The organism is Sinomonas sp. RB5 (assembly GCF_054063535.1).
The window spans coordinates 1-55,419 of record NZ_JBSSGJ010000005.1 but is presented as its reverse complement, the minus strand read 5'-3'; the positions used below and the strand labels follow the sequence as shown (position 1 = coordinate 55,419).

The following is a 55,419-nucleotide window of genomic DNA, read 5'->3' as shown; positions in this document are numbered from 1 at the left end:
CCGTGTCCCCCGCCACGAGGTACTGGTGCCCCTGGTCGAACCGGTCGCGGTACCAGTTGGCGCTGGTCTTCAGGATCGCCACCGCACGGGCCGGCGGGCTCTGGAACTGGGACGGATCCGTCAGCGGGCCGGCGGCCGCTGGGTCCGTCGTCGCGGAGTCCGTGGTCGCCGTTCCGCTCGGCGCAGATGCGGTGCCCTGCGGCCCGGGAGCCGTGGACGGCGCCGCGGGCAGAGCCGTGCCCTCCGCTCCCGGCCCCGTGGGGAGGGGCTGCGGGGTGCCGCACGCAGCGAGGCCGAGGGCAGCTGCCAGCACGGCCGCGAGCGGGCCACCGCGCACGGGGTGCGGCGGGTCGCTGGGTACCGCGCGGGAGAGACGCTTCCCCATGGCAGACCTCCCTGGAACTGGCGTCCGGTGGACAGATACTGCGCGCCCTCTCGCGGGGAGGTCAAGGGCCTTTCGCAGCACTTCTGGGGGCAGATTCGCCCCGAGTAGTCGGCCGCGTGCGGGTGCGTACCGTTCGAGTAGTGGCCGCCCGGACGGCCCAGCCCATTCACGTGGAGACCACTCGTGACCGCAGCAGAGCGGGGGTTGTCTACTGGAGCCGAGGCCCCCAGTTCGGCACGCGGACGCGGCGCAGGAGCGGAGGGCCAGATGAGCCCGGGAAGGCGCCGCCCAACCAGGCTCCCGTGCTAGTCGGCGAAGGGGGTAGAGCATCCGTGGTGGCTTGGGAACTGCACCTCTTGGGGTCCTGGGAGCTGCTCAGGGACGGCGCTCCCCTGCCGATCGGCAGGCGCCAGCAGCGGCTCATCGCCTCGCTCGCCCTCATGGGCAGCCGTCCGCGCAGCTATCTGGCCGGCCTGCTGTGGCCGGAGAGCAGCGAGCACCAGGCGGCCGGCAACCTCCGGTCCTCGGTCTTCAAGCTCCGGCACCAGCTGCCTGACCTGCTGGACCGCAGCCTCGATCCGCTCCGGCTCTCGGATGGGATCACCGTGGATCTCGACCGGCTGCGCTGGGTGGCCCAGAAGGCGCTCGCCGGCACCCTGCCGGGCGCGGGTGCAGAAGACCTCCTCTTCGGCTCCGAGCTGCTGCCGGGGTGGTACGACGACTGGGTCATGTACGAGCAGGAGCGCCTCCGCGGGCTGCGGGTGCTGGCACTCGAGGCGATCGCGCGCAACCACCTCTCGACGGGGAACTACGAGGCCGCCATCTCGGCCGCCCGGTATGCCGCCTCGCTGGAGCCGCTGCGCGAGTCGGCCCACAAGCTCATCAGCCGCGCCCAGACCGACAGCGGCAGCCGCGCCGACGCGCAGCGCACCCTGCTCGAGTTCCGGCGCAGGCTGTGGACGGAGATGGGGGTTGCCCCGGCCGAGCGGCAGGTCGTCAACCGGGGCCCCGCCGCGGCGCGTCCGCAGTCGGGGTGGATTCCGCGCGCAGGGACCGCCGGCCCCGAGCGGTGAGGTCGGGCTGAGCACGACGACGGCCGGCGCCTTCGCAGCGGAAGGCGCCGGCCGTCGTCGTGCGTCGCTCAGGGTTGGGTCGCGCAGGGTCAGGCCGCGTAGGGTCAGGAGGCCTTGGGCGAGGCCGAGGGCATCAGGCCGGAGGACAGCGCCGCAGCGAAGGCGCCGCGGTTCTGGCCGACGACGCCGCTGCAGGTGTCCGCGGCCTCGGGCTCCCTGGCGTCGTTCTGCCGCAGGCCCTCTCCCGGGGAGCAGGCGCGGTCCCTGTTGAGCGACCACATGGACAGGCGGGCGATGCCGCGGTCATGGACGAACTGGTTCAGTCCCCTGGCCGCCTGGAGGTCGAAGGTCTCCCCCACCACGTCGTTGGCCCCGATCATCGGGGTGAGGCCGAGCTTCTTCCAGGCCTGGGCCTCCTGGCCCTGCCCGAGGCCGAAGATCTGGGCGAGCTGCCAGTGGGTGCTCGTGGCGGCCTCGATCGAGGTCTGGAGCATCTTCTGGCCCGAGGCGGGTCCCTCGTAGTCCATCGTCATGATGTTCACGCCGGCGAGGTCGACGCCTCCCCGCACGGTCTGCAGGACCACCGCCGAAGCTTCAGGGGACAGTCCCTGGGCGGTCACGGGCAGGGTCAGCCACACCTGCGGCATGCGCGGCGCGCCCAGGTCGCCGAGGACCTGTCGCAGGGCCTGGACGCGCCGGTCGGTCGCTGCGACGTCCGAGAGGTTCCGGGCCTCGATGTCGAAGTCGAGCACGTCGGGGGCGTAGCGGTCGATGACCTTCCTGTAGGCCTGCGCGAGCGCCTGCGCGTCGGGGCACTTCCTCGCGAGCTCGTCGCCGGCCGCTCCGCCGAAGGAGAGGGCCACCCCGTGCCCCTTCGCGCGCAGCTGCGCGACGCGGTGGTCGAGGTCCAGCTCGGTGGCCGCCTTGTCCAACGAGTACTGCCCGCCCCAGGACGGCTCGCACGGGTTGGCCGGATCGGCGATGACGAAGGCGAGGACGGCCCTCCCGTCGGGGCTGCTGTCGTCGAAGGGGTACAGGGGCTTCAGGGTCACGTCCGCGTACCCGCCGAACCAGGGAGCACTGCCTGAGGCCGACCCCGGTGCGGAGCCGGACGCCGGTCCCGATGCTGCGGCGTCGGAGGTCGCCGGTGTCCCTCCCGGGCCGGACGCCGCCCGGCCTCCCGAGGCCTGGCCGCCCCCTCCCGGTCCGCTGGTTGAGGACACGGCGATCGTGAGGCCCAGCGTGACCAGTGCGGCGAGGAGCCCGAGCCCGAGGAGCAGGAAGGGGGCTCTGCGCCGTGCTGACGGACGGGCCATGGCTCAGGCCGCGCTCACCGGGGGTCGCTGGACAGCATCGGCAGGGCGGAGTCCCTGGACATGACGGGGACGGCCGCGGGCTTGCCTGGGCGCGGCTTCTCGCGCGCGGGTGCCTGCACGCCCTGGCTCGCGGCGGTCGCCGACGGGACCAGCACGCTGTTGGTGCGCTCAGGCCGGTACCAGCCCACCATGCGGCCGCGGGCTGCATGCAGCAGGGAGCCGTAGAGCACATAGGCCCGCAGCGGCTCGTAGATGAGGCGGTAGAGCGGCACCATGAGGAGGTGGCGCGGGCTCTCGCGGACCATGATCACGGCCACAGTAGAGATGATCAGGTGGGCCCCGGCGACGAAGGCGGCGAAGATCGCGATCGGCGCCCACTGGCCCTGAGCGAGGATGACACCGGCCACCATGAAGGTCATCGGCATGAAGACCAGGGGGATGAGCACCGAGATCAGCGCGTAGGGCATGCTCACGAGGCCCAGCACCCCGTACTTGGGGTTGAAGAGCATCTTCCGGTGCTTGTAGAGCGCCTGGATGTTGCCGTAGGTCCACCGCAGGCGCTGCTTGGCGAGGCCCTTGAGGGTCATCGGAGCCTCCGTCCAAGCGACCGCCTTGTTCTCCTGGACGATGCTGTACCCCAGGCCCTGAATGGTCAGGGTGAGGTCCGAATCCTCCGCCAGGGTGTCGTGGGAGTAGCCGCCCGCCTGGAGCAGGGCCTCCCGCCGCCAGGCCGCGCAGGCACCGGGGACAATCGAGATCGCCCCTACGGCGCCCTCTGCCATCCTCGTGACGCAGATGCCGGAGATGTACTCGAGGGCCTGCCACGCCGTGATGATGTTGTGCCGGTTGCCGACCTTCACGTGGCCGGCCACGGCGCCGAGCGGCTTCTTGTGCGAGGTGTCCAGGAAGTGCCGGGCGAACATCCTGATGGTCTGCGGCTCGAAGATCGTGTCCCCGTCCAGCGTCACGACGATCTCGCCGCGGGAATGGGCGATCCCATTGTTGCTCGCCGCGGACTTCCCGCCGTTCGGCTGGTCCACGACCCGCAGCTGGGGCCACGAGCGGGCATACTCCCGCAGGATCGCCAGCGTGCGGTCCGTTGATCCGTCGTTCACGGCCACGACCTCGAAGGCCGGATAGTCGCTGGCCATCAGCGCATCCAGAGTCTTGGTCACCACGGCTTCCTCGTTGAAGACCGGGAGGACCACGCTGACAAAGGGAAGCTGGGCGTCCGGGATCACCTCCCAGCGCTTCCTGCGCTGCCGGCCATTGGAGATGAGGGCGAGGATCACGTACAGGATGGACATGACGCTGAGCGATCCGATCCCGAACCAGAACAGCCACGAGATCACGATGTCCGGGACGAGGGTCAGCGACGCGCCGACCGCCACCGTCGCAAGGTCGTCGGCGTTGGGCGTGATCTTCTGGGGCAGATCCTTCGGGTCCAGCATCGGTGCCAGTGTTGTGAAGGTGTAGCCCTCCGCCTTCGCCTTGGTGATGAAGTCCTGGAGCATGTGGATCGTGGCCTGGCGGTCTCCGCCGCCGTCGTGCATGAGCACGACGTGGCCCTTGCCGTCCAGCTGCGGCGTGGGAATCGGCGCCCCGGGCGGGTAGGACCAGTCCAGCGTGTCGAGATCGAGGTCGACGTGGATGTAGCCGAGCTGCTGGGCCTGGAGGACACCGACGAGGTTGCCCTGGGGGTTGCCCTCAGGCAGGCGGAAGAGCCGCGACGCATAGCCGGTGAGGCCCCTGATGAGGTGGTCGTTGCCGATCAGCTGCTCGCGGTTGACCAGGTCGGGGTTGTCCGTGAAGCTCGCGTGCGTGAGGGTGTGGTTGCCGACCATGTGGCCCTCGCGGACCTCCCGCTGGACGAGCTCGGGGTAGGCGGACATCTCGTAGCCCACGTCGAAGAAGGTCGCAGGCACCTTCTCCTTGGACAGGAGGTCCAGGAGCGCCGGAGTGTTGCGCGGGTCCGGGCCATCGTCGAAGGTGAGGATCAGTTGGTGGTCGTCGGGAACCCCATAGTTGTCGACCACGTAGGGGTGGTCCCCGATCGTCTTTGCCTCATCCGGCGTGGCCTGCCGGAAGATGGTGTTGCTGAACGGGTCCTTGAGGTACACGTTCCTGCCCTGCCGCGCGGCGACCGCGACCCTCTGGAAGATGCCGTTCTCGTCGCCGACGACGGGGACATCCTCGGGGTCGCCCTGGGCCAGCAGCTGGCGGGGGTAGTCGGGCGAGGTATTCAAGGTGGTCGCCCACAGCGGAGCCGCGGCACTGGGCAGGATCCACACCAGGGGGACGGTCAGGACGACGAAGACCGCGACCAACGTGCCGAGCACCCGTGACCACCTGTTCCCGCTCGGGTCGAAGAAGACGGGCTTCCCTACGCCGGATTGCGGACGTCTCATAGAGGAACCCCCAAAAGAAGTGAGCGGCATGGACGGCGAGGGGCCTTCGGCGACGTGCATTGCACGCGTCGGAGTGGACTCGCTGTCCGGTCCGTCTGGTGGCGTCGTGAGCTTGTGGCTCGGTCGCTTGTGGCTCTGTAGAAGGAGTAGAGCGGGCGGCCCGTTGCGTCGCCGTTATCACTGGAGCGCGGGCGCAGCCGGCTGTCGCGGCGGCCGATAACGCGGGCGCAACGGGCGCTGGGATTCACTCGTCAGCGATGGCAGGGGGACCTGGATTGGCCCGTCGTCGAGCCGTTCCGAGGGGAGCCATCGCAGAGGCAGGGCGGAAGCAGACCCGCCGGCCCCGCCCTCGTGCCCGGTGCCCTCGGAGCACCCTGTCTCAGAAGAGGTACAGCTGATGGGGATCGATTTCGGAAGGATGCTCAGGACCGAACGCCTCCGGCGCGGACTCACCCAGGCCCAGCTGGGCGACGGGGCCTACGAGCCGAGCTACATCTCGATGCTCGAGACCGGCCGCCTGGAGCCCTCGGCGCAGGCGATCCAGGAGCTCTCGGGCCGGCTGGCCAGCGCCCCCCATGCCATGCCGTGGTGGAGCGGACCTCCTATGCCTGCGGAGGCCGAGTACGTCTTCTCGAGCCTGTGCGCCCAAGCGGCCTGCGACGTGCGGGAGTACGCGCGCGCCTCATCCCACGCGGCCATTGCCGCGCGCCTTGCCCGGGAGGCCGCGGACACCTCCGCTTGGTGGGAGATGACGTTCATCCAGGCCGAATGCCTCATGCGGGAAGGCAGGCTCACGAGGTCGCTGCGCACCGCGCAGGACCTGCTCGAGCACTCCGCGCTCGCCGGGGACCGCGAGCTCGAGGCCCGCGCCCACCAGCTCTACGGGGAGATCTGCCACCGCCATGGACGGCTCGAGGCTGCGGTCGAGCATGCCCGCCGTGCCACGGAGCTCTCCGAGGGCTTCTCGGCCCGCTCCGCGGTCCGCGTCGCCTCCCTCTGCTCGCTCATCCATGCGCTCGCGGACAGCGGCAGGACAGAGGCGGCGTGGGAGTGGTGCGCGAACCTCACAGCCCTCGTGGCGAAGGCCCCGGTGGACCGCCTGGTCTGCCGGGCGGAGTGGGTGATCGGGAAGGTCGCCTTCCTGCGGTCCGACGAGGCCGAGGGGTCGCTGCACCACGAGCGGGCCGCGCAGTTCCTGCTCGCCCTCGAGGACATCGAGCTGTGGGCGCGCTTCAATCGGAGTTCCGCTGCGGCGCGGCTCGAGGGAGGCATTCTCGGCCCGGACACCGTCACTGCGATCGAGCGCGCGGAGCTCGCGCTCGTCATCGCCGGCGGGAGCGACGCCGACCAGCTCGAGACCGCGCTCGTCCGCGCCCGGTGGCTCTACCTGACCGGTGCCCTGGAGGAATCGGCCCGGCTCCTCCAGGGCATCAACAGGGAGAGGAACCTCCTTGGCCCCCATGTCACTGCCGAGGCGTGCCTGCTCTACGGGCGGTGCCTGAAGGACCTCGGTCAGGACGTCGAGGCGCTGCGGGCCCTCGAGGAGGCCCACGAGCAGTTCAGGTATGCGGGCATCCCCCTCAAGGCCGAGCAGGCCAGAGACCGGATTCTCGAGCTCCGGCAGTCCGCGCTCGTCCAGGCCGACGCGCCGCAGGCGGTTCCCGGTCCGGTCAGCCCCTGAACGCAGGATGACCCGGCTCCCGGCACGGCGGGCCCGCTAGTCCTCGAGCGGCCCCAGCACGTTCGTCGCGACCGTAGAGTGCGCCGACTCGGGGTCCGACGGGTGGTAGAGGCCGGCGAGGACGTCCCGGTACAGCCGCTCGAGCTCGCTGCCCCGGAAGTAGCCGCCGCCTCCGGCCACCCGCATCGCGCCGTCCACCACCGCCTTGGCTGTCTGGGTGGCACGGTGCTTGAGCCCGCTCAGGTGCCGGAACCAGGCACTCCCCCGGTCCGCTCCGGCGTCGAGGTCCGCGGCGACCGCGTCGAGCTGCGGGACGATCGCGTCGACCGCCATGGCGAGCTCCGCAATCTGCCACCGGATGTCCGGGTCCTGGGAGTAGGGCCGGCCGCCGCTGCGGTGGGAGCGGCGGCGGTGGGCCGCCGCGACCGCGAGGTCGAGGGCCCGCTCGGCGATGCCGGTGTAGACGGCCGCGAGGAGCGTCTCGAACACCGCGAAGATGCCGAAGACGAGAAGGTCGGGGTGCGGGCCCACGGGCAGCCGACGCACGATCCGGTCCGCCGGAGCGACGGCTCCCTCCAGGACCGTGGTGCGCGACTGGCTCGCGCGCATGCCGAGCGTGTTCCAGTCGTCGAGGTGCCGCCAGCCCGGCCGGTCCCGGCGGATGAAGCCCCACACGAGGGCCGGTTCCTGGCCGGTGGTGTCCTTGCCGAACGTCCCCATGCGGGTCCACGCGGGCGCGAGGCTCGTGAAGACCTTCGTGCCCGTGAAGCTGTAGCCGCCGTCGGACTGCGGGACGGCCTCCGTGATGGAGTCGAAGAGCACGGCGTCGTTGCCGGCCTCCGAGACGCCGAAGGCGAACACCTCCCCCGCCGCCGCCTCCTCGAGGACGAACGCAAGGCTCGCGTCCCCCCGGTCAGCCAGCAGCCGCGCCACACCCGTCCAGACGAGGTGCATGTTGACGGCCAGCGCCGTGGCGGGCGCGGCCTGGGCGAGGCGCCGCTGGAGGCGCACGACGTCGGCCATGCCGGCTCCCAGCCCGCCGTCGCCCGGGGCGACGAACGCCTTCAGGTACCCGGCCGCGACGAGCGCGTCGAGGTCCTCCTGGAAGAACTCGTTGCGCTCGTCGTAGCCGGGGGCGCGCGAACGGATCTCCTCCATCAGCGCCTCGGGCAGGACGGCGGCGGGGTCGAGTGCCACGCTGCTCCCCTCCTCTTCTTGTGGGGTCTCTGGCAGGGAGTTGTGGGGTCTCTGGCAGAGAGTTGCGGGGTCTTCGGCGCGGTCAGTACGTGGTCAGCAGGCGGCGCAGCACGCGCGCGCCGAACTGCAGCGAGTCCGCGGGGACCCGCTCGTCCACGCCGTGGAACATGGCGGGGAAGTCCAGCTCGGCCGGGAGTCGGAGCGGGGCGAAGCCGTAGCCGGTGATGCCGAGCCGGCTCAGGGACTTGTTGTCGGTGCCGCCGGAGAGCGTGTACGGCAGCACCACGGCGTCCGGATCCTCCGCGGCGAGCGCGCCGACCATCGCCTCGACGAGGGGGCCCTCGAACGGCGTCTCGAGGGAGACGTCGTGGTGGATGTAGCTGAAGTCGACGCCGTCGCCGGCGAGTTCCCTGAGCTTGGCGAGGACGAGCTCGTCCTGTCCGGGGAGGGTACGGGTGTCCACGCGCGCCTCGGCGGTGCCGGGGATGACGTTGTCCTTGTAGCCGGCCTTGAGGACGGTGGGGTTGGAGGTGTTCTGGAGGGTCGCGCCGACGAACCGGGCCACAGTGCCGAGCTCCTTGAGGAGGATCTCGGGGTTCTCAGGATCGAATTCGACGCCGGTGAGCTCGGTGACGCCGTCGAGGAACCGCCGCGTGGTGTCGGTGAGCTCGATGGGCCAGGCGTAGTCGCCGATGCGGGACACCGCCCGGGCAAGTCGCGTCACGGCGTTGTCGTCGTTGACCTGGGATCCGTGGCCGGCGCGGCCCTGGGCCTTGAGGCTCAGCCAGCCGAGGCCCTTCTCGGCCGTCTGGAGCAGGTAGGCGCGCTTCCCGCCGATCTGGGCAGAGAAGCCGCCCACCTCGCTGATGGCCTCGGTGGCGCCATCGAACAGGTCACGCCGGTTGTCCACGGCCCAGCGGGCGCCGTACGCCCCGCCGGCCTCCTCGTCGGCGAACATCGCGATGACGAGGTCCCGGCGCGGGCGGCTGCCCGTGTGCTGCATCTCGCGCACCACGGACAGGATCATGGCGTCCATGTCCTTCATGTCCACGGCACCGCGGCCCCAGATGAGCCCGTCCTTGAGCTCTGCCGCGAACGGGTCGACACTCCAGTCTTCCTTCTGGGCGGGGACCACGTCGAGGTGGCCGTGGACCACCAGGGCCCCGGCACTCGGGTCAGTGCCCTCGAGGCGCACCACCACGTTCGCCCGGCCTGGCGCAGACTCGAACAGCTCGGGCTCGAGCCCCACGTCGGCGAGGAGGCCGGCGGTGTACTCGGCGGCGGCCCGCTCCCCCGGTCCCGACCCGTCTCCGAAGTTGGAGGTGTCGAAGCGGACGAGGTCCTGGCAGATGCCCACCACCTCGTCCTCGGCGGTGGCCTGGCCCTGGGCGGCGTGGTCGGTCATGGGTCCTCCTCAGCGTCTCCGGTGCCCCCAGCCTAGTCCCGCGCCTGGGCGCGTCTCCCCCGGCAGCGGCGCCGGGACCGATTTCGGCTTGGGACGCGGATCGTGTAGAGTCTTTCTCGCTGCCCGGGAGGGAAACGAGTGATCGGTTCGCTTCCGAGGTTGCTGCCTGCGCGGGTGGCGGAATGGCAGACGCGCTAGCTTGAGGTGCTAGTGCCCGAATAGGGCGTGGGGGTTCAAGTCCCCCTCCGCGCACAGACGGAGCCCCGGTCTTCTGACCGGGGCTCCTTTGTCTGTTCTGGACTTTTGTCTGTTCTGGACTTTTGTCTGTTCCGGAGTCCACGCACGGTGTTCCCGCTGGCCGGTCCCAGCACGAAGTCCGCGGTTCCGCGCACGACGGCGGGTGGCCGGCTCGCCCGGGCCGGAGCGCACGCAGCAGGGTCCGGAATGGTGTATGGTTGTGTACCGCTGCTGAGGCCGAAAACGCTGGTTTTGATGGTCCTCAGAGCCGCCCGCGCGGGTGGCGGAATGGCAGACGCGCTAGCTTGAGGTGCTAGTGCCCGAATAGGGCGTGGGGGTTCAAGTCCCCCTCCGCGCACAGACGGAGCCCCGGTCTTCTGACCGGGGCTCCTCTTGTGTGCCCCGCCCCGCCCCGCGCGCGCAAACCTGCGGTAGCGCGAACACGCCATACTCACGCGGCCGTGTGGAAGACGCACTCTCCACCGGGGAACTCGACCCTGTGGCCGATCACCTCCCGCACGCCGGGCAATGGGGGCGCGGTCGATCTGTACCGGTGCCCGGTCGGTGTGGTGACCGTGACGGTGTGCCGGAGCGCCGGCGTGGTCGCATGTCTCCAGCCCGGCGCTTCCTTCGCCTGATTGCAGCGCTCGCACAGGCCCTGGCCGTTGACCGCACTGGTGGGGCCACCTCGTGCCGCCGGAACCACGTGGTCGTGATGGCGGGTCGGGGCATCGCACCAGGGATTCCGGCAGGTCCAGTCCCGCAGCGCGATGAAGTCCCTCAGGCCCGGCGGGAACGCCCGAGACCTCGACTCCAGGGCCGTCACCGATCCCGTGGTGGGCGACGTATAGAGGCGACGGAGCGCCGCGTCCGACGAAGCGAGGACGAGGTCCCGGGCGATCTGGGCCGGCAGCACTCCATAGCCCGCGAGCGCGGCGGGTTCCGGCGAACCGCCGATGAGGGCGGCGTCCGACATCACGACGTTCACGGCGATCCGGACGTCCCCGGCCCAGACCTGCCCAGTGAGCCGCTCGACGAGCGTGTCCGCCATGGTCTGGTCCCTGGTGCGGCCGTCGCCGCCCTGTGGGGCCCGCGGTCCCCTGCCCGGCGCCTCCGCCCGAGAGATCCGGGCAGAATCAGCCGCGGCACACAGGGCCTTGTACGCGGCCACGGCCTGGGCAGCCGGCAGCAGGCAGGACAGGACCGCCATGGAATCCGGGGCGGGTTTCAGCCAGACGCGCCGCTCCGTCACGCCCCGCCGGGCCCGCCTCACTGCGGCCGCCGGATCGAGCCGCTGCGCGTGGGCTCGCGCTTCGGCGGCGAGCTGGCGATCGCCGACGCCCTCACGGGCGTAGGCAGCTACGAGCGCCTCGTCGACGCAGGCCCGATCCCCGACGTCCAGGCAGGCTGTCTCGCGGGCCACCAGCGTGGCGCGCCATTCGTTGATGCGGCCGGCCGCGAGCGCGTTGAGGGTGTGCGGCATCTCGTGCACCAGGGCTTTGGCGAGCCCCAGGAGCCGGCCGCCGCGCGAGGGTGACTCGCAGCGCGCCAACGCGATCGCCTGCCCCGCCTCGGTCGACGGATCGACGACCCGCGGTCGCGTGCCCGTGGCATCTCCGGACTCCACCGACGAAGACGCAGCCCCATCGCCACCCGCACGCCTCTCGCGGATGCGCGTCTCGAGCAGGACGCTGTAGCGGGCCTGGCTCGCCGCGGCCGCGGCCTTCAGCCGTTCCTGGGCGGCGATCCGCTCGAGCAGCTCCGCCTCGTCCAGCTGCAGATCGTCGTCACCGACCGACCCGAGCGCCGTGGCCCAGGCCCCGATGGCCGCAGCGCTCGGCGACCCGTTTCCCACGGCCACGAGGACCTCAGCGATGAGCCGCGAGAGGTCGGCCGCATCCTGCGCCCCTCCCACGGTGACCTGCATCGCCGATGATTCGAACATAGTTTCGATTCTACCGAGCCGGCCCTTCCCCGCCCAGCCCTGTGGAGGACAAGTCCCGCCTGACACGACAACGGCGCCGCCCGCCCCCGCAGGGGGACGGACGGCGCTGTGGCGACCACGCGCCGTCGCGCGTCAGACCGGCGGCCTCAGGCCAGCCGCGCCACGCTCCCGACGAAGTGCCGCCGGCCCGACTTCGCGTGCCACCCCACGAAGTCCGACCGCTCCCAGGAACCCTCCCCGTCCACCGAGTCCGAGATGTTCAGCGCCACCCGCGCGGGCAGGAACACCGGTGCCTCGAAGGACACGTCCCACACGAACGCGTCGCCCTTCGCAGCCCCGATCTCGGCGAGCGCCCGCGACGCCGTGTACATCCCGTGCGCGATGGACCGGCGCATCCCGAGGGCCCGGGCCGAGATCGAGCTGAGGTGGATCGGGTTGAAGTCCCCGGACACGGCCGCGTACTCGCGCCCGGTCTCGGAGCCCAGCCGCCACAGGGCCGTGGGCAGCGGCGCGCGGAAGTCCTCGCGGGCCCCGTTGGCGAGCGGCTTGTCCACGCCCGGCAGGAACACGCCCTTGGCCAGGTAGGTCGAGACCCCGCGCCACACCGGGTCCCCTCCCCCGCCGTCCGTCCCGCCCCGGCGCACCTCCGCCACGACGTCCACCTGCGTCCCGGCGCGGTGACCGGCCAGGTTCTCGGCCCAGGCCGTGACGTCGAGCTCGTCGGTGTAGGTGATCGGCTCGCGGTACTCGATGCGGTTGCGCAGGTGCACCATGCCGAGCAGCGGCAGCGGGAAGTCCTCCCGCCCCATGAAGCTCATCGCCACCGGGAACGCGAGTGCATGCACGTAGCCCGCGGGCACCACGTCCCGCGCCGGCTCGCCGAGAAGGTGCTGGTACTCGGTGAGGCGGGCGACGTCCGGACGCACGACGGCGGCATGGTGCCGGGCGGCGGGCAGCTTCGGGGCGGTCCTGCGCGGCGCGACGAGCGCCCGGGCCGCCTCGGCCGCGGCGGCAACATAGAGCTTGGACAGTGACGGGACTTCGGTGAGCTCGACCGTCTCGGTGCCGGTCTTGCCCTGGCGCGCGCCCTGCGCGCTCACTGCCCGACCAGATTCTGCCCGCACACGCGCAGCACGTTGCCGGAGATGCCCCCAGCGGCGTCGGAGGCCAGGAACGCGATCGCCTCGGCCACGTCCAGGGGCAGGCCGCCCTGCTGCAGCGAGTTGAGGCGCCGGGCCACCTCGCGCGTCGCGAAGGGGATCCTGGCCGTCATCTCGGTCTCGATGAACCCCGGGGCCACGGCGTTCGCGCTCCCGCCGGACGCGGCGAGCCGGGCGGCGGTGGACCGGACCATCCCGATGACCCCTGCCTTGGAGGCGGCATAGTTGGTCTGGCCGCGGTTCCCCGCGATTCCCGAGGTCGAGGCCACCGAGACGAGGCGGAACCCGTCGCCGAGCCTGCCGGAGCCGAGCAGCGCCTCGTTGATGCGCAGCTGGGCCGCGATGTTCACGGCGATGACGGAGTCCCACCGGGCCGGGTCCATGTTGGCCAGGAGCTTGTCCCGGGTGATGCCCGCATTGTGCACGAGGATATCGAGGGCGCCGTGCCGGGCCAGGGCGTGCTCGAGGATCCGCTCGCCGGCCTCGGGCTTGGTGATGTCGAGCTGGAGGGCGGTGCCGCGGACCTCGTTGGCGACCTTGGCGAGGGAGTCTCCCGCCGCGGGCACGTCCACGACGACCACCTTGGCGCCGTCGCGGGCCAGCGTGCGGGCAATCGCCGCGCCGATCCCCCGGGCGGCCCCGGTGACCACCGCGACCTTCCCGGCGAGGGGCTTCTCAGGATCTGCGGGCAGCTCGCCCTTGGCCGTGCCGACGGTGAGGAACTGCCCGTCCACGAACGCCGACCGCCCCGAGAGCAGGAACCGCAGCGCGCCGAGCGCGCTGGGGGCGTCCGCCTCGACGCCCTCGGCGAGCAGGATCCCGTTGCCGGTCGCCCCGCTGCGCAGTTCCTTGGCCAGCGAGCGCAGGATGCCGTCCACGCCGGCGCGGGCGGCGGCGAGCGCGGGCTCGTCCGCGGTCGAGGACCGGCGCGAGACGGTGACGACCCGCGCGCTCGGGCCCAGCGAGCGCAGCGCACGGCCGGCGGCGAGGATCGGCCCGGAGAGGTCCTCGGGCCGCGCCACCGTGTCGAGGGCGAGCACGATCCCGCCGAGCTTCGCTCCGCTTCTTCCGGCGCCGGCCGGGGCGGCGGGCGGGGCGGACGACGACGGCGAGGCACCGGCGTCGTGCGTCCCGCCGGCGGCCGGGGCGACGCCGGGATCCCTGAGCACCTCGACATCCCAGCCCTTCAGCGCCGTCTCGAGCGCATCCGCCCCGGCGCCGGCGCCGACGAGCAGGACGGGCCCCGCCACGAGGGGCGCGCCGGGCTCGTAGCGGCGCAGGGCCACCGGCTGCGGGAGCCCAAGCCGCTTGGCCAGGTCCCGGCCCCAGCCGCGCGAGACGAAGTCGGTGTACTTGTCAGCCATGCCTGTTCCCCTTCCCCCGGCCCTCAGCGGCCCTCGAGGACCGCGACGACGCCCATGCCGCCGGCCGCGCAGACGGAGATGAGCCCGCGGGCCGGGCGGCCGAGGTCTCCGGCGCGGCCGCGCTCGTGGAGCTGCTTGGCGAGGGTCGCGACGATGCGCCCGCCGGTCGCGGCGAACGGGTGGCCGGCGGCGAGCGAGGAGCCGTTGACGTTGAGCTTGGCGCGGTCCACCTTCCCGAAGGCGCCGTCGAGGCCGAGGCGCTCGCGGCAGAAGTCGGCGTCCTCCCAGGCGGCGAGGGTCGCGAGCACGGTGCCGGCGAAGGCCTCGTGGATCTCGAAGTAGTCGATGTCCTCGAGGGTCAGGCCGAGGCGGCCGAGCAGGCGGGGCACCGCGAACACGGGCGCCATGAGCAGTCCGTCCTTGCCGTGCACGAAGTCCACGGCCGCGGCCTCGCCGTCCACGATCTCGGCGAGGACGGGCAGGTCGCGCTCGGCGGCCCAGTCCTCGGAGGCGAGCAGCACGGCGGAGGCCCCGTCGGTGAGCGGGGTCGAGTTGCCGGCGGTCATGCTGGCCTCAGAGCCAAGCTGGCGGCCGAAGACGGGCGAGAGCTTGCCGAGCTTCTCCATCGAGGTGTCGGCGCGGAGGTTCGAGTCCTTCGCGAGGCCGCGGTACGGGGTCACGAGGTCGTCGAAGAAGCCGCGCTCGTAGGCCGCGGCGAGGTTGCGGTGGGACGCGAGCGCCAGCTCGTCCTGGGCCTCGCGCGTGATGTTCCACTGCTTCGTGGTCAGCGCCTGGTGCTCGCCCATGGACAGGCCGGTGCGGGGCTCGTTGGTGCCAGGCGCCATCGGCGCGAGGTCCTTGGGGCGCAGCTTGGAGACGGCCTTGAGCTTCTGCTGGAGGGTCTTGGCGCGGCTGAGCTCGAGGATGACCTCGCGCAGTCCTTCGCTGACCACGATCGGGGCGTCCGAGGCGGAGTCGACGCCGCCGGCGATCGCCGAGTCGAGGCGGCCGAGCTTGATCTTGTCGGAGAGCTGGAGCACGGTCTCGAGGCCGGTCGCGCAGGCCTGCTGCACGTCGTAGGCGGGGGTCTCGGGGCGGAGGGCCGACCCGAGGACGGACTCCCGGGTGAGGTTGAAGTCACGGCTGTGCTTGAGGACGGCGCCCGCGGCGACCTCCCCGATCTGCTCGTCCTGCAGGCCGAAGCGGGCCACGAGCCCGTCGAGCGCGGCGGTGAGCATGTCCTGGTTCGAGGTGCGCGCGTACGCGCCGTTGGCCCGGGCGAACGGGATGCGGTTGCCGCCGACGACGACGGCCTTGCGGATGCCAGGAGAGGAAGGGGTGGGCATAGCGGTCCTCCGGTCGGGAGCTGTGATCTGAATTACCGATACCTAGCGTACCTGATACGCTGAGTACCGTGAACCAAGCCACCGCGAACGACGCCGCGCCGTCGCCCGGCGTCGACGGCCGCACCGCGCGCTGGGCGAGCCACCGCGAGGAACGCCGCGCCGAGCTCGTCCACGCGGCCCGGAGGGCCGTGCACCGGCTCGGACCGGACGTGCCCATGGAGGACATCGCCGCCGTCGCCGGCACGTCGAAGTCCGTCTTCTACCGGTACTTCCGGGACAAGGCGGGCCTGCAGGCCGCCATGGGCTCGCTCGTCCTGGCCCAGATGCAGGAGCGCATCGCGGCCGCGGCCGCCGCCGCGCAGACGCCGTACGAGGGACTGCGGGCCATGGTCGCCGCCTACCTGGGCATGGCCGCGCGCTCGCCGCACGTGTACGAGTTCGTCACGCGGGCGCCAGCGGACCCGGACCGTGCCTTCGGCAGCTTCTTCGACGCCGTCGGGTCCATGATCCAGGCCCCCATGGCCCGGTACCTCGGTCCTACCGCCTCCGCGACGCTCGACTACTGGCCGCCGGCCGCGATCGGGCTCGTCCGCACCGCCGGCGAGCGCTGGCTCACCGCGGCGCCGTCCGAGAACAAGCCATCCCTCGACGACATGGCTGGCCTGATCGCCGACTGGCTCTTCGCGGGCATCGCCGCTCAGGCGACCGTCCCGGTCGGAGCCTCCGCCGAGTCCGACCACCGGCCGGGGCCAGCCGCACCCCTTCCACCACAGGAGACACGATGACGACCCACCAGACCGCTGCCCCTTCTGCATCCGCCGAGGCCGAGGCCGACCTGGCCGACCTCGAGCAGTCGCCGCAGATCGACGTCGCCGCGCTGGGCGAGCTGCTGCTCGGGACCTGGGCCGACGTGCGCCGGCAGGCCCGCGAGCTCGCCGCCCGTCCCGAGCTGCACAAGCTCGAGGGCCTGACCTTCACCGAGCACCGCGAGCGCGTCTTCGGCCAGCTGAAGATCCTCGTGGACGAGGGCGCCATCCAGCGGGCCTTCCCGAAGGAGCTCGGCGGCGAGGAGAACCACGGCGGCAACATCGCCGGCTTCGAGGAACTCGTCACCGCAGATCCGTCGCTGCAGATCAAGTCAGGCGTCCAGTGGGGCCTCTTCGGCGCCGCCGTCCTGCACCTCGGCACCGCGGAGCACCACCGCAGGTGGCTCCCGGACATCATGGACCTCACCGTGCCGGGCGCCTTCGCGATGACCGAGATCGGGCACGGCTCCGACGTCGCGAGCATCGGCACGACCGCGACATATGACGATGCCACGGACGAGTTCGTCATCAACACCCCCTTCCGCGCCGCGTGGAAGGAGTACCTCGGCAACGCCGCGAAGGACGGCATCGCCGCGACCGTCTTCGCCCAGCTCATCGTCAAGGGCGTCAACCACGGCGTGCACGCCTTCTATGTGCCGATCCGCGACCCCCTGACCAAGGAGCCGCTGCCCGGCATCAAGACCGAGGACGACGGCGTCAAGGGCGGCCTCAACGGCATCGACAACGGCCGGCTCTGCTTCGACAACGTCCGCGTCCCCCGGTTCAACCTGCTCGACCGCTACGGCGCCGTGGACGAGGACGGCACCTACACCTCCCCCATCGCGAGCCCGGGCCGCCGCTTCTTCACGATGCTCGGCACGCTCGTGCAGGGCCGCGTCTCCCTCGACGGGGCCGCCGTCGCCGCCTCCAAGGTGGGGCTCACGGCCGCGATCCGCTACGCGGCCGAGCGCCGCCAGTTCAACGCCTCCTCGGACACCGCCGAGGAGGTGCTGCTGGACTACCAGCGCCACCAGCGCCGCCTCTTCCCGCTGCTCGCCGCCACGTACGCCATGAGCTTCGCGCACGAGGAGCTGCTGACGAAGTTCGACGGCGTGTTCTCCGGCACGCAGGACACGGATGAGGACCGCCAGGACCTCGAGACCTTCGCCGCGGCGCTCAAGCCGCTCTCCACGTGGCACGCGCTCGAGACGCTCCAGGAGTGCCGTGAGGCGTGCGGCGGCGCCGGCTTCATGATCGAGAACCGCTTCGCGTCCCTGCGAGCGGACCTCGACATCTACGTGACGTTCGAGGGCGACAACAACGTGCTGCTCCAGCTCGTGGCCAAGCGCCTCCTGAACGACTACGCCAAGGAGTTCCGCACCATGAACGTGGGGGCCCTGGCGAAGTTCGCGCTCGGACAGGCGCGCGGCGTGGCGCTCAAGACGGGCCTCGGCGCCGTGGCCCAGTTCATCGCGGACTCCGGCCGGGCCCAGCGCTCCGCCCTCGCCCTCCGCGACCCTGACACGCAGCGGCTCCTGCTCGCCGAGCGCGTCCAGGCCATGGTCGCCCAGGCGGCCCAGGCTCTCCAGGGCGCTACCAAGCTGCCGCAGGCGGAGGCCGCCGCTCGGTTCAACGCGCACCAGAACGAGCTCATCGAGGCCGCTCGCGCCCACGGCGAGCTCCTCCAGTGGGAGGCGTTCACCGAGGCCCTCGAGAAGATCGAGGACCCCGGCACCCGGCAGGTCCTGACGTGGCTGCGCGACCTGTTCGGGCTGACGCTCATCGAGAAGCACCTCGAGTGGCACCTCATGAACGGGCGGCTCTCGATGCAACGCGGACGCACGGTCGGCGAGTACATCAACCGCCTGCTCGCCAGGCTCCGCCCGCACGCCCTCGACCTCGTCGACGCGTTCGGCTACACGCAGGAGCACCTGCGGGCGACCGTGGCGAGCGGCGTCGAGGCCCGGCGGCAGGAGGAGGCCGCGGCCTACTACGCCGCGCTGCGCGCCTCGGGCCAGGCGCCCCTGAAGGAGAAGAACGTCAAGAAGTAGGCCCCTTCCCCGTGCCCGCGGCCGGGTCTAGCCTGAAGGCAGGACCCGGCCGCACCGGTGCCCGGGGCACGTCAGGAGGATATCCATGGGCGATGGATGGGGCCGCAGAGGCCCGTGGGACATGATGCCGGAGGGGATGCGCCGCTTCGGCTTCCCCGACCAGTTCAAGCGCTTCGTCGACGAGTGGGAGACTGCGTGGATGCGCACCGAGCAGTTCCGCGACGGAGATTCCCTCGTGGTCCGGGCCGAGCTTCCCGGGATCGACCCCGAGAAGGACGTCGAAGTGACGGTGCAGGACTCGACGCTCTCGATCAAGGCCGAGCGGCGCGAGGACACCGCCAACCGGACCAAGGGCGGCTACCGCAGCGAGTTCCGCTATGGCTCGTATGCGCGCACCGTCGAGCTCCCGCGCGGCGCCCGCGGCGAGGACGTGAAGGCGAGCTACCACGACGGCGTGCTCGAAGTCCGCGTGCCCATTGCGCCGGAGGCGGGGCCTGGGCCCACCAAGGTCAACGTCAGCCGGGACTGAATCGACGCTGCGTCGCGACAGCTGAGACCACGACGGCGGCGACTCACCCACGCGGGTGAGTCGCCGCCGTCGTGCGCTCGCTTCTCGACTCCAGCCTACGCGAGTACCGACCGGTAGACCTCGAGCGTGGTCTCCGCGATGCTCTCCCACGAGAAGTTCGCCTCGGCGCGGACGCGGCCGGCCTCGCCCATCGCCCGGGCGCGGTCCGGGTCGGCGACGACCTCGGTCAGGGCCGCCGCGAAGTCCGCCACGAACTTCTCCGCATCCAGCGGCGTGCCGGTGCCGTCGCTGACCTGCTCGATCGGGACGAGCAGCCCCGTGGTTCCGTGGTCGACGACCTCGGGGATGCCCCCGGTGGCGGTGGCCACGACCGCCGCGCCGCACGCCATCGCCTCGAGGTTCACGATCCCGAGCGGCTCGTAGATGCTGGGGCACGCGAACGCCGTCGCGTGGCTGAGGACCTGAATGAGCTCGGCGCGCGGGAGCATCCGCTCGATCAGGACCACGCCCTCCCGCTCGGCGCGCAGGCCGTCGATCAGCGCCGCGGTCTCGGCCGCGAGCTCCGGCGTGTCCGCGGCGCCGAGGCAGAGGACGAGCTGGACGTCCGCGGGGAGCTTGGACGCCGCCCGCAGCAGGTACGGCACCCCCTTCTGGCGCGTGTTGCGGCCCACGAACACGACCGAGGGCTTCGCCGGGTCGATCCCGAGGCCCACGAGGTGCTCGGTGCCCTCGTCGCGGCCCCAGAGCGAGACGTCGATGCCGTTGTGGACCACCTTGACCTTCGCCGGGTCCACCTCCGGGTAGCAGCGCAGGATGTCGGCGCGCATGCCGTGGGAGACGGCGATGATGGCGTCGGCGGCCTCGTACGCCGTCTTCTCCACCCAGGACGAGAGGCGGTAGCCGCCGCCGAGCTGCTCGGCCTTCCACGGGCGCAGGGGCTCAAGGCTGTGCGCGGAGAGCACATGCGGGATGCCGTGCATGAGCGAGGCGAGGTGGCCTGCCATGTTCGCGTACCAGGTGTGCGAATGGACGAGGTCCGCGCCGGCGACGTCCGGGACGATGCCGAGGTCGATCCCGAGGGTCTGGAGGGCTGCGTTGGCGCCGGAAAGGTACTCGGGGACCTGGTACGAGGTGACCGCCGCCCCGTTCACCTCGGCTTCGCGGGGGGCGCCGAAGGCGTGGACATGCAGGTCAACCTCGCGGGCGAGGACCCTGCTGAGCTCGGCCACATGCACCCCGGCGCCGCCGTAGATCTCCGGGGGGAATTCCTTGGTCACAATGTCGATTCGCACGGTTTCAACGTAGTCGGTCATTGGAACCTGAACTAGTGTGAAGAGGACCGCGTTTCGCAGCCGCGGAGGCCGGGAAAACAGGTCTTGAACACGAGATGACGGGGGTTGCGCAGTGGCACCTAAGAAGGTATTGGCGATCGTCCTCGCAGGTGGGGAGGGCAAGAGGCTGATGCCCCTGACGGCTGACCGGGCCAAGCCCGCCGTGCCGTTCGCCGGAGGGTACCGGCTGATCGATTTCGCGATGTCGAATCTCGTGAATTCCGGCTATCTGCAGATTGTGGTGCTGACCCAGTACAAGTCGCACTCCCTGGACCGGCACATTTCGGAGACCTGGCGGCTCTCCCCGCAGCTGGGCAACTACGTGGCCTCCGTGCCGGCCCAGCAGCGCGTCGGGAAGAGCTGGTTCCTAGGCAGCGCCAACGCGATCTACCAGTCGCTGAACCTGATCCACGACGCCCAGCCGGAGATCGTGGTCGTGGTCGGCGCCGACCACGTGTACCGGATGGACTTCGAGCAGATGGTGGCCTCCCACGTGGCCTCCGGCGCGAAGGCGACCGTCGCCGCGGTCCGGCAGCCGCTGGACATGGCCAACCAGTTCGGCGTCATCGAGACGGATTCTGCCAAGCCGTCGATGATCTCCGCCTTCGTCGAGAAGCCGGCGACGACGCCCGGGCTCCCCGACGACCCTGACCAGTTCCTCGCCTCCATGGGCAACTACGTCTTCGACGCCGACGCCCTCGTCGAGGCGCTCAAGAGCGACGCCGAGCGGCTCGACACGAAGCATGACATGGGCGGCGACATCATCCCCTACTTCGTGGACCGCGGCGAGGCCGGCGTCTACGACTTCACGACGAACGAGATCCCGGGCGCCACGGAACGCGACCGCACGTACTGGCGCGACGTCGGCACCCTCGACTCGTTCTACGAGGCCCACATGGACCTCATCTCCCCGCTGCCGGTGTTCAACCTCTACAACTCCCGGTGGCCGATCTACACCCACCAGAGCGTCTCGCCGCCGGCGAAGTTCGTCCGCGGCGAGGGCGGCACCGTCGGCATCGCGCTCGACTCCATCGTCTCCAGCGGCGTGGTCATCACCGGCGGGATCGTCGAGGGCTCGGTCATCTCGCACGACGTCCGGGTCAACTCCGCCGCGCGGGTCCTCGACTCGGTCGTCATGGACAGCGTCGAGATCGGCGCCGGCGCTGTTGTGAACCGGGCCATCCTCGACAAGAACGTCATCGTCCCGCCCGGCGCCACGATCGGAGTGGACGAGAAGCTCGACAGGCGCCGCGGCTTCGAGGTGACCGCCTCGGGCATCACCGTCCTCGCCAAGGGACAGCTCGTCCCCGAGCCCGACGCCGACGAGCGCCGGCTCGCCGCAGCCTGGCTGGCGAAGATGCCGGCCGCCCTCGAGGACGTGGCCGCGGAGATGCCTGAGGTCGCAGAGAAGATCCAGGAGCGCCACGCCACCGCTGCGGCGCGTGCCACCGGCGGTGAGGGCACCGCCGACGGCGCGTCCTCGCCGTCGTCCGCGGCCCGCCGCTCCGCCAGCTGAACCGCCGCACCGGAACTGCCCGCTGCGACGGCGCGGGGCCCGCACGGCCGGGCCCCGCGCCGTCGCGCGTGCGACGTAGAATGGGAAGCCATGAGCTCCCCTGACACGCCGGCCGAACTGACCCCTGAGGAGATCCAGGCCGCCCTCAAGGTCCTCGGCAGCATCCACACGTACGACGAGGAGCACCCCGACTACGTGGCGGTGCGGCGCGCGACCGGCAAGATGTTCAAGGCCCACCGCCGCTTCACCCGGGCGGCGAAGCGGGACGCGATCGCCGAGGCGGACCGGGCCGTCATCGCGCAGACGGCGACGGCCGCGCCCGACCGGATCGATGACGAGACGAAGGGCAACAAGCTCGCGTCCTCGGCCACCGGCGAGATCGCCGGGCACCTCCTCCGCTCACGGCCGTGCTACATCTGCAAGCAGCACTACACGCAGGTGGACGCGTTCTACCACCAGCTCTGCCCCGAGTGCGCCGCGATGAGCCACGCCAAGCGCGATGCGCGCACGGATCTGACCGGGCGACGGGCGCTGCTCACGGGCGGCCGGGCCAAGATCGGCATGTACATCGCGCTGCGGCTCCTCCGGGACGGCGCGCACACAACCATCACGACCCGCTTCCCGAAGGACGCAGCCCGGCGGTTCGCCGCGATGGAGGACTCCGCCGAGTGGCTCGACCGGCTCACCATCGTGGGCATCGACCTGCGCGACCCGTCCCAGGTCATCTCGCTCGCCGACACGCTGGACGCCGAGGGCCCGCTCGACATCATCATCAACAACGCCGCCCAGACGGTGCGGCGCTCGGGGAACGCGTACAAGCCGCTCGTGGACGCCGAGTCCGAGCCGCTCCCCGCCGCCCTCCAGGCGTCCAACGGCGGCCCGCAGCTGCTGACCTTCGGGCATGCGCACGACAGGCACCCGCTCTCGATCGCCGGATCCATGTCCGAGCACCCCGTACTCGCCGGCGACGCCGTGACCTCGCTCGCGCTCTCGACCGGCTCCGCCTCGCTCGAGCGGATCGAGGCCGGGACCGCCATCGACGCCGGCGGCCTCGTGCCCGACCTGGCCGCCGTGAACTCGTGGACCCAAGTCGTGGACCAGGTGGACCCGCTCGAGATGCTCGAGGTCCAGCTGTGCAACGTCACCGCGCCGTTCCTGCTCGTCTCCCGCCTGCGGAATGCGATGCGGCGTTCCACGGCGCGGCGCAAGTACGTGGTCAACGTCTCGGCGATGGAAGGCCAGTTCGGGCGCAAGTACAAGGGGCCCGGGCACCCGCACACCAACATGGCCAAGGCGTCGCTGAACATGATGACGCGCACGAGCGCCGGGGAGATGTTCGAGACCGACCGGATCCTCATGACGGCCGTGGACACCGGCTGGATCACCGATGAGAGGCCGCACTACACGAAGGTGCGGCTCGCCGACGAGGGCTTCCACGCGCCGCTGGACCTCGTGGACGGTGCCGCCCGCGTGTACGACCCGATCGTCGTGGGCGAGGCCGGGACCGACCTGTACGGGGTCTTCCTCAAGGACTACCGCCCCAGCCCCTGGTGACGCCCCTGAGGAGCCGCCTCCGCACGGTTGAGGAGCCATCTCCGTCCCGTTGAGGAGTCACCTCCGCACCGTTGAGGAGCCATCTCCGTCCCGTTGAGGAGCCACTACGCCGCGCGGTCGCGCATCTGTCTTCTGAGTTCACCTCGGACGCGGGCGAAGTCATCCCTCAGGTCTTCCGCGGTGACCACGATGACGGTCCATCCCGCCGCACGGAAGGCGGCGTCCCGCCGGGCATCGCTGAGTCGCTGTGCCTCTGAACGGTGATGGCCGCCGTCGTACTGGATCGCGATCCGGTACGCACGGTAGCCCATATCGGCACTGAAGGACCCCGGATCATAGTCATGCAGGCGGATCTGGAGCTCTGGCTCGGGAAAGTTGTACGCGAGGAGGCTGAGGCGCAGGAGTGACTCCGGCACGGAGTCAGCACCGACGCGCATGTCTCTGAGGGCCTCCCGGCACTTCCCGACGCCTTTCATGCGCCGGTGTCCTCGGAGCATCAGATCGAGCTGCCGCTTCGTGGCGTAGGGCCGGGTGCGCCGTTCGAATTCAGGCCTCGGTTCGCGGATCAGCTGGTCACCGACCGCCACGAGCGCGGCGTGGCCGAGCAGGTGCCCGAGGTCGAGCCATGTCCGGGCAGGTGAGCTGAGGCGGATTCCTTCCTCGTGCACCTGCACTTCGCCCGGGAGCACCCGCACGTGATGTCCGACGACGCCGGCGCGCCGCACCCGGGTTGCCGAGGACGACCGGCTCAGGTGGATCGCATCCTGGGTCCTGGCCATCTCCGGGAGCCATAGGCCGTGCAGCGCCGCCGCGGTGGTGTGTGACGCCCATGCGTCCGGCGCGAGGAGCAGGTGGGCCAGCACACGCTCTCGCAGGCTCGGCACTGCTGCACCCGAGAGGTAGAGCTCGCGGCTGAGGCGCCGCGTGTCGGACCGCAGCACCTCCCGGAAGTCGACGCCTCGGGCTCTCGCCTCCGCGAGCGTGAAGGGGCGGTGGATCAAGGGGTCGAGCGGGTCGGTGCTGTCCATGCGGACATGCTGGCACGCATCGCGAACGCGTGCTCTGGGTTATCCACAGGGGCCGACGGAAGTGACTCCCCAACCCGACGGAAGTGACTCCCCAACCCGACGGAGCCGACTCCCCAACCCGACGGAGCCGACTCCCCAACCCGACGGAGGTGACTCCTCAACGCATGGGGGCCGGGTGGTAAGGGGTCAGGCGAGGCGCGTGATCTCCACGCCGACGTCGAGGTGGGAACCGCCGCCGCCCGAGAGGATTCCCTTCAGCGGCGGCACGTCCCGGTAGTCGCGGCCGCGGGCCACGGTCACGTGGAAGTCGCCCGCCGGCTTGTGGTTGGTGGGGTCCCACGACCGCCACTCGCCGTCCCACCACTCGAGCCACGCGTGGGACTGGCCGGCGACGACCTCGCCGATGTCCGCGCTCGAGCGCGGGTGCAGGTAGCCGGAGATGTACCGCGCCGGGATGCCGAGGCTGCGCAGCGACCCGATCGCGAGGTGCGCCAGGTCCTGGCAGACCCCCTCCCGCTGGTTCCAGGCCTGCTCGGCATCCGTCGTCACCGCCGTCGACCCGGGCCTGTAGCGCATCTCGCCCCGCAGCCACTCGAACACGGCATGGGCGGCGCGATGCGGGTCGAGGCCCTCCACGACGCCGGGAAGGGTCCCGAGCACCTCGCTCCCCGGACCCGACAGGCGCGACTGCGGCAGCCAGTCGCTGAACTGGTCCTCGAGCTCGGGGCTGCGCAGGCGCTCCCACGAGACGATGTCCCCCTCGGCCGGCACGCGCTCGACCCGGTGCACCTCGACCGTGGTCGAGGAGACGACCTCGAGGAACTCGTGCGGGACCTGCATGTCGAACGCCGTCACGCGCGTGCCCCAGTAGTCCTTGTACGAGCTCACCGCGGCCTGCGTGGGAGTGACGCGGACCTGCGACTCGAGCACCACCTGCTGGGGCTCGGTCAGCGGCGTCATGCGCGCCTCGTTGTACGAGAGGGTCACGCGCCGGTTGTACCGGTATGCGGTGTGGTGCAGGATCCTCAGCCTGGTCATGAAACCTCTCCCACCCAGGCCTGCTCGTCGGCCCTGTTGAAGTACTTGCGCGAGACCGCGTCAGATGTCTGGGCGACGGCCTTCTGGACGCGCTCCATGTGCTCGGGGAGCTCCACCATCAGGTCGTCCGTGCGGTGGAACTCGAGGAACGTCCGCGCCTGGCCGACGATCCGCCGGGCGTCGTTGATGAACCCCACGCGGGTGTCCGACGGGTCGAGCTTCGCGAGCGCATCGTCCGCGTCGCGCAGGGCGTACACGATCGAGCGCGGGAACAGCCGGTCCATGAGGAGGAACTCGGCGGCGTGGCCCTCGTCGAACGCCGTGCGGCGGGTGCGCAGGAACGACTCGTAGGCGCCCGCGCAGCGGAGCATGTTGACCCAGGACATCCCCGCGGTGTGCACCTCGCGCGTGGAGAGCATCCGCGCGGTCATGTCCGCCCGCTCGAGCGAGCGGCCGAGCACGAGGAACAGCCAGCCCTCGTCGTGGCTCATGGTGGTGTCCGCGAGGCCGCGGACCATGGCGGTGCGCTCGAGCACCCAGTTGCAGAAGCGGTAGGTGCCCACGACGTCCTTGCGGTGCTGGCTGAGCCCGTAGTACGTGGTGTTGAGGCACTCCCACAGGCTCGAGGACACGGTCTCCCGGGCGCGCCGGGCGTTCTCGCGCGCCGCGGCGAGCGAGCCGGCGATGCTCGTGGCGTTCGTGCGGTCGAAGGCGAGCGACTGGAGCAGCTCGGTGAGCCCGAACTCGTCCGCGTCGGCCCGCGATCCCATGACGCCGAGGAGTTCCTGGGCGACGCTGCGCTGGTCCGCGGCGGGCAGGTGGTTGAGCCTTTCGAGGTGCACGTCCAGGATGCGCGCGGTGCCGTCCGCGCGCTCGACATAGCGGCCGATCCAGAACAGGGATTCAGCGATGCGGCTGAGCACGTCGTCCTCCTCGAGGGGTCGTGGTGCGGGCGGGGGTCTGGCGGGCGGGGCCAGCCGTACGACGGCGGGTGGTCACTGCTGCTGCTGCTCGGCCTGGCGGTCGCGCCAGTTGCTCTCGACCGGCCACACGCTCGTGCGCTCCCGGATGCTGATCGAGTGGCGCGGCTCCGCCTCCACGGGAACGTCCGGGGACTGGGCCAGGACCCACGTGTCCTTCGAGCCGCCGCCCTGGCTCGAGTTGACGATGAGGGAGCCCTCCTTGAGCGCCACCCGGGTGAGGCCGCCGGGGAGCACCCAGACGTCGTCGCCGTCGTTGAGCGCGAACGGGCGCAGGTCCACGTGGCGCGGGCCGAAGCGGTCGCCGGAGAGCGTCGGCACGGTCGAGAGCTGCAGGACAGGCTGGGCGATCCACCCACGGGGGTCCGCGAGGACCCGCTTGCGGAGCGTGTCCAGCTCCTCACGCGTGGCACTCGGGCCGATGACGAGGCCCTTGCCGCCCGAGCCGTCCACGGGCTTGACGACGAGCTCATCGAGCCGGTCGAGCACCTCCTCGCGCGCGTCGTCCTCCTCGAGCCGGTACGTGTCCACGTTGGCCACGATCGGCTCCTCGCCGAGGTAGTAGCGGATGAGGTCCGGGACGTAGGAGTAGACGAGTTTGTCGTCCGCGACGCCGTTGCCCACCGCGTTCGCGATCGTCACGCCGCCGGCGCGCGCCGCGTTCACGAGGCCCGGGCAGCCGAGCATCGAGTCCGAGCGGAACTGCAGCGGGTCGAGGAAGTCGTCGTCGATGCGCTTGTAGATCACGTCCACGCGCTGCTCGCCCGCCGTGGTGCGCATGTACACGCGGTTCCCGCGGCAGATCAGGTCGCGGCCCTCCACCAGCTCCACGCCCATGAGGCCCGCGAGCAGGGTGTGCTCGAAGTACGCCGAGTTGTACACGCCGGGGGTCAGGACCACCACGGTCGGCTCGTCCACGCCGGCGGGGGCGGTCTTGCGCAGGGTCGAGAGGAGCCGGCGCGGGTACTCCTCCACCGGGCGGATGGGCTGCTGGCTGAAAGCCTCCGGCAGGCCCTTGGCCATGGCGCGGCGGTTCTCGAGGACGTAGCTCACGCCCGAGGGGACGCGGACGTTGTCCTCGAGGACGCGGAAGGTGCCGGCGGCGTCGCGCACGATGTCGATGCCCGAGATGTGCACCCGGACGCCGCCGGCCGGCTCGAAGCCGTGCACCTGGCGGTGGAAGTGCTTGCTCGTGGTGATCAGCCGCCGCGGGACGACGCCGTCCGCGACCACGGCCATCTTCGAGTACACGTCGTTGAGGAAGGCCTCGAGCGCCCGGACCCGCTGGGCCACGCCCCGCTCGAGGACGTCCCAGTCTCCGGCGGAGATGATGCGCGGGACCAGGTCGAGCGGGAACGGCCGCTCCTCCCCCGCGTAGTCGAATGTGACGCCCTTGTCGAGGAAGGTGCGGGCCATCGAATCGGCCCGGGAGGTCACGTCGGTGAGGTCGAGTCCGGCGAGCGCCTGCGCGAGATGGCCGTAGCTGGGCCGCGCCGTCTGGCGGGGGGCGAACATCTCGTCGTACGCGCCGGTACGTTCGGCGGCGACGGAGTAGTCCTCGAAGAGATCCGACATAGGGGACAGCTTTTCACCAATCCGGCTCCGGCGCATATCGGGCCCCGGGACGGGGCGTGTCCGCCCGGCCGCCCGGGCTCGCACGCCCCTTCCGGGCCTGTCGGAGCGTGGTTGAATGGGCCGTGTGCCAACTCACAACCTGAGCCGCGACGAGGCTGCCGGGCGGGCGCGCCTGCTCGGCATCGACTCCTACCACGTCACCCTCGACCTCCGCCGTGCGGCCGATCCCGCAGCGGCAGCCTTCCCGACGACGAGCGTCATCGAGTTCCGGGCCGAGGCCGGCGCCGAGACCTTCGCGGACTTCCTCGGGGAGTCCGTGGACCGCCTGGTCCTCAACGGCCGTGCCCTCGACCCGGCCGCCGCCTATGACGGCGCCCGGATCCGGCTCACGGACCTCGCCGAGCGCAACCGCCTCGAGGTCACCGGGCACGCGCGGTACTCGCGCAGCGGCGAGGGCCTCCACCGCTTCGTGGACCCGGCCGACGGCGAGACGTACCTGTACACCCAGTGCGAGCCAGCGGACGCGCGCCGGTACTTCGCCAACTTCGAGCAGCCCGACCTGAAGGCGCGGTTCGCGTTCACGGTGCTCGCGCCGTCGTCGTGGGTAGTCAGCGCGAACGGCGAGCCGACGGCGCAGGCCGTCCCGCTCGAGGAGGACCCGGCCGCGGCACGCTGGGACTTCGCCCCGACGCCGCCCATGCCCACCTACCTCGCGGCGGTGCTCGCGGGCCCGTACCACCGCACGGCGGACGTCTGGACCGGCACGACGCGCGACGGCGCGACTCTCACCGTCCCGCTCGCCGCCTACTGCCGGGCGTCCCTCGCCGAGCACTTCGACGCCGGGCGCATCTTCGACCTCACCCGGCGCGGGCTGGACTTCTACCACTCGGTCTTCTCCCCCGCCTACCCGTGGGGGAAGTACGAGCAGGCCTTCGTGCCCGAGTACAACCTCGGCGCCATGGAGAACCCCGGGCTCGTGACCTTCACGGAGCAGTACGTGTTCGCCTCCCGCGCCGCGGACTCGCAGTACGAGGGACGCGCCAACACCCTCCTGCACGAGATGGCGCACATGTGGTTCGGCGACCTCGTGACCATGCGCTGGTGGGACGACCTGTGGCTCAAGGAGTCGTTCGCCGAGTACATGGGCACCCTCGCCGTGGACCGGGCCACGGGCTTCACGACGTCCTGGGTCAACTTCGCCAACCGCCGCAAGGCCTGGGCCTACCTCCAGGACCAGCTGCCCACGACCCACCCGATCGTGGCCCACATCGCCGACCTGGAGGCGGCGGAGCAGAACTTCGACGGCATCACGTACGCCAAGGGCGCCTCGGTGCTCAAGCAGCTCGTGGCGTACGTGGGCGAGGACGCCTTCCTGGCCGCCGCCCGCGACTACTTCGCCCAGCACGCCTACGGCAACACGACGCTCGAAGACCTCCTGGCAGCGCTCGAGCGGGCCTCGGGGCGGCCCCTGCAGGGCTGGGCCGCGGCGTGGCTCCAGACGGCGGGGCTGCCGGTCCTGGAGACGCTCGTCGAGCACGCCTCAGGGCACGACGGCGAGCGGCTCGCCCGGGTGGCCATCCGCCAGCGCGCCGTCGATCCCGTCACGGGGGTGCAGGCGCTGCGGCCGCACCGGCTCAAGGTCGGCCTCTACTCGCGCACGGACTCGGGAGCGATCGAGCGCACGGCGAGCATCCCGGTGGAGCTGCCGGCCGACGCGCCTGACGGCGTGACGGAAGTGCCGGAGCTCGAGGGCGTCCCGGCCCCCGACCTCCTCCTCGTCAACGACGAGGACCTGACGTACGCGAAGGTGCGCCTCGACGCCCGGTCCGAGGAGACTGTCCGCGACGCCCTCGGGGACATCGCCGACCCGCTCGCGCGCGCCCTCGCCTGGACGGCGCTGTGGCACGCGACGCGCGATGGCGAGATGCCCGCCGCGGACTACGTGGGGGCCGTGGAGCGCTTCGGAGCCGCCGAGACCACGGTGGGCGTCCAGCTGACCGTGCTCGACAACGCCCGCACGGCCATCGAGCGGTACACCCATCCGGAGGCGCGCGGCACCCTGCGCGAGGCCTACCTCGCCGCGGTCGCCCGCGCCCTGCTGGCCGCCGAGCCCGACTCCGACCAGCAGCTCGCGTGGGCCCGCGCCCTCGCTGCCGGCAGCAGGCACGGCGGCGGCCAGCACGCCCTGCTCCGGGGCCTCGTGGACGGCGCCGAGACCCTCTCCGGGCTCGCCGTGGACCAGGACCTGCGCTGGTCCCTGTGGCAGGCCCTCGCCGCCCAGGGCCGGGCCACGGCCGAGGAGCTGGACGCCGAGCTGGCCCGCGACCGTACCGCGAAGGGCAGCGTGGGGCACGCCCTGGCCATGGCGGCACGGCCCGTGCCAGAGGTGAAGGAGGACGCGTGGCGCGCCGTTGTGGACGGCGACGGGCTCTCCAACGACCTCCTGGGGGCCACCGTGGCCGGCTTCATGCTCGGCCCCGAGGAGCTGCGGCTGCCGTTCCAGGACCGCTACTTCTCGATGCTCACGCGGGTGTGGGCCGAACGGTCGCAGGAGATCGCGACTCGGCTCGTGGCCGGCCTCTATCCTGCCGGCTCGTCCCTCGGTGCGCACCAGGACCCCCAGGACCATCCCGTGCTCGGCCGCACGGACGCGTGGCTCGCGGAGCATGCCGACGCGCCGGCGGCGCTGCGGCGGCTCGTCATCGAGGCCCGCGACCATCTGCAGCGTGCCCTCGTGGCACAGGCTCGTTCCCGCAAGGGGTAGCTGGCCCAGCACCGGGATAGCCGGCTCTGCCGGCCGGGCGCACGACGGCGACCACTCGCCGTCGTGCGCCCGGCCACCCGTGCGGGGTGAGACGACGGGGGGCGCCTACGGGACGCGGTGCAGCCAGGCGTGCGTGGCGAACTTGCGCTCGGCGAGGGCCCGGGCGTCCACGAGCGACTCCTCGGACAGGGCCACGCGGCGGGCGCCGTAGCGGGACTCGAAGGTGCCCATCATCGCCTCGAAGATGTCCGCGCGCTCCATGCCCGTCTGCCGCTTGAGCGGGTCGACCCTCTTCTGCGCGCTCGCGATGCCCTTGTCCGAGATCTTCTCCCGCCCGATGCGCAGGACCTCGGTCATCTTCACAGCGTCGATGTCGTAGCTCATGGTCACGTGGTGGAGCATCGCGCCGTTGCCGAGCCGCTTCTGGGCGGCACCGCCGATCTTGCCGGCGTGCGTGGCGATGTCGTTGAGCGGCTTGTAGAAGGCCGAGACGCCCACCTTCGCGAGGGCCTCCATGACCCAGGCATCGAGGAACGGGTAGGACTCGGCGAAGGAGAGCCCGTCCACGAGCGAGGTCGGCAGGTAGAGGGAGTACGTGACGCAGTTGCCGGCCTCCATGAACATGGCACCGCCGCCGGAGATCCGGCGCACCACCGTCACGCCGTGCTTCTCGACCCCGTCCGGGTCCACCTCATTGCGGTAGGACTGGAAGGTCCCGATCACCACGGAGCGTTCGTCCCAGTCCCACAGGCGCAGGGTCGGGTTGCGCCGGCCCTCCCCGACCTCCCGGGTGAGGACCTCGTCCAGGGCGACGTTCTCGGTGATCGACAGGGTGCTCGGCGGGATGACCTCCCAGTCGTGGTCGGCCCAGGTGGTCGCGTGCCCGAGGGCGCGGCGGACCGCCACGGCCACGGAATCGGGGTCGAACCCGAACATCACGGCCGAGGGGCCCACGGCCTCGGCGACGGCTTCGCTGATGGCCGTGTTCGGTGCGTGCGTGGACAGGCCGAGGAGGGCCTCGTTGATGTCCGCGAGGGCCTCGTCCGGCTCGAGGAAGAAGTCCCCATTGATGCTCGCCCAGGTGATGACGTCGCCGTCGACCGCGAGGTCGGCGACCACGAGTTTGCCGCCCGGAACCTTGAATTCACCGTGATAGTCCGTCACGGCTCCAGCGTAGACCCGTTCTGCGAGGGCCCGTCCTGGGACAGCCCGAGAGGGGCCCGGACACGGCGAAGGCGCCGTCCCGAGGGACGGCGCCTTCGTCGTGGCAGTGGCCTGCGGCTGGTGAACCAGTCGGGTCAGGCCTTCTTGCCGAAGTTCTTGAAGCGCGCGTTGAAGCGCTCGACGCGGCCGGCCGAGTCCATGATGCGCTGCTTGCCCGTGTAGAACGGGTGCGACTCGGAGGAGACCTCGACGTCGATGACGGGGTAGGTGTTGCCGTCCTCCCACTCGATCGTCTTGTCCGAGGAGACCGTGGAGCGGGTGAGGAACTTCTTGCCGGAGGCGAGGTCGTTGAAGACGACGAACTCGTACGACGGGTGGATATCAGACTTCACAATGGGCCCTTTGCTAGCGCCCCTGGATTTTGCCAGAGGCCAGGTGTGAACGCCCTCCCGGTTGGAGGGCCAGCAGTCAATGTTACCAGCTCAGCGGGCTCTCAGCTCCCAGAACGCCACGGCGCTCGCGGCCGCCACGTTGAGCGAGTCCACGCCGGGCCGCATGGGGATCTTCACGGCGAGGTCGGCGGCCTCGAGCGTCTCGGGGGCGATCCCCGCGCCCTCGGTCCCGAGCACGAGCGCGAGCCGGTCGATGCGGCGGGCGGCGAGCTCGTCGACGTCGACCGCGTCCTCGGCGAGCTCGAGGGCGGCGACGGTGAAGCCGAGCCGCCTGAGCTCCCCGATGCCGCCGGGCCAGGAGTCCAGCCTGGCCCACGGGACTTGGAAGACGGTGCCCATGCTCACCCGGATGCTGCGGCGGTACAGGGGGTCGCCGCAGCGCGGGGTGACGAGGACGGCGTCGATGCCGAGCGCGGCGGCGGAGCGGAAGATCGCGCCGACGTTGGTGTGGTCCACGATGTCCTCGAGGACGGCGACCCGGCGGGCGCCGGCGAGGAGCTCGTCGACCGGCACGGGGGCTGGCCGGTGCATCGCGGCCATCGCGCCGCGGTGCAGGTGGAAGCCGGTGATCTCCTCGAGCAGCGCCGGCGTTCCCACGTACGCGGGAACGTCCGGGTAGGCGGCCAGCACGTCGGCGAGGCCGTCGAGCCACTTCTCGGCCAGGAAGAAGGAGCGCGGGCGGTGCCCGGCCGCGAGCGCGCGGCGCAGCACGCGGGAGGACTCGGCGATGTAGAGGCCCTCGGCAGGCTCGCGCAGGGTGCGCAGGCGCACGTCCGTCAGGCTCGTGTAGTCGGCGATCCGGGGATCCTGGGCCGAGGCCAGCCGGACGATCTGCTGTTCCTCCCCCTGGGGCGCGTCAGGCATTGAAGAGCTTGGCGAGCAGGTTCACGAGCGCCACGACGCCGAGGATCACGATCACGATCCGTAGCACCAGGGGCTTCATGCGCCGGCCGATGCCCGCGCCGAGGAACCCGCCGAGCGTCGAGCCGACCGCGATGAGCAGCACCGCGAGCCAGTTGATGCGGTCGAACGCGAACAGGAGGTAGGCCACAGCGGCGACGAGGTTCACCACGAGGCTCAGGACGACCTTGATCGCGTTGGACTGCTGGAGCGTTCCGTGGAAGAAGATGCCGAGCACGCCCATGAGCAGCACGCCCTGCGCGGCCGTGAAGTAGCCGCCGTACACGCCGATCAGGAACACCAGCAGGTACAGGATGAACGGGACCTTCTGCAGGTCCGCCTGCTCGGGCGTGATGTGCTCGAGCGCCTGGCGCGCCTTGGCCCACGCGGACAGGCGGGGCTGGAAGATCACGAGCAGGATCGCGATCACGATCAGCACCGGGGCGACGAACCCGAACACGCTCTCGGGCAGGTGCAGGAGCAGGAACGCGCCGAGCAGTCCGCCCACGAGCGAGACCGGCAGGAGCTTCAGGAGCGTGCGCTTGGCGCTGACGGCCTCCCGACGGTACCCGTAGGCGCCCGAGAAGCCCCCGGCCACCAGGCCCATCGCGTTCGAGATGATCGAGTTGACGGGGCTGTAGCCGAGGGCGACGAGGACCGGGAACGTCACGAGCGAGCCCGAGCCGACGATCGTGTTGATCGTGCCGGCCCACAGGCCCGCGAGGAAGATGAGGACGTCCCCCCAGAAGCCCATCACGCGCGCGGCGCGGCCGCAGCACCGGCAGTGGCGGTGCCCTGCGCCGCAGCGCCGTCCTTGGCCGTGGCCGTGTAGCGGCCGTCCTGGGCGCGCACGTCGAGCGGCAGACCGAAGGTCGCGCTCAGGTTCTCCTCGGTGAGCGTGGAGGCGATCGGCCCGGCGGCCACCACGGTGCCCTCGCGCAGCAGGAGCGCGTGGGTGAAGCCCGGCGGCACCTCCTCGAGGTGGTGTGTGACGAGCACGACGACGGGCGCGGCGTCGTCCTGGGCGAGGTCGGAGAGCTTGTACACGAGCTCCTCGCGGCCACCGAGGTCGAGGCCGGCCCCGGGCTCGTCGAGCAGGAGCAGCTCGGGGTCGGTCATGAGCGCGCGGGCGATCTGGACCCGCTTGCGCTCCCCCTCCGAGAGCGAGGCGAACACCCGTCCGAGGAGCGGGCCCATGCCCCACTCGTTCAGGAGGCGGAAGGCGCGGCGCTCGTCGTCCTTCTCGTAGCGCTCGAGCCACCGCCCGGTCACGCCGTATGCGGCGGTGACGACGACGTTGAGGACCTTCTCGCCCTCGGGGATCTGGTTGGCCAGGGCCGCGGACGACAGGCCGATGCGCGGGCGCAGCTCGAAGACGTCCACCTTGCCCATCGTCTCGTCGAGGATGTCGACGCGGCCGCTGCTCGGGTGCAGGCGCGCCGCCGCCAGCGACAGGAGTGTGGTCTTGCCGGCGCCGTTCGGGCCCAGGACGACCCAGCGCTCCCCCTCATTCACCTGCCAGTCGATGCCGTCCAGCAGCTTCTTCGTCCCGCGGACGACGCTGACCCCAGACAGCTGGAGAACATTGCTCATGGCCTCTGACACTAGTCCAGATGCTTCGCTCTCGGCGAACCGCGCCCGCCCGGGCCCGCCGGGGCCGGGCCGCGGCGGCCCTCGGTAGAATGTGGGCTTATGCCAGCACACTTCGCCGCAGTCCTCCATGCCGTCACGCTCACCGACGACGACGCGGCCGCGGCCGCCCGCGCCCTCGAGGGGGCAGGGGCCGCCGTCGGGCCGTTCGAGCGCCCGGCAGGAGGGGACGGGGACGGCCGCTACGCCGTGCTCACCGCGGAGGTGAAGCTCGACGCCGGCCACGCGCCCGCCGCGCGGGCCGCGCTGGCGGGGCTCGGGATCGGTGCGGCGCTCGTCCCGGCCGGGCTCCGCGAGGCCGAGCGGAAGCTGCTCATCATGGATGTCGACTCGACGCTCATCCAGCAGGAGGTCATCGAGCTCCTCGCGGACTACGCGGGCAAGCGCGAGGAGGTCACCGCCGTCACCGAGGCCGCCATGCGCGGCGAGCTCGACTTCGCGCAGAGCCTGCACGCGCGCGTCGCGACCCTCGCGGGCCTTCCGGAGGACGTCATCGCGAAGGTGCGCGACGCCGTCGTGCTCTCCCTCGGCGCCGAGGACCTGATCGAGGCGTTCCACGCCGGCGGCCACCTCGTGTGCGTGGTCTCGGGCGGGTTCGAGCAGATCCTCACCCCGCTCGCCGAGCGCCTAGGGCTGGACCACTGGCGCGCCAACGAACTCGAGGTGGCCGATGGCAAGCTCACGGGCCGGGTGCTCGGCGAGGTCGTGGACCGCGCGGTCAAGGAGCGCATGCTGCGCGAGTGGGCGGCCCAGCACGGGATCGCCCTCGAGCACTGCATCGCCGTGGGCGACGGGGCGAACGACCTCGACATGCTCGCCGCTGCCGGCCTCGGGGTGGCGTTCAACGCCAAGCCGAAGGTCCGCGCGGAGGCCGACGCCGCCGTCGACCTCCCCTACCTCGACGTGGTGCGCCACCTCGCGGGGGTGTGACCCCTCAACGCGACGGAGGCGACTCCTGAACGCCACGGACGTGACTCCTCAACACAGCGGACGTGACTCCTCAACGCAGCGGACGTGGCTCCTCGAGGTTGAGGAGTCACGTCCGCGTGGTTGAGGGGGCAGGTCCGCTGAGCGGCCGGGCCCGGAAGTGCGTCAGGCCTGGAAGTGCCCGGCCCCGCCCACGTACTCGGTGTGGCCCGTCGGCACGTCCGCGGTGACCATCTTGGCCACCTCGGCCCCGAACTCCTCGACGGAGTACAGCTTGCCGGCGGCCTCGCGGCGGGACTCGATCGCCCCGGGGGCGGCTCGCTCGAGGAGCGTGGCGGTGATGGTGCCCTCGATCATGTCGCCGGAGACGACCACGAACGTGATGCCCTTCTCCTCGAGCCACGGGACGAGCTCGCGGAGGGCCGTCTCGCCGGCGCGCTTGGACCGGGCCACGGGCTCGTAGGCATCCATCGTCTGGACCGAGTCGATGAAGTGGGCCTGGTGGCTCGTGACGAACACGACGCGCGAGCCGGGCTTCATCCGCTCCGCGGCGGCCTTGAGCATCGACACCTGGGCGTCCCGGTTGAGCCGGAGCGCGTAGTCCTCGCCGAGGCCGGACTCCATGCCGCCCGAGGCGTTGAGAACCAGGATGTCGAGGGAGCCGAAGGCGTCGACGGCAGCCTGGGCGAGCGCGTCGACGTCCGCCTCGTTGGTCAGATCCCCGCCGACCGCGATCGCGCGGCCGCCCGCGGCCTCGATCTCGGCGACCACCTTGTTGGCGCGCGGCGCCTTCTGGCGGTAGTTGACGACGACGGCCGCCCCCTCGCCGGCGAGGACCTTGGCCGTCGCGGCGCCGATCCCTCGCGACGACCCCGTGACGATCGCGGCCTTGTTGTCCAGGACTCCCATGCGTGCTCCCCTTCGTCTGCTCCGGCCACTTTGTGTGACCTCGCCAAGTTTTCGGTGACTGCGCTCCATCATGCCAGCCCAGAAGCGGCCGGGCCGTTGTCGGAACCCTCCAACAACGCCCCGGCCTGCGCGCCGCGCGCGGCGAGGAGCCGCTAGTGGCCCATGCCGAGGCCGCCGTCGACGGGGATGACCGCCCCCGAGATGTAGGCGGCCTCGTCGCTCGCGACCCAGCGGACCACGTCGGCGACCTCGTCGGCGTCGGCGAACCGGCCGGCGGGCACCCGGGAGAGGTAGTCCTTCTGGGTCTCCTCCGGCAGCTCGGCGGTCATGTCGGTCTTGATGAAGCCCGGCGCCACGACGTTCGCGGTGATCCCCCGCGAGCCGAGCTCACGGGTCAGCGACCGCGCGAGGCCCACGAGGCCGGCCTTCGAGGCGGAGTAGTTGATCTGGCCGGGGGCCCCGTACAGGCCCGAGACCGAGGAGATGAGGACCACGCGGCCCTTGCGCAGGCGGATCATGCCCTTGGACGCGCGCTTGACGACGCGGAACGCGCCGGTGAGATTCGTGTCGAGGACGGAGGTGAAGTCCTCCTCGCTCATGCGCAGCAGGAGGGTGTCCTTGGTGATGCCCGCGTTGGCGACGAGGACCTCCACGGGGCCGTGGGCCTCTTCGACCGCCTTGAAAGCGGCGTCGATACTGGCCTCGTCCGTCACGTCGGCCTGGACGCCGAGGATGCCCTCGGGCAGCTCGCCCGCGGTCCGGTAGGTCACGGCGACCTTGTCGCCGTTCGCGAGGAACGCCTTGGCGATCGCGAGGCCGATGCCCCGGTTGCCTCCGGTGACGAGGACGCTGCGGGGGGACGGTGCTTCCGAGCTCACTGACGCTCCTAGGGAAGAAGGGAGGACGCCGCTGGTCGGCGCCGGTTCAGGGTGCATCCTAGCCAAATTGGCCGGTGCCCGCCGTGGTGGGAGAATGGGCCTGCTGGGAGTGTGATGACGAGAGAACAACACGGCCGCGAGGCCAGCGACAGGTACGGCGAGTACGCCGTGGACGGTGCCGAGGGCGCCCCCGAGGTCCACAGCATCACGTCCGCCGCGCCCGGGCACAGCGTGGACATGCGCCAGCGCATGGTCCGCTACGCGGTGGCCATGGGCATCCGCGTGGTCTGCATCGTCGCCCTGTTCTTCCTCGACGGCTGGTTCAAGCTCATCGCCGTCGCCGGCGCCGTCTTCCTGCCCTGGGTCGCCGTGGTAATCGCCAACGCCCAGACCAAGGGCGAGGAGTACGACAGCGAGCTCATGGACCACATCTCCTACGGCGAGCTCGACGCGGGCCGCCCCGAGGACGCAGACCCCGCCGCGTCACCGGCACCGCACGGCGAGACGATCCTCGGGGAGACGGTCGACGACGATCCGGACCGCGAGGAACCAGCCGGACAGGACCAGGACGGCAGCGCGGCCCCGCGCAGGACCGGCTCCGAGTCCCCGGAGGCCGGCGCCGCATGAGCCTGTTCAGCCTCCTGCCCGGCGACTCCGGGCTCCCCGAGGCACCCCTCTGCTCCCGCAAGGGCTGCCGGGCGCCGGCGCTCTGGCGCCTTCTGTGGAACAACCCCAGGATCCACACGCCCGAACGCCGCAAGACCTGGCTGGCGTGCGCCGAGCACCGAGGCTGGCTCGAGGACTACCTGCGCACCCGCCTGCTCTGGCGCGAGACCCTGCCGCTGACGGAAGCATCTTCTCCATGTACCGATTCCTGATCTCCCGGCGATGGCTCACCTATCTGGGGCTGGCCATCGTGTTCGCGATCGCCTGCGTCCTCCTGAGCCGCTGGCAGATGGCGCGCCTCGACGAGGCCAAGGCCAACGTGGACCTGGTCACCCGGAACTATGACGCCCCGCCCGTCCCGTTCGCCCAGGCTGCGCCCGACTTCACGTCGCTGCCCTCGGACAGCGAGTGGAAGCAGGTCTCGCTCCACGGCTCGTACGACACGGCCCAGACCCGGGTGGTGCGGAACCGGCCCAATTCGGGCCAGCCCGGCTACGAGGTGGTCGTGCCGTTCAGGGTCGACTCCGGCCAGACGGTGATCGTGGACCGCGGCTGGCTGCCGATCGGCAACAAGGAGGCCGGGAGGCCGGACTCTGTCCCGGCGCCCCCCGCAGGCGAGGCGACCGTCGTCGTGCGACTGCGCCCGAGCGAGCCCGCCCTGGACCGCGGCGCGCCGGACGGCCAGCTCGCCTCGATCGACCTGCCCACCTACGCCCAGCAGCTGCCCTACCCCGTGCTCACCGGCGCGTACGGCCTCCTCGCAAGCGAGAATCCCGCCCCGCCCCAGGCCGCCCCGGCCTCGCTGCCCAAGCCGGCGCCGGACGAGGGCATGCACCTCTCCTACGCGCTCCAGTGGCTCGCCTTCGCGGTCCTGATGTTCATCGGCTTCGGCTACGCGGCACGCCAGCAGGCCCGCAACGACGCCATCGACGCGGCAGCCGATGCCGCCGAGGCCGCCGAACTCGCCGAGCTCGACGCCCAGCAGCCGGAGGACGCCGCGGAGGGCGCCGGGGCCGGGGGGCACTCCCACCGCCGCGACGAGGCCCGCCGCGCCGCCGACGCGGCCGCCGCGCGCGCCGCACGGTTCGCCCCGCGCAGGAAGCGCCGGCCCACGGCCGAGGAAGAAGAGGACGCGATCCTCGACGCGCAGGGCTTCCGCTGATGCCGCACGACGACGCTGCCTCCGGCGGCGACGGGCCCGCCGTCGCCCGTGTCCGCGCGGCACTGGCCGCCGCCGGCCTGCCGGACACCGTGCGCACCTTCGACGACGAGGTACCCACCGCCGCCGCAGCGGCCGGGGTCCTCGGCTGCGACCTCGGCGCGATCGCCAACAGCCTCGTGTTCGAGCTCGACGGCGCCCCGCTGCTCATCCTCGCGAGCGGGGCCGGGCGCGTCGACACGAAGCTCGTCGCCGAGCGCCTCGGCTCGGGCCGGATCCGACGCGCCTCGCCCGGCTTCGTGCTCGCGCACACCGGCCAGCGCGTGGGCGGCGTGGCGCCCGTGGGCCATCCCGAGCCGCTGCGCACGCTCCTCGACACGCACCTCGCGGCGTATCCGACCCTGTGGGCCGGCGCCGGGGACCACCGCTCGATGCTGTCGATCTCCTACGAGGACCTGGCCCGGGTGACGGGCGCCCGGCCGCTCGAGGTGCGGTAGCCCCCAGGCCTCTCAGGCGAGGGTGATGAGGTCCAGGTAGTCCGCGCTCCACAGGTCCTCGACGCCGTCGGGCAGGAGGACCACCCGCTCGGGGTTGAGCGCCTCGACCGCACCCTCGTCGTGGCTGACCATGACCACGGCGCCCTTGTACGTCTTCAGCGCACCGAGGATCTCGCGCCGGCTCGCCGGGTCGAGGTTGTTGGTCGGCTCGTCGAGGAGCAGCACGTTGGCGCTCGAGGCGACGATCGTGGCCAGGGCGAGGCGGGTCTTCTCCCCGCCGGAGAGGACGCCCGCGGGCTTGTCGACGTCGTCGCCGGTGAACAGGAACGAGCCGAGGATCCCGCGGACATCCGCGTCGCCCAGGTGGTCCGGCGCCGCGCGGCGCATGTTCTCCAGGACCGTGCGGTCGTGGTCGAGCGTCTCGTGCTCCTGGGCGTAGTAGCCGACCTTGAGCCCGTGGCCCTGCCTGACCTCCCCGGTGTCCGGGGTGTCGATGCCGGCGAGCATGCGCAGGAGCGTGGTCTTGCCCGCGCCGTTGAGGCCAAGGATGACGACGCGCGAGCCGCGGTCCACCGCGAGGTCCACGTCGGTGAAGATCTCCAGCGAGCCGTAGGACTTGGACAGGCCCTCCGCGGTGAGCGGGGTCTTGCCGCACGGCGCGGGCTCCGGGAAGCGCAGCGCGGCCACCCGGTCCGCCACCCGCTCCTCCGCGACGCCTGCCAGCAGCCGCTCCGCCCGCTTGGCCATGTTCTGGGCGGCGACAGCCTTGGTGGCCTTCGCCCGCATCTTGTTGGCCTGGTCGAGGAGCACCTGGGCCTTCTTCTCCGCGTTCGCGCGCTCGCGCCGGCGGGCGCGCTCATCGGTCTCGCGCTGGGCGAGGTAGCGCTTCCAGCCCATGTTGTAGATGTCGATCACGGCGCGGTTCGCGTCGAGGTGGAAGACCTTGTTCACCGTGGCCTCGAGCAGCTCGACGTCGTGGGAGATGACGATGAGGCCGCCCTGGTGCGCCTTGAGGAAGTCCCGCAGCCAGGCGATCGAGTCGGCGTCGAGGTGGTTGGTGGGCTCGTCGAGGAGCAGGGTGTCAGCGCCCGAGTAGAGGATGCGGGCCAGCTCGACGCGGCGGCGCTGGCCGCCGGAGAGCGTCCGGAGCGGCTGGTTGAGGATGCGGTCCGGCAGGGCGAGGTTCGCCGAGATGGCGGCCGCCTCGGCCTCCGCGGCGTAGCCGCCGCCGGCGAGGAACTCGGCTTCGAGCCGGTCGTACCGGGCCATCGCCTTGCGCTGGACCTCTGCATCCTCACTCGCCATGTCCGCCTGCGCGGCGCGCAGCTTGCGCACCACCACATCAAGCCCGCGCGCCGAGAGGATGCGGTCCCGGGCGAGCTGCTCCATGTCCGGGGTGCGGGGGTCCTGCGGGAGGTACCCGATCTCACCGGCTCGGGTCACGGTGCCGGCCGCGGGCAGCCCCTCCCCCGCGAGCACGCGGGTGAGGGTCGTCTTGCCCGCGCCGTTGCGTCCCACGAGGCCGATCTTGTCTCCCTTGTCGATCCGGAAGCTCACCTCGTCCATGAGGAGGCGTGCGCCGGCGCGCAGTTCGAGATTGGAGACAGTGATCACTTCGGGACGGGCCTTTCGGGGGGAGCCGGCCCGGACATGGGCCTCATCCCATGGTATCGGCCTTGGCGGGCTCCTCCTGACGCGCTGCGAGCCGCTCCCGCTGGGGCACGACGACGTACTTGGGGTCCAGGGTCGAGGCACGGCCGGCCTCGAAGATCCCGAAGCGGAGCAGCGCCGACCCCGCAGCCACGGCCAGGCCGCTCACCGCACTGACCACGCGCGAGGACCGGCCGCCGAGGGCGATTCCGACCGCGCCGCCCACGGTGAGGGCCTTCGACAGCCGCAGCAGCGTCCCTGCCCGGCCCTGGTGGAAGGTCTCCGCGGAGAGCCTGCCGCTGCGCTCCATGGCGAAGCTCATCGCGGTCTCGACGGCCGCACCGCCGATCGCCATCCGGCGGGCCGGCCCGGCCTCGGCCAGGGGCGAGAGCGCCGCGCCGATGCCGCCCGCCGATGCGGCCGCGGATCCGGCGAACACGAACGGCATCACCGCGTGGGCGTCGTGCCACGTGGGCACGGCCGTGTCCGAGACGAGCACCGCGGTGTAGGTCGCGACCGCCGAGCCGGCGATCCCCGCGCCGATGCCCGCGGCCTTGCCGGCGCGCGGGAAGATGCCGAGGACGTCGGCCGCCGCGCTGGCGCCGGCCAGCGGCCCGTAGACGGAGAGGATCCACGAGCCGACGCTCATGGGCGAGGTGGGCTTGGCGACGCGCAGCATGTTGAGGAAGCGCTCCGGACGCCCCAGGTCATGCACGAGGGCGGCCACCGAGGCGGAGATCGCGGTGAGGGCCGTGAGCTTCGCGGCGCGCTCGAGGCGCGGCCGGCCGGTGTGCTGGGCGCCCGCGGCCAGGATCGACGACGCCCCCGCGAGGCCGCCGGCGAAGATGTAGCCCGCGATGTCCAGGGCCTCCCAGGTCGGCTCCTTGAGGATGGGGCGCCCGTAGTAGGAGATGAACTCCTCGGTGCGGCGGCGGCGCGGGCTCACTTGCGGCCTCCCCAGAAGACGAGGGCAGCCCCGGCGAGGAGGCCTGCCGCGGCGCCGGCGGCACGCTTCCACATCGCGGGGAGGTCCCGCGTGGTCACGATCGGGTCCGGCGGCAGGCCGTAGGTCTCGGGCTCGTCGAGCAAGAGGAAGAACGCGCCGTCTCCGCCCACTCCGTTCTCGGGATCGCGGCCGTAGAGCTGGGCGCCCGCCTCGCCGCGCTCGTGCAGCTCGGCGAGGCGGGCGTCCGCGCGCTCGCGCAGCTCGTCCAGCTCGCCGTACTGGATGGACTTGGTGGGACACGCCTTGGCGCACGCCGGCTCCTCGCCGACCTCGAGCCGGTCGTAGCACATGGTGCACTTGAAGGCCCGGCCGTCGTCCTTGCGCTGGTCGATCACCCCGTAGGGGCAGGCGGACACGCAGTACCCGCATCCGTTGCAGATGTCCTGCTGGACGACGACGGTGCCGTGCTCGGTGCGGAAGAGCGCGCCGGTGGGGCAGACGTCGAGGCACGCCGCGTGCGTGCAGTGCTTGCACACGTCGGAGGACATGAGCCACTTGACGCCGTCGTGGCCGCCCTGGTCGGTGGCCGGGACCTGCTTCTCGATGAAGGCCACGTGGCGCCACGTGTCGGCTCCGAGGGCGGAGGTGTTGTCGAACGACTCCCCGGTGAGCTCGAGGTTCGAGTCGGCCGGGACGCTGTTCCACTCCTTGCACGCGACCTCGCAGGCCTTGCACCCGATGCACAGGCTCGTGTCCGTGAAGAAGCCCTTGCGCGGAACCCCGACGGTGGGCATGCCCAGCGATGTCACGCTCATTTCCTGATTCCCTCCAGCCCGGTGTTCTCGTCAATTCCCGCGCGCCGCCGGTACTCCTCGACCAGGGCCAGCAGATCCTTCCCGCGCGGCCGGCGGCCGGGGCGGATGTCGACCGTGAGGGCCTTGACCTCCTGGATGTGCACGTTGGGGTCCATCGCGATCGAGGAGAGCTCGTTCATCGCATCGCCCTTGCTCAGCCCGTTCGGGCCCCAGTGGTACGGCATGCCGATCTGGTGGGCGGTGCGGCCGCCCACGACGAGCGGCCGCATGCGGTCGGTGACGAGGACCCTGGCCTCGATCGCCCCTCGGGCCGAGACCAGCGTGGCCCAGCCCTTGTGGGTGAGCCCGCGCTCGGCCGCAAGCGCGGGCGAGACCTCGCAGAAGCTCTCGGGCTGCAGTTCGGCGAGGTAGGGCAGCCAGCGGGTCATCGCGCCGGCCGTGAAGTGTTCCGTGAGCCGGTAGGTCGTCAGCACGTAGGGGTAGACCTCGGCCCCGGGCTCGCGGCCGCTGGGGTGGTAGCGGTTGCCCTCGCGCGGGAGGAGCTTCCTCAGCGGGTTCCGGCCCTGGCCGTAGAGCTCATTCTCGAACGGCGATTCCTGCGGCTCGTAGTGGGTGGGGATCGGACCGTCGGACAGTCCGGCCGGGGCGTACAGCCACCCCTTCCCGTCCGCCTGCATGATGAACGGGTCCGTGCCGGAGAGGGCGTCCGGCCCGCGGGCGCCCTCCGGCGGCCTGTAGCTCGGCGGCTTGGTGGGCTCGAAGTCGGGGACGTCGCCGCCGGTCCACTTGCCGGCGTCCTCGTCCCACCAGATGAGCTTCTTCCGCTCGCTCCACGGGCGCCCCTCGGGGTCCGCGGACGCCCGGTTGTACAGCTCGCGGCGGTTCGCCGGCCAGGCCCAGCCCCATTCGAGGCCCGCGGGGGTCTGCTCCTGGTGGGGCTTGCGCCGGGCTGCCTGGTTGACGCCGTCGGCCCTGACGCCGCAGTAGATCCAGCACCCGCACGTCGTCGAGCCGTCGTCCTTGAGCTCGGTGTAGGCCGAGAGCGGGGAGCCGTCGGGGCCGGCCCCGTTGATCTCGGCGAGCACGCCCTCCGCGTCGGGCTCGTCCTGGGGACCGCCGTGCGGATAGTCCCACGTGAGGTCGAGGACGGGGCGGTCGGCCTCGTCGGGCGAGTCCGCGAGGAGCGCCCGGATGCGGTTGCCCAGGTGCCAGACGAACCAGAGGTCGCTCCGGCGGTCGGCCTCGGGTTCAACGGCCTGGTCACGCCACTGGAGGAGGCGGTTGGTGTTGGTGAAGCTGCCGGCCTTCTCGGTGTGGGCGGCCGCAGGGAAGAAGAAGACCTCCGTGGCGATGTCCTCCGTGCGCAGCTCCCCGGTGGCGATCTCGGGGCCGTCCTTCCACCAGGTGGCGCTCTCGATCTGGGAGAAGTCGCGCACCACGAGCCAGTCGAGCTTCGACATCCCCATCCGCTGGAGGTGGGTGTTGGCCGAGCCCACGGCGGGGTTCTCGCCGAAGAGGAAGTAGCCCTTGCAGGTCCCCTCGAGCTGGGCGTCGACCGTGTCGTAGGTGCTGTGGCTGCCCGTGATCCGCGGCAGGTAGTCGAAGCAGAAGTCGCTCTCCGCCGTCGCGGCGTCCCCCCACCACGCCTTCAGCAGGCTGACCATGTAGGAGCGCGAGTTGCCCCAGAAGCCTGCTTTGGGCGAGTCCGCCTCGATGTAGGAGTCGAGGTCGAGGTGGTGCTCCGCGTGCGGGCTGGGGAGGTAGCCGGGGAGGAGGTCGTAGAGGGTCGGGATGTCGCTCGAGCCTTGGATGCTCGCGTGGCCGCGCAGGGCCATGATCCCGCCCCCGGGGCGGCCGATGTTCCCGAGCAGCAGCTGCAGCACCGAGGCGGTGCGGATGTACTGCGTCCCCGTGGTGTGCTGGGTCCAGCCGACGGCATAGGCGAAGGCGGTGGTGCGCTCGCGGCCGGAGTTGGCGGTGATCGCCTCGGCGACCTCGCGGAAGAGGTCCTGCGGCACACCGCACACCCGCTCCACCATCTCCGGGGTGTAGCGGGAGTAGTGGCGCTTGAGGACCTGGAAGACGCAGCGCGGATCCTGCAGGGTCGTGTCGCTGCGCCACTCGCCGGTCACCGACGCGCCGCCGGACCCGTGTGACTGGGCGTGCGAGGCCGCGCCCACCGAGCTTCCGCCTTGGAAGTCCGAGTCGCGCTCGCCCGAGGACGGTGCGGCGTATCCGCCCTGGTACTGCCACGAATCGGTGTTGTAGGCGCGGTTCTCCGGGTCGAAGCCCGAGAAGAGCCCGTCGAGGTCCTCGGTGTCCTGGAAGTCCTCCGAGAGGAGGGTGGCCGCGTTGCTGTAGGCCACGACGTAGTCGTGGAAGTAGGCGTCGTGCTCGAGCACCCAGTTGATGAGCCCGCCGAGGAACGCGATGTCGCTGCCGGCCCGGAGGGGCACGAAGGTGTCCGCCATGGCGCTGGTGCGGGAGAACCGGGGGTCCACATGGATGATCTTCGCCCCGCGCTCCTTGGCCTCCATGACCCACTGGAAGCCCACCGGGTGCGCCTCGGCGAAGTTGGAGCCCTGGATGATGATGCAGTCTGCGTTCGCGAGGTCCTGGAGGTAGGTGGTCGAGCCGCCCCGGCCGAAGCTCGTGCCGAGGGCGGCTACGGTCGAGCTGTGGCAGACGCGCGCCTGGTTCTCGACCTGGACGACGCCGAGGGCAGTGAAGAGCTTCTTGATGAGGTAGTTCTCCTCATTGTCCAGCGTGGCGCCGCCGAGGCTCGCGATGCCCAGCGTGCGGCGCGTGCGGCGTCCCTGGGACTCCCACTCCCAGGTGTCCCGGCGCGTGTCGACCACCCGCTGCGCGACCATGTCCATGGCCGTCGCGAGATCCAGCCGTTCCCACTCCGTCCCGTGCGGGCGCCGGTAGAGCACGTACTTCTCGCGGGCGTCGCCCGTAGTGAGCTGGAGCGAGGCCGAGCCCTTGGGGCAGAGCCGGCCGCGGCTGATCGGCGAGTCCGGGTTCCCCTCGATCTGGATGACCTTCTCGTCCTTGACGTAGACCTTCTGGGCGCATCCCACCGCACAGAAGGGACAGACCGAGTCCACGACCCGGTCCGCCGTGTCGGTGCGCGCCCGCAGATTCTCGGTGGCACGGGATTTCGCCGCGGCATGCCGCCCCGTGGGGTCGTGGTCCAGGAACTGGCGCAGTACGGGCCACTCGAGCGGACGTGCCATGGGAAACCCCTCCCGGTCGCAGTGCCATCGCTGCGTGACCGGCATCACGCGGCGGACGGGAGCCATACTAGCCCCGCCCCCTCCATGCCCCGCCAGAGGCCAGGTCAATCAGGCGTGTTCGGCGTGGACCAGCAGCCGCTCATCCCCGTCGATGGCCGAGAGGGCGAGCTCCTTGTATCCGACGGAGTCGAAGAGCACCGTGATCCTGTCCGGCTCGACCCCCATCACCAGGCCGGCGCCCCAGTCCCGGTGGCGGACGGGGTCCTGCATCGACCAGCCCTCCGGGACGTTGGCCTCGTGCTCGCGGGCCTGTTCCCTGCTCCCGTCCTCTTCGCAGCGGTCGCAGGTCCCGCACCAGGACGGGGCATCCTCGCCGAAGTAGTTCAGGAGCCAGTGGCGGCGGCAGCCGTCCGTCTCCGCGTAGCCCCGGGCCATCTCGATGCGGGAGGCGTCGACGCGCTGCCGGGACTCCTCCTCGGCGCGCGCCCGGCTGACCGCGTCCCCGGAGCCGACGCCGCCCGACGCGCGGTACCCGGACCGCCCCGCGTGCACGCTCCCGCTGTGCACGAGCAGGTTCAGGATGCGGGACTGGGCGCGCGGCGACAGGCCGGTGCGCTCCCGGAGGGTGGCCGCCCGGGCCGGACCCAGAGCCCGGACGGCCTCGAACACGCTCGCCACCTGGTCCTCGGGCACGTGGCCGCCGGCGAAGAACCGCTTGAGCCCCAGGTCTTCGGGCCGGTAGTGCAGGACCGCGAGGGCAGCCCCGCCGTCCCTGCCCGCGCGCCCGATCTCCTGGTAGTAGCTGTCCAGGGAGTCCGGGATGTCGGCGTGGACCACGAACCGGACGTCGGGCTTGTCGATCCCCATCCCGAACGCGGTCGTGGCCACGACGACGTCGAGCTGCTCCCCCGGGCTCCCCTCGAGGAACCGGGCGTGGACCGATGCGCGGTCTGCGGCCCGGAGGCCGGAATGGTAGGCGGCCGCGGCCAGCCCTTTGCCGGCGAGCGCTGCGGCGAGCTCCTCGCTCTCCCTCCGGGTGGCGACGTACACGAGGCCGGGGCCGTCGAGCGAGGCGACCTGGCTGAGCACGGCGGCGCGCTTGCCGTCCTCGCTCTCGTGCCGCTGGACCCGCAGCTCGATCTCGGGCCGGTCGAAGCTCTGGACGAGGACCAGCGGGTCGGCCAGGCCGAGCCTCTCGACGATCTCGGCGCGCGTGTGGGGCGAGGCGGTGGCCGTGAGGGCGATCGCGGGCGGGCTGCCCAGGCGGCGGCGCACGTCCTGGAGCACGAGGTAGTCGGGACGGAAGTCGTGTCCCCACGCCGAGACGCAGTGGGCCTCGTCCACGACGAACAGCCTCGGCTCCAGCTCGGCGAGGCGCGAGACCGTCTCCTCGCGCGCGAGCTGCTCCGGCGCCAGGAACACGAAGCGGGCCGTGCCGGCGGCGAGGGCCTCCCACGCGGCCCGTTCAGCCGGTGCCCGCACCGTCGAGTTGAGCACGACGGCGGTGCCGTCGCCGAGCGCGGCGTCGAGGGCCTGGGCCTGATCCGCCTGCAGCGCGACCAGCGGGCTGACCACCACGGTCACGCCCGGCAGCACCGCTCCGGGCACCTGGTAGATCGCCGACTTGCCGTGCCCCGTGGGCATCACGGCCAGGACGTCGCGGCCCTCCGCCGCCGCCCGGACGGCCTCGAACTGGCCCTCCCGCCACGTCTCGATGCCGAAGGCTTCGCGGGCGATGCGCCGCAGCGCGCCGGTCGTGTCTTCCATCCATCCGCCCTACCCGACGCGGGGTCAGGGGAAACGCCGGCGCCCGGCGTGAGACGATGCCGCAGGAGCGGACGCGGCCGGACGAGGGCCGCCCGCAACTGCAGCCTAGGAGGACCATGCTCGCCATCGTCATGGACGACATCGCAGGACCGCTCGCCGTGCGCGAGGTCGCAGAGCCCGAGGTGCCGGAGGGCGGGGTCGTCGTCGCGGTGGCAGCCACCGGGCTGTGCCGCAGCGACTGGCACGCGTGGGCCGGGCACGACGACGTCGCGCTCCCCCACGTCCCCGGGCACGAGTTCGCCGGTGTCATCGCCGCGGTGGGCCCGGGCGTCACGACGTGGACGGTCGGCGACCGCGTCACCGCCCCGTTCGTCGAGGGCTGCGGGACCTGCGAATGGTGTCTGTCCGGCAACGCCCAGGTCTGCCCCGACCAGGAGCAGCCGGGCTTCACGCACTGGGGGTCCTTCGCTGAGCGCGTCGTCGTGCACGCGGCGGACACCAACCTCGTCGCCATCCCCGAGGGCGTGGACTTCGAGGCGGCGGCGAGCCTCGGCTGCCGGTTCGCGACGGCGTTCCGGGCGCTCACCAGCCGGGCACACCTCGCCGCCGGCGAATGGCTGACCGTGGTGGGGGCCGGCGGCGTCGGCCTCAGCGCGGTCATGATCGCGAAGGCCCTCGGCGCCCACGTCATCGCCGTCGACCGGAACGCCGGAGCGCTCGCCGCGGCCACGGCCCTCGGCGCGGACCACGTCCTCCTCGCGGACGGCTCCGACGTCCCGGCCAGGGTGGCGGCCCTCACCCACGGCGGGAGCCAGGTCTCCGTCGACGCCGTCGGCAGCGAGCAGACCTGCGCGGATGCCCTCCTGAGCCTGCGCCGCCGGGGCCGGCACGTGCAGATCGGCCTCCTGCCCCCGGTGGGAGGCGACCCGCGCGTGCCCATGGCGCGGGTGATCGCCTGGGAGCTCGATGTGTTCGGCAGCCACGGCATGGCCGCCGCCGACTACCCGGCGATGCTCGACCTGATCGCCTCGGGAGCGCTGCGCCCGCAGGAGCTCATCGAGCGGGTCATCGGTTTCGACGAGGCCGCCGCCCTGCTGCCCGTCTTCGACTGGGCGGACGTCGCGGGCATCACGATGATCCGTCCGGGCCGAGGCTCTTTGTAGCCACCCGCCAACGCCCGGCGCCGTGCCATCGTGGGCCGCCTACAAAACGGGGCGGGTGCCCGCTCCGTACCCTTCTGACAGAGCCAGTCACTGCCAGGAGGAACGATGAGCCATCAGAGGACCTGGGCGCCGCACCCGCAGCGGGCCGGAGAGGGCAGCCCCCGCGTCCCGCAGAAGCTGTGGGACTCCCAGTCGCTGGCCCTCGTCGCCGTGTTCGCCGCCCTCATCGCCGCCTCAGCGATCGTCCCGGGCATCCCCGTCGGGAGCTTCGGCGTGCCCATCACGCTCCAGACGCTCGCCGTCATGCTCACCGGCCTCGTGCTGGGCGGCGCCCGGGCAGCCGCCGCGGTGGCCCTCTACCTCGTGGTCGCCTTCGCGGGCCTGCCGATCTTCTCCGGCGGCCGCGCCGGCCTGCAGGTCCTCGCCGGCGGGTCCGCCGGGTACATCATCGGGTTCCTCCTCGCCGCCCTCCTTGTGGGCATCGCCGCGCAGCTGATCATCCGAAGGCTGCCGGCCAGGCGCCGGGCGGTGTGGTTCTTCCTCGCCGCCACGGTGGTCTCGGTGGTGGCGGTGCACACGCTCGGTGCGCTGGGCATGGTGGTCAACCTCAAGCTGTCCTGGCCGGCGGCGTTCGCCGCCGACCTCGTCTACTATCCCGGCGACATCCTCAAGAACGCCGTGGCGGCGGTGGCGGCGGTCGCCGTGCACCGGGCCTTCCCCGATGTCCTCGTGCGGCGCGTGAAGTGACCGCGATGTCGACCCAGCACGCAGGCCACGGCACTCACGGCGGGATCGGGCTCGCGGACGTGGGCGTCGTCGTGCCCGTCGACGATCCGCAGCCCGGCGCTCCCGCCCAGAAGGTCCTCCTCCACGGCATCGACCTGGTGCTCACCGAGCCGCGCATCGCCGTGATCGGGGCCAACGGCTCCGGCAAGTCCACCCTCCTGCGCCTGCTCAACGGACTCGTCGCGCCCAGCTCGGGGTCCGTCGCGGTGCACGGCCTGGACACCGTCCGCGAGGTCCGTGCCGTGCGCCAGCGGGTCGGGTTCGTGTTCACTGACCCGCTCTCGCAGCTCGTCATGCCCACGGGGCGGGAGGACGTCGAACTCTCGCTGCGGCGCCGTCATCCCGGGCGGGCCGAGCGCGCCCGCGCCGCCCAGGCGGTGCTGGACCGGTTCGGCCTGGGTCCGCTCGCGGACCAGAGCGTGCACGAGCTCTCCGGCGGCGAGCGCCAGCTGATGGCGCTCGCCGCGGTGCTGGCGGTCGGGCCCGAGGTGCTCGTGCTCGATGAGCCCTCGACCCTGCTCGACCTGCGCAACCGCGAGCTGCTGCGGCGGACCCTGGCCTCCCTCCGCGAGCAGGTCATCCTTTCGACCCACGACCTCGATCTGGCGGCGGACGCCGACCGCGTGCTCGTGGTCGAGGACGGGGGCATCGCGTTCGACGGCGACCCGGCGGCCGCCGTTGCCTTCTACCGGCAGCTGTGCCTCGACCAACCGGCCCGGCCCGCGCGGGGGCACGCCTGATGCGCCGCCCCGCGGCCGGGCTGCTCGCCGGCTACGTCCACGGCGACTCGTGGCTGCACCGCACCCCGCTGTGGGCCAAGTTCGCCGGCGTGGTGGCGGCCGGCGCGGCGAGCTTCGTCCTGCTGGACTGGCGCGCCTCCTGCGCCGCGCTGGGCGCCGTGGTGCTCGCCTGGCTCTCGGCCGGCCTCGGCGTCCGCAGGCTCGCTGCCTCCTGGAGGCTCGTGCTGCCCCTCGCCGTCGTGCTCTTCGCGTTCCAGTGGTGGCAGCAGGGTCCGGCGGCGGCCGGCCGGATCGTGGCGAACCTCCTCCTGTGCTTCGTGGCGGCGGGCCTGCTCACCGCCACGGTGCCGCTCCAAGACCTGCTCGACGCCGTCGCCTCCCTCGCGCGGCCGTTCCGGCGCCTGGGTGCCGACCCCGAGAGGTTCGCCCTCGCGATCGCCATCATGGTGCGCAGCATCCCCGTCCTCGCCGGATCGTTCGCGGAGGTGGGCGACGCCGCCCGCGCCCGCGGCCTCGAGCGCAGCGTGCGCGCGCGGACCGTGCCGGTGGTGCTGGCCGCCGTGGCCTACGCCCGGCGCACCGGAGACGCCCTGGCGGCCCGGGGACTCGGCGACGACTGAGCCGCCGGGGATCGGCCGGGGCGACCGGGCCGGTCAGGGAGTGCGCACGGTCGCGAACAGTGCGGCGGTGCCGATGCCCCCGGCGGAGCTGATCATCGCGAGGCAGAGCGACCCGGCGGGCAGCCGCTGGGCCCGGGTGAGGAGCCGGACCACCGAGACCGCGCCCGAGGCCCCGTAGGCGTGTCCGAGGGCGAGCGCGCCGCCCTCGGTGTTGAGCACCCGGTCCAGGTCCTCCCCCGCCAGCCCGAGCCGGTCCGTGCACGCGAGGACCTGTCCCGCGAAGGCCTCGTTGAACTCGATCGCGGAGACCTCGCCGGCGGGCACGCCGTGCCGGGCCAGGAGCCGCTCGGCCGCTGCCGCCGCACCGAGCCCGAGGCGGCGCGGATCCACCCCCACGGTCTCGGCGCCGAGGAAGGCCAGGGCCGCGCAGCCCGGGCGGGGCGCAAGTCCGGAACCGGGGCCGGCCACGAGCGTGGCCGCGGCGCCGTCGGCGTCGGAGCACGAGTTGCCGGCCGTCACCGTGCCGCCCGGCACGAACGCCGCCGGGAACCGGGCGAGCAGCCGCGCGTCGAGCCGGGCGCGCGGGCCGTTGTCCGCGGTGACCCAGTCCTCGGCGCCGGGAGCGCGGACGGCGACCAGTTCGCCGTCGAACGCGCCGGATGCCGCGGCCCCCAGCGCGCGGGCGTGGCTGCGCAGCGCGAAGGCGTCCTGGCGCTCGCGGCTGACGCCGGCCTCGCGGGCCACCGTCTCCGCGGCGAACCCCATGTCGGGGTCGGTGGGCTCGGCGGCGCCCGCCACCGAGGGGGCATGCTGGGCGCGGCGGTAGAACTCGAGGGAGCCGTCCGGGCGCCGCCGCCCGCGCACCGGGGCGGTGCTGACCGACTCCGCTCCCCCGGCGAGGTACGCCGCGCCCGCACCGGCCTGCACGAGACGGCAGGCGAGCACGATCGCGTCGAGGCCCGAGCCGCACTGCCGGTCCACGGTGATGCCGGGGAGCCGCTCGGGCAGGCCGGCCGTGAGCGCGGCGAGGCGGGCCAGGTTGCCCCCGCCGCCGGCGGCGTTGCCGATCACGATGTCGGCGACGTCCTCGGCGGACCCGCCGGCCCTGTCCGCGAGAGCGGACAGGACGGGGGCAAGGAGCTCGTGGACCGGCACCCCGGCGAAGAGCGTCCCGGCGCGGGCCAGCGGGGTCCGCAGGCCCTCGAGGACGAGCGGCGCCCCCTCCGGGCTAGGCCAGGCGGCGGGCACGCGGGTCCCCCTCGAGCACCCATCGCTGGAACTCGGTCCTGGAGAGCTTGCCGCGCTCGGTGACGGGCAGCTCCTCCAGCTCGACGTACTCGAGCGGCCGCTTCGCCGGCGCAAGCCGTCCTTCGAGGCCCGCGCGGAGCTGGAGCTGGCACATGCCAGCGTGGGCGGGCACGATTCCCGCGACGATCCGCTGGCCGCGCACGTCGTCGGGGATCCCCGCGACGACGACCTCCGCGACGCCCGGGATCATGGCCAGCGCGGCCTCGACCTCGTGCGGGTACACGTTGTGGCCGCCGGTGTTGACCATGTCCTGGGTGCGGCCGAGGACATGGAGCTCGCCGTCGGCGAGGAAGCCCTGGTCACGCACCGTGCACCAGTCGCCGAGCCGGGTGAACGCCTTCCCGTCGTCGCCCCACACGTAGCCGTCGGAGACGAGGGGGCTGCGCACGCAGATGTTGCCGGTCTGCCCGTCGGGGACGGGCGCGCCCGCGTCGTCGAGGATGGCCAGCTCGACGCCTTCGAAGGTGCGGCCGACGCCGGTCCCCACCTCGGTCCCGGCCGTGCCCGGATCGTGGCGGCTCGAGGCGACGAAGCTGAGCTCGGAGGCGCCGTAGTACTCCCAGACGACCGCCCGGGGTGCCCAGCGCCGCACCGCCTCGAGGGTGCGGCGGTCGAGCTTCTGGCCCGAGCACACCACGGCGCTCACCCCGCTCGCGTCGACGTCCCCGGCCACGCCGCGTTCGGCGAGGACGCGGAGCATGGTCGGCACGAGCACCAGGCGCGTGATGCCGCGCAGGGTGACCTCGGCGTGCGCGTCCCCCACGTCGAACCCGGGCAGCGTGTGGAACGCCGCTCCGGCCCAGAGGCATTCGGAGAGCGTGTAGAGGTTCAGGCTCGCCGAGAGCGGGCCGGGGGCGAGGACGCGATCAGCGGGAGTGAGTCCGAACGCCGCGGCCGACGCCGCGAAGGAGCGCGCCCAGGAGGCGCGGGAGCGGCTGAAGCCCTTCGGCACGCTCGTTGTGCCCGAGGTGAGGCCCACGAGGAAGGTCGAGGCGCCGCTGCCGTCCGCGAGCTCGGCGGGCTCCAGGCGTCTCCCGGCGGGCGCACCCCAGCGGGCGGCCAGGCGCTCCTCGACGTCCCGGGCCAGCTCGTCGGGCCAGGCCGGGTCGAGGACGGCGCACTCGCGCTCTCCGGCGACCCCGGCCGCCCAGCGCACGGCGAAGTCCACGCTGTTGGGCGCCCGGAGCACCCCGGTGGGATCGCCCGAGGCGGCGAGCGCCGCGGCGGCGTCGTGCAGCTGCGCCCACGAGAGCCGTTCGCGCCCGCAGACGACCGCGGGCTCATGCGGCTTCTCGGCGGCCCACCGCGCGAGCCGGTCCAGAAAGGGCATGGGGGAATTCTATCGGCGCGCCGCCGGCGTCTCCCCGGTGCGCCCGCGATCATGACGCGACGGCTAGCGTGGGTCCATGAGCTTCAACGATGGCAGCCAGCTGGACCCGTCGCAGGTCGAGGACCGGCGCGGCGGCGGAGGGCTGGGCCGGGGGCCGCTGATCGGCGGCGGCGTGGGCGGGGCCCTCCTCGTGCTCGCGCTGACGCTCCTCGGGGTGAATCCTGGGCTCCTCGGCGACCTCACGGGCAGCTCCGGGCAGTCCGGGACCGCCACCGGCCAGGCCAGCGCCGGGACGAGCCAGTGCCGCACCGGAGCCGACGCCGCGCAGCGGCTCGACTGCCGCATCGTCGGGACGGTCAACAGCGTCAACGCCTTCTGGGCGGGCTACCTGCCGTCGCAGGGCGTCCGCTACACCCGGCCCAAGGCGGTCGTGTTCACCGGGCAGACCTCGACCGCGTGCGGGCCCGCGACGACGGCCGTCGGCCCGTTCTACTGCTCCGGGGACGTCACCGCGTACTTCGACCCGGGCTTCTTCGACGAGCTCGTGACCCGGTTCGGATCCTCGGGAGGGCCGCTGGCCCAGGAGTACGTGGTGGCCCACGAGTTCGGCCACCACGTCCAGGACCTCGTCGGCACCCTCGGCTACGCCCAGAGGGACCCGCAGGGCCCGGAGTCCGGGAGCGTGCGCGTGGAGCTCCAGGCGGACTGCCTCGCCGGCATGTGGGCGCACTATGCGAGCACCACCGACGACCCGGCCACGGGGAAGCCGTACCTGCAGCCGATCACCCAGAAGGACGTCCAGGACGCGCTCTCTGCCGCGGCCTCGGTGGGCGACGACCGGATCCAGAAGTCCGCGACCGGGCGCGTGGATCCCGAGAGCTACACGCACGGCACGAGCCAGCAGCGCCAGACGTGGTTCATGCGCGGCTTCAGCGGCGGGGACCTCAAGCAGTGCAACACCCTCACCGGCCGCGTCTAGCGTGCTCGCCGCGCCTGCCGCACGCACGACGGCAGCCGGGGGGCGGGCCGGGGGGGGGCGGCCCGCCGCCCGCGGGGGCGCGCGGGGGCCCCCGCCCCCCGGCGCGGGGTGTGGTTTCCGCGGGGGGGCCGCGGGGGGCGGCCCGGGAGGGGGGGGCCCCCCCGGTGGCGCCCCCCGGGGCGCCC

46 protein-coding genes, 3 tRNA genes and 1 pseudogene (1 of these 50 only partly in view) are annotated in these 55,419 nt (G+C 72.1%); 21 read left to right on the top strand and 29 right to left on the bottom strand.

Going from position 1 to position 55,419, the window contains the following annotated elements:
• A protein-coding gene (locus ACVWWH_RS07710) for a hypothetical protein (RefSeq protein ID WP_066497725.1) crosses the window boundary here: on the bottom strand, nt 1-385 show its 5' portion. Its footprint begins 326 nt before the window's first position; only the first 385 of its 711 coding nucleotides appear in the window; it begins with the start codon at nt 383-385; the stop codon falls past the left edge of the window.
• A 335-nt stretch (nt 386-720) separates the two neighbouring features.
• Between ACVWWH_RS07710 and ACVWWH_RS07705 the strand changes: the two genes are divergently transcribed.
• The gene (locus ACVWWH_RS07705) at nt 721-1,458 is read left to right on the top strand and encodes an AfsR/SARP family transcriptional regulator (protein WP_169803065.1); all 738 of its coding nucleotides are present in this window, start codon (nt 721-723) and stop codon (nt 1,456-1,458) included.
• 104 nt (nt 1,459-1,562) lie between these two features.
• Here the strand turns inward: ACVWWH_RS07705 and ACVWWH_RS07700 are convergent, their stop codons facing one another.
• Together ACVWWH_RS07700 and ACVWWH_RS07695 are read right to left on the bottom strand one after the other, a co-directional pair.
• Nucleotides 1,563-2,774, bottom strand: a complete 1,212-nt coding sequence (locus ACVWWH_RS07700; protein WP_066497720.1) for a chitinase — start codon at nt 2,772-2,774, stop codon at nt 1,563-1,565.
• 14 nt (nt 2,775-2,788) lie between these two features.
• Complete coding sequence (locus tag ACVWWH_RS07695; protein WP_229711001.1) at nt 2,789-5,113, bottom strand: bifunctional polysaccharide deacetylase/glycosyltransferase family 2 protein; 2,325 nt, start codon at nt 5,111-5,113, stop codon at nt 2,789-2,791.
• A 466-nt stretch (nt 5,114-5,579) separates the two neighbouring features.
• On the opposite strand from ACVWWH_RS07695, the gene ACVWWH_RS07690 reads away from it, so the two are divergent.
• Nucleotides 5,580-6,863, top strand: coding sequence for a helix-turn-helix domain-containing protein (locus tag ACVWWH_RS07690; RefSeq protein ID WP_066497719.1), 1,284 nt, complete (start codon nt 5,580-5,582; stop codon nt 6,861-6,863).
• A gap of 36 nt (nt 6,864-6,899) precedes the next feature.
• Here ACVWWH_RS07690 and ACVWWH_RS07685 read toward each other — a convergent pair whose 3' ends face one another.
• Both ACVWWH_RS07685 and ACVWWH_RS07680 read right to left on the bottom strand, forming a co-directional pair.
• The gene (locus ACVWWH_RS07685; protein WP_066502323.1) at nt 6,900-8,021 is read right to left on the bottom strand and encodes an acyl-CoA dehydrogenase family protein; all 1,122 of its coding nucleotides are present in this window, start codon (nt 8,019-8,021) and stop codon (nt 6,900-6,902) included.
• Between the two features lie 121 nt (nt 8,022-8,142).
• A complete protein-coding gene (locus ACVWWH_RS07680) occupies nt 8,143-9,465 on the bottom strand; it encodes a M20/M25/M40 family metallo-hydrolase (protein WP_066497718.1) in 1,323 nt (440 codons plus the stop codon).
• Nucleotides 9,466-9,633: 168 nt separating this feature from the next.
• On the opposite strand from ACVWWH_RS07680, the gene ACVWWH_RS07675 reads away from it, so the two are divergent.
• Both ACVWWH_RS07675 and ACVWWH_RS07670 read left to right on the top strand, forming a co-directional pair.
• Nucleotides 9,634-9,717 (top strand) — tRNA-Leu (locus ACVWWH_RS07675).
• Nucleotides 9,718-9,976: 259 nt separating this feature from the next.
• Nucleotides 9,977-10,060: transfer RNA gene (locus ACVWWH_RS07670), tRNA-Leu, on the top strand.
• A gap of 93 nt (nt 10,061-10,153) precedes the next feature.
• Here the strand turns inward: ACVWWH_RS07670 and ACVWWH_RS07665 are convergent.
• From ACVWWH_RS07665 to ACVWWH_RS07650, 4 genes are all read right to left on the bottom strand, one after another.
• Entirely contained in the window at nt 10,154-11,647 is a 1,494-nt protein-coding gene (locus tag ACVWWH_RS07665; RefSeq protein ID WP_457316164.1) for an HNH endonuclease, read from the bottom strand.
• Between the two features lie 146 nt (nt 11,648-11,793).
• Nucleotides 11,794-12,747 (bottom strand): MaoC family dehydratase, encoded by a 954-nt coding sequence (locus tag ACVWWH_RS07660; protein ID WP_066497717.1) that lies wholly within the window; start codon nt 12,745-12,747, stop codon nt 11,794-11,796.
• Nucleotides 12,744-14,171 (bottom strand): 3-oxoacyl-ACP reductase, encoded by a 1,428-nt coding sequence (locus tag ACVWWH_RS07655; RefSeq protein WP_457316163.1) that lies wholly within the window; start codon nt 14,169-14,171, stop codon nt 12,744-12,746. The genes ACVWWH_RS07660 and ACVWWH_RS07655 overlap by 4 nt, the downstream gene beginning before the upstream one ends.
• 23 nt (nt 14,172-14,194) lie before the next feature.
• Nucleotides 14,195-14,737, bottom strand: coding sequence for a hypothetical protein (locus ACVWWH_RS07650; RefSeq protein WP_157089156.1), 543 nt, complete (start codon nt 14,735-14,737; stop codon nt 14,195-14,197).
• Between the two features lie 3 nt (nt 14,738-14,740).
• Between ACVWWH_RS07650 and ACVWWH_RS07645 the strand changes: the two genes are divergently transcribed.
• Nucleotides 14,741-14,837 (top strand) — tRNA-Gly (locus ACVWWH_RS07645).
• A 359-nt stretch (nt 14,838-15,196) separates the two neighbouring features.
• On the opposite strand, the pseudogene ACVWWH_RS07640 reads toward ACVWWH_RS07645, so the two are convergent.
• Nucleotides 15,197-15,409, bottom strand: a pseudogene (locus tag ACVWWH_RS07640) (thiolase family protein); the annotation flags it as partial.
• Between the two features lie 176 nt (nt 15,410-15,585).
• On the opposite strand from ACVWWH_RS07640, the gene ACVWWH_RS07635 reads away from it, so the two are divergent.
• The 3 genes from ACVWWH_RS07635 (at nt 15,586) to ACVWWH_RS07625 (ending at nt 18,903) form a co-directional block, all read left to right on the top strand.
• The gene (locus ACVWWH_RS07635; RefSeq protein WP_457316162.1) at nt 15,586-16,302 is read left to right on the top strand and encodes a TetR/AcrR family transcriptional regulator; all 717 of its coding nucleotides are present in this window, start codon (nt 15,586-15,588) and stop codon (nt 16,300-16,302) included.
• The gene (locus ACVWWH_RS07630) at nt 16,299-18,374 is read left to right on the top strand and encodes an acyl-CoA dehydrogenase family protein (protein WP_457316161.1); all 2,076 of its coding nucleotides are present in this window, start codon (nt 16,299-16,301) and stop codon (nt 18,372-18,374) included. The genes ACVWWH_RS07635 and ACVWWH_RS07630 overlap by 4 nt, the downstream gene beginning before the upstream one ends.
• 85 nt (nt 18,375-18,459) lie before the next feature.
• Nucleotides 18,460-18,903, top strand: a complete 444-nt coding sequence (locus ACVWWH_RS07625; protein WP_457316160.1) for an Hsp20/alpha crystallin family protein — start codon at nt 18,460-18,462, stop codon at nt 18,901-18,903.
• Between the two features lie 95 nt (nt 18,904-18,998).
• On the opposite strand, the gene glgA is transcribed toward ACVWWH_RS07625, so the two are convergent.
• The gene (gene glgA / locus ACVWWH_RS07620) at nt 18,999-20,195 is read right to left on the bottom strand and encodes a glycogen synthase (RefSeq protein WP_457316159.1); all 1,197 of its coding nucleotides are present in this window, start codon (nt 20,193-20,195) and stop codon (nt 18,999-19,001) included.
• 169 nt (nt 20,196-20,364) lie between these two features.
• On the opposite strand from glgA, the gene ACVWWH_RS07615 reads away from it, so the two are divergent.
• Nucleotides 20,365-21,750, top strand: coding sequence for a glucose-1-phosphate adenylyltransferase (locus ACVWWH_RS07615; RefSeq protein WP_457316158.1), 1,386 nt, complete (start codon nt 20,365-20,367; stop codon nt 21,748-21,750).
• A gap of 90 nt (nt 21,751-21,840) precedes the next feature.
• A complete protein-coding gene (locus tag ACVWWH_RS07610) occupies nt 21,841-23,304 on the top strand; it encodes an SDR family NAD(P)-dependent oxidoreductase (protein WP_457316157.1) in 1,464 nt (487 codons plus the stop codon).
• A 104-nt stretch (nt 23,305-23,408) separates the two neighbouring features.
• Here the strand turns inward: ACVWWH_RS07610 and ACVWWH_RS07605 are convergent, their stop codons facing one another.
• The 4 genes from ACVWWH_RS07605 to ACVWWH_RS07590 all read right to left on the bottom strand — a co-directional run bounded on the left by ACVWWH_RS07605 (nt 23,409) and on the right by ACVWWH_RS07590 (nt 27,925).
• On the bottom strand, nt 23,409-24,332 hold the full coding sequence (locus ACVWWH_RS07605; RefSeq protein WP_066497710.1) for a DUF559 domain-containing protein: 924 nt from the start codon (nt 24,330-24,332) through the stop codon (nt 23,409-23,411).
• A 186-nt stretch (nt 24,333-24,518) separates the two neighbouring features.
• Nucleotides 24,519-25,370, bottom strand: coding sequence for a transglutaminase family protein (locus ACVWWH_RS07600; RefSeq protein WP_457316156.1), 852 nt, complete (start codon nt 25,368-25,370; stop codon nt 24,519-24,521).
• Nucleotides 25,367-26,293 (bottom strand): alpha-E domain-containing protein, encoded by a 927-nt coding sequence (locus tag ACVWWH_RS07595; RefSeq protein WP_066497706.1) that lies wholly within the window; start codon nt 26,291-26,293, stop codon nt 25,367-25,369. The genes ACVWWH_RS07600 and ACVWWH_RS07595 overlap by 4 nt, the downstream gene beginning before the upstream one ends.
• Before the next feature lie 72 nt (nt 26,294-26,365).
• The gene (locus tag ACVWWH_RS07590) at nt 26,366-27,925 is read right to left on the bottom strand and encodes a circularly permuted type 2 ATP-grasp protein (RefSeq protein WP_066497704.1); all 1,560 of its coding nucleotides are present in this window, start codon (nt 27,923-27,925) and stop codon (nt 26,366-26,368) included.
• Nucleotides 27,926-28,049: 124 nt separating this feature from the next.
• On the opposite strand from ACVWWH_RS07590, the gene pepN reads away from it, so the two are divergent.
• Nucleotides 28,050-30,689: an aminopeptidase N gene (gene pepN, locus ACVWWH_RS07585; RefSeq protein ID WP_457316155.1), complete on the top strand. Its 2,640-nt coding sequence runs from the start codon at nt 28,050-28,052 to the stop codon at nt 30,687-30,689.
• Between the two features lie 105 nt (nt 30,690-30,794).
• Here pepN and ACVWWH_RS07580 read toward each other — a convergent pair whose 3' ends face one another.
• The 5 genes from ACVWWH_RS07580 to ACVWWH_RS07560 all read right to left on the bottom strand — a co-directional run bounded on the left by ACVWWH_RS07580 (nt 30,795) and on the right by ACVWWH_RS07560 (nt 34,798).
• Nucleotides 30,795-31,853 (bottom strand): lipoate--protein ligase family protein, encoded by a 1,059-nt coding sequence (locus tag ACVWWH_RS07580; RefSeq protein ID WP_457316154.1) that lies wholly within the window; start codon nt 31,851-31,853, stop codon nt 30,795-30,797.
• A gap of 134 nt (nt 31,854-31,987) precedes the next feature.
• Nucleotides 31,988-32,245, bottom strand: coding sequence for a type B 50S ribosomal protein L31 (locus ACVWWH_RS07575; RefSeq protein WP_066497698.1), 258 nt, complete (start codon nt 32,243-32,245; stop codon nt 31,988-31,990).
• Nucleotides 32,246-32,335: 90 nt separating this feature from the next.
• Entirely contained in the window at nt 32,336-33,169 is an 834-nt protein-coding gene (locus tag ACVWWH_RS07570) for a TrmH family RNA methyltransferase (protein WP_457316153.1), read from the bottom strand.
• Nucleotides 33,162-33,959: a sulfite exporter TauE/SafE family protein gene (locus ACVWWH_RS07565; RefSeq protein WP_457316152.1), complete on the bottom strand. Its 798-nt coding sequence runs from the start codon at nt 33,957-33,959 to the stop codon at nt 33,162-33,164. The genes ACVWWH_RS07570 and ACVWWH_RS07565 overlap by 8 nt, the downstream gene beginning before the upstream one ends.
• Nucleotides 33,959-34,798: an ABC transporter ATP-binding protein gene (locus ACVWWH_RS07560; protein ID WP_066497695.1), complete on the bottom strand. Its 840-nt coding sequence runs from the start codon at nt 34,796-34,798 to the stop codon at nt 33,959-33,961. Before ACVWWH_RS07560 ends, ACVWWH_RS07565 begins: the two co-directional genes overlap by 1 nt.
• Nucleotides 34,799-34,897: 99 nt before the next feature.
• Between ACVWWH_RS07560 and serB the strand changes: the two genes are divergently transcribed.
• Nucleotides 34,898-35,785, top strand: a complete 888-nt coding sequence (gene serB, locus ACVWWH_RS07555; RefSeq protein ID WP_457316151.1) for a phosphoserine phosphatase SerB — start codon at nt 34,898-34,900, stop codon at nt 35,783-35,785.
• 162 nt (nt 35,786-35,947) lie between these two features.
• Here serB and ACVWWH_RS07550 read toward each other — a convergent pair whose 3' ends face one another.
• Nucleotides 35,948-36,691 carry an SDR family oxidoreductase gene (locus ACVWWH_RS07550; protein ID WP_066497689.1) on the bottom strand — a complete coding sequence of 248 codons (744 nt, stop codon included), beginning with the start codon at nt 36,689-36,691 and terminating at the stop codon, nt 35,948-35,950.
• A gap of 152 nt (nt 36,692-36,843) precedes the next feature.
• Nucleotides 36,844-37,569: a beta-ketoacyl-ACP reductase gene (locus tag ACVWWH_RS07545; RefSeq protein WP_457316150.1), complete on the bottom strand. Its 726-nt coding sequence runs from the start codon at nt 37,567-37,569 to the stop codon at nt 36,844-36,846.
• 114 nt (nt 37,570-37,683) lie between these two features.
• On the opposite strand from ACVWWH_RS07545, the gene ACVWWH_RS07540 reads away from it, so the two are divergent.
• From ACVWWH_RS07540 to ACVWWH_RS07525, 4 genes are read left to right on the top strand one after another with little or no spacing between them, the layout of a single operon-like run.
• Complete coding sequence (locus tag ACVWWH_RS07540) at nt 37,684-38,196, top strand: DUF3099 domain-containing protein (RefSeq protein ID WP_457316149.1); 513 nt, start codon at nt 37,684-37,686, stop codon at nt 38,194-38,196.
• Nucleotides 38,193-38,447, top strand: a complete 255-nt coding sequence (locus tag ACVWWH_RS07535) for a hypothetical protein (RefSeq protein WP_457316148.1) — start codon at nt 38,193-38,195, stop codon at nt 38,445-38,447. The genes ACVWWH_RS07540 and ACVWWH_RS07535 overlap by 4 nt, the downstream gene beginning before the upstream one ends.
• The gene (locus ACVWWH_RS07530) at nt 38,432-39,397 is read left to right on the top strand and encodes an SURF1 family cytochrome oxidase biogenesis protein (protein ID WP_457316147.1); all 966 of its coding nucleotides are present in this window, start codon (nt 38,432-38,434) and stop codon (nt 39,395-39,397) included. Before ACVWWH_RS07535 ends, ACVWWH_RS07530 begins: the two co-directional genes overlap by 16 nt.
• Nucleotides 39,397-39,891 (top strand): YbaK/EbsC family protein, encoded by a 495-nt coding sequence (locus ACVWWH_RS07525; protein ID WP_457316146.1) that lies wholly within the window; start codon nt 39,397-39,399, stop codon nt 39,889-39,891. Before ACVWWH_RS07530 ends, ACVWWH_RS07525 begins: the two co-directional genes overlap by 1 nt.
• A gap of 12 nt (nt 39,892-39,903) precedes the next feature.
• On the opposite strand, the gene ACVWWH_RS07520 is transcribed toward ACVWWH_RS07525, so the two are convergent.
• From ACVWWH_RS07520 to ACVWWH_RS07500, 5 genes are all read right to left on the bottom strand, one after another.
• Complete coding sequence (locus ACVWWH_RS07520; RefSeq protein WP_457316145.1) at nt 39,904-41,505, bottom strand: ABC-F family ATP-binding cassette domain-containing protein; 1,602 nt, start codon at nt 41,503-41,505, stop codon at nt 39,904-39,906.
• Nucleotides 41,506-41,548: 43 nt separating this feature from the next.
• Nucleotides 41,549-42,487: an NrfD/PsrC family molybdoenzyme membrane anchor subunit gene (gene nrfD / locus ACVWWH_RS07515; RefSeq protein ID WP_457316144.1), complete on the bottom strand. Its 939-nt coding sequence runs from the start codon at nt 42,485-42,487 to the stop codon at nt 41,549-41,551.
• Nucleotides 42,484-43,302, bottom strand: coding sequence for a 4Fe-4S dicluster domain-containing protein (locus ACVWWH_RS07510; protein WP_457316143.1), 819 nt, complete (start codon nt 43,300-43,302; stop codon nt 42,484-42,486). The genes nrfD and ACVWWH_RS07510 overlap by 4 nt, the downstream gene beginning before the upstream one ends.
• Nucleotides 43,299-46,541, bottom strand: a complete 3,243-nt coding sequence (gene fdh, locus ACVWWH_RS07505) for a formate dehydrogenase (RefSeq protein ID WP_457316142.1) — start codon at nt 46,539-46,541, stop codon at nt 43,299-43,301. Before fdh ends, ACVWWH_RS07510 begins: the two co-directional genes overlap by 4 nt.
• 108 nt (nt 46,542-46,649) lie before the next feature.
• Nucleotides 46,650-48,308 (bottom strand): RecQ family ATP-dependent DNA helicase, encoded by a 1,659-nt coding sequence (locus ACVWWH_RS07500; RefSeq protein WP_457316141.1) that lies wholly within the window; start codon nt 48,306-48,308, stop codon nt 46,650-46,652.
• A gap of 116 nt (nt 48,309-48,424) precedes the next feature.
• On the opposite strand from ACVWWH_RS07500, the gene ACVWWH_RS07495 reads away from it, so the two are divergent.
• The 4 genes from ACVWWH_RS07495 to ACVWWH_RS07480 all read left to right on the top strand — a co-directional run bounded on the left by ACVWWH_RS07495 (nt 48,425) and on the right by ACVWWH_RS07480 (nt 51,617).
• A complete protein-coding gene (locus ACVWWH_RS07495; protein ID WP_457316140.1) occupies nt 48,425-49,471 on the top strand; it encodes a zinc-binding dehydrogenase in 1,047 nt (348 codons plus the stop codon).
• 105 nt (nt 49,472-49,576) lie between these two features.
• The gene (locus ACVWWH_RS07490) at nt 49,577-50,218 is read left to right on the top strand and encodes a biotin transporter BioY (RefSeq protein WP_457316139.1); all 642 of its coding nucleotides are present in this window, start codon (nt 49,577-49,579) and stop codon (nt 50,216-50,218) included.
• 5 nt (nt 50,219-50,223) lie between these two features.
• Nucleotides 50,224-50,997 carry an energy-coupling factor ABC transporter ATP-binding protein gene (locus tag ACVWWH_RS07485; RefSeq protein WP_066497668.1) on the top strand — a complete coding sequence of 258 codons (774 nt, stop codon included), beginning with the start codon at nt 50,224-50,226 and terminating at the stop codon, nt 50,995-50,997.
• Nucleotides 50,997-51,617, top strand: coding sequence for an energy-coupling factor transporter transmembrane component T family protein (locus tag ACVWWH_RS07480; RefSeq protein ID WP_066497667.1), 621 nt, complete (start codon nt 50,997-50,999; stop codon nt 51,615-51,617). The genes ACVWWH_RS07485 and ACVWWH_RS07480 overlap by 1 nt, the downstream gene beginning before the upstream one ends.
• 33 nt (nt 51,618-51,650) lie before the next feature.
• On the opposite strand, the gene ACVWWH_RS07475 is transcribed toward ACVWWH_RS07480, so the two are convergent.
• Nucleotides 51,651-52,865, bottom strand: a complete 1,215-nt coding sequence (locus tag ACVWWH_RS07475) for a thiolase family protein (protein ID WP_457316138.1) — start codon at nt 52,863-52,865, stop codon at nt 51,651-51,653.
• Nucleotides 52,846-54,255, bottom strand: coding sequence for a class I adenylate-forming enzyme family protein (locus ACVWWH_RS07470; protein WP_457316137.1), 1,410 nt, complete (start codon nt 54,253-54,255; stop codon nt 52,846-52,848). Before ACVWWH_RS07470 ends, ACVWWH_RS07475 begins: the two co-directional genes overlap by 20 nt.
• A gap of 76 nt (nt 54,256-54,331) precedes the next feature.
• On the opposite strand from ACVWWH_RS07470, the gene ypfJ reads away from it, so the two are divergent.
• Entirely contained in the window at nt 54,332-55,234 is a 903-nt protein-coding gene (ypfJ, locus tag ACVWWH_RS07465; RefSeq protein ID WP_457316136.1) for a KPN_02809 family neutral zinc metallopeptidase, read from the top strand.
• The last annotated feature ends 185 nt before the right edge of the window (nt 55,235-55,419 follow it).

What these genes read in the sequence shown, in the direction of transcription:
- ACVWWH_RS07560 (WP_066497695.1), bottom strand. Translation starts at nt 34,798, where the DNA reads ATGAGCAATGTTCTCCAGCTGTCTGGGGTCAGCGTCGTCCGCGGGACG.
- ACVWWH_RS07600 (WP_457316156.1), bottom strand. Translation starts at nt 25,370, where the DNA reads ATGACCAGGCTGAGGATCCTGCACCACACCGCATACCGGTACAACCGG.
- ACVWWH_RS07680 (WP_066497718.1), bottom strand. Translation starts at nt 9,465, where the DNA reads ATGACCGACCACGCCGCCCAGGGCCAGGCCACCGCCGAGGACGAGGTG.
- ACVWWH_RS07655 (WP_457316163.1), bottom strand. Translation starts at nt 14,171, where the DNA reads ATGGCTGACAAGTACACCGACTTCGTCTCGCGCGGCTGGGGCCGGGAC.
- ACVWWH_RS07480 (WP_066497667.1), top strand. Translation starts at nt 50,997, where the DNA reads ATGCGCCGCCCCGCGGCCGGGCTGCTCGCCGGCTACGTCCACGGCGAC.
- ACVWWH_RS07700 (WP_066497720.1), bottom strand. Translation starts at nt 2,774, where the DNA reads ATGGCCCGTCCGTCAGCACGGCGCAGAGCCCCCTTCCTGCTCCTCGGG.
- ACVWWH_RS07485 (WP_066497668.1), top strand. Translation starts at nt 50,224, where the DNA reads ATGTCGACCCAGCACGCAGGCCACGGCACTCACGGCGGGATCGGGCTC.
- ACVWWH_RS07500 (WP_457316141.1), bottom strand. Translation starts at nt 48,308, where the DNA reads ATGGAAGACACGACCGGCGCGCTGCGGCGCATCGCCCGCGAAGCCTTC.
- ACVWWH_RS07625 (WP_457316160.1), top strand. Translation starts at nt 18,460, where the DNA reads ATGGGCGATGGATGGGGCCGCAGAGGCCCGTGGGACATGATGCCGGAG.
- ACVWWH_RS07495 (WP_457316140.1), top strand. Translation starts at nt 48,425, where the DNA reads ATGCTCGCCATCGTCATGGACGACATCGCAGGACCGCTCGCCGTGCGC.
- ACVWWH_RS07540 (WP_457316149.1), top strand. Translation starts at nt 37,684, where the DNA reads ATGACGAGAGAACAACACGGCCGCGAGGCCAGCGACAGGTACGGCGAG.
- ACVWWH_RS07535 (WP_457316148.1), top strand. Translation starts at nt 38,193, where the DNA reads ATGAGCCTGTTCAGCCTCCTGCCCGGCGACTCCGGGCTCCCCGAGGCA.
- ACVWWH_RS07565 (WP_457316152.1), bottom strand. Translation starts at nt 33,959, where the DNA reads ATGGGCTTCTGGGGGGACGTCCTCATCTTCCTCGCGGGCCTGTGGGCC.
- ACVWWH_RS07650 (WP_157089156.1), bottom strand. Translation starts at nt 14,737, where the DNA reads ATGACCGCCGGCAACTCGACCCCGCTCACCGACGGGGCCTCCGCCGTG.
- ACVWWH_RS07510 (WP_457316143.1), bottom strand. Translation starts at nt 43,302, where the DNA reads ATGAGCGTGACATCGCTGGGCATGCCCACCGTCGGGGTTCCGCGCAAG.
- ACVWWH_RS07685 (WP_066502323.1), bottom strand. Translation starts at nt 8,021, where the DNA reads ATGGAGGAGATCCGTTCGCGCGCCCCCGGCTACGACGAGCGCAACGAG.
- ACVWWH_RS07630 (WP_457316161.1), top strand. Translation starts at nt 16,299, where the DNA reads ATGACGACCCACCAGACCGCTGCCCCTTCTGCATCCGCCGAGGCCGAG.
- serB (WP_457316151.1), top strand. Translation starts at nt 34,898, where the DNA reads ATGCCAGCACACTTCGCCGCAGTCCTCCATGCCGTCACGCTCACCGAC.
- ACVWWH_RS07470 (WP_457316137.1), bottom strand. Translation starts at nt 54,255, where the DNA reads ATGCCCTTTCTGGACCGGCTCGCGCGGTGGGCCGCCGAGAAGCCGCAT.
- ACVWWH_RS07615 (WP_457316158.1), top strand. Translation starts at nt 20,365, where the DNA reads ATGCCCCTGACGGCTGACCGGGCCAAGCCCGCCGTGCCGTTCGCCGGA.
- ACVWWH_RS07605 (WP_066497710.1), bottom strand. Translation starts at nt 24,332, where the DNA reads ATGGACAGCACCGACCCGCTCGACCCCTTGATCCACCGCCCCTTCACG.
- ACVWWH_RS07530 (WP_457316147.1), top strand. Translation starts at nt 38,432, where the DNA reads ATGTACCGATTCCTGATCTCCCGGCGATGGCTCACCTATCTGGGGCTG.
- ACVWWH_RS07525 (WP_457316146.1), top strand. Translation starts at nt 39,397, where the DNA reads ATGCCGCACGACGACGCTGCCTCCGGCGGCGACGGGCCCGCCGTCGCC.
- ACVWWH_RS07490 (WP_457316139.1), top strand. Translation starts at nt 49,577, where the DNA reads ATGAGCCATCAGAGGACCTGGGCGCCGCACCCGCAGCGGGCCGGAGAG.
- ACVWWH_RS07550 (WP_066497689.1), bottom strand. Translation starts at nt 36,691, where the DNA reads ATGGGAGTCCTGGACAACAAGGCCGCGATCGTCACGGGGTCGTCGCGA.
- ACVWWH_RS07690 (WP_066497719.1), top strand. Translation starts at nt 5,580, where the DNA reads ATGGGGATCGATTTCGGAAGGATGCTCAGGACCGAACGCCTCCGGCGC.
- ypfJ (WP_457316136.1), top strand. Translation starts at nt 54,332, where the DNA reads ATGAGCTTCAACGATGGCAGCCAGCTGGACCCGTCGCAGGTCGAGGAC.
- ACVWWH_RS07590 (WP_066497704.1), bottom strand. Translation starts at nt 27,925, where the DNA reads ATGTCGGATCTCTTCGAGGACTACTCCGTCGCCGCCGAACGTACCGGC.
- fdh (WP_457316142.1), bottom strand. Translation starts at nt 46,541, where the DNA reads ATGGCACGTCCGCTCGAGTGGCCCGTACTGCGCCAGTTCCTGGACCAC.
- ACVWWH_RS07665 (WP_457316164.1), bottom strand. Translation starts at nt 11,647, where the DNA reads ATGTTCGAATCATCGGCGATGCAGGTCACCGTGGGAGGGGCGCAGGAT.
- ACVWWH_RS07610 (WP_457316157.1), top strand. Translation starts at nt 21,841, where the DNA reads ATGAGCTCCCCTGACACGCCGGCCGAACTGACCCCTGAGGAGATCCAG.
- ACVWWH_RS07570 (WP_457316153.1), bottom strand. Translation starts at nt 33,169, where the DNA reads ATGCCTGACGCGCCCCAGGGGGAGGAACAGCAGATCGTCCGGCTGGCC.